Raw genomic sequence first — 52,949 nt, forward strand, 5'->3', positions numbered from 1 at the left:
CCTGGAGGCGCGGAATTTCATAACGTACAGGCACGCCGAAAGGAGGTGGTCCGAACGATGGTTGATCATAGTTGGGCTAGCGAGGTGGCTGTCCGCTGAGGGCACCCCTACGACCACCGGAAACCGCTGGGACCAGCGCGGGATCGGTTGTCTAGAATCCGGGCAAATCCTGCCGATTCTTCACTGATTCCCGACCTTCTGTTTCCATTCTGGTTCCACTAGGATGGCTCCGCGACGAACTTCCCAAGGGCCCCGGCTGTGACGCCGGGGCCCTTCGTCGTTCCTGGCGAAGTTTCCAGCGGCTAGCCGAAACCGCCATAACCAACCAGCCGCTTGCTCTCGCGCGCCTTGACTCTCGCTGGTTAGGCTCGTAGAGCTTCGTTACACGAAAGGCCCCGTGCTCCCCCTGGAAGGGAGCGCGGGGCCGACGTGTTACTGGAGTTGACTACTGGTCGAAGTCGCCGGCCTTCACCTTGCCGATGAAAGCGCTCCACTCATCGGGGCCGAAAGCCAGCGTCGGGCCGCCTCGGTCCTTGGTGTCTCGGACTGCCCAGCCACCGCCGGAGAGGGGTGCCCCTTCGACGCAGTTGTCGCCTTGAGCGGAGAGGGTGCTCTTCCGCCACGCGAGAGGCGTTGTGGTGCTTCGTTCCACGGTCCTCGCCTACCTCTTCTGTAGATCCCTGATCCTGGACTGCACCCGCTGGGCCGACTCCTCTGCAGAGAGTGCCTGCGCCTGCACGGTGCCGAAAATCACGGTATACCGATGGACGTCTGGTGGCTTCTCCCTGTAGATATCGTCCGTCGGGGTCTCCGTGTAGACCAGCGATGAGGCGCCATCACTCTCGAAATCTAGGATCACGAACCCGCCTGCCAACGCCTCGTGGGCGCCCGCAGTGAAGGGCAGCACCTGGATGGTGACGTTGGGCCGTTCGCCCATCTTGATCAGGTGTTCCAGTTGGGCTTGCATGACGTCAGGCCCACCGATGAGGCGGTGCAAGGCGGCCTCGTCGATCACCGTCATCAGTTGCGGAGGATCGTCTCGCTCCAGGATTTCCTGCCTGGCGAGCCGCGCCTCAACGTGACGCTCGATGGCAGCCTCGTTGAGATCAGATCCAGCGCCGAAGATGGCCCGCATGTAGTCCGGCCCCTGGAGCAGGCCAGGGATGTTGTGATCGAAGGTGCGCAGCACCCTGGCTCCAGCCTCGAATGCGGGTAGCCGGCCGCGGAACACGTCCTTGCAGTCGGCCCACCATCCGCGCTGGCGGGCCTGCTTCGCGAGGTCGATGAGTGCTTCGCGCTCGGCCTCGTCGCGGACGTCGTAGGCGTCGAGCAGATCGCGGATGTCTCTGGGGTTGGGGAGCTTCCAGTCGTTGCGCTCGATGCGTGTCAGTTTCGACGGCGTCCAGTCGAGTCGTTTGGTGACCTCGGCGGCGGTGAGTCCGCGCTGCTTGCGGAGCTCCAGTAGCGCCATCGAGAGTTGCCGCCGTTTGACGGTAGGGCTGTGGTCTGCCATAAGCCATCCCTGCTCTCAATGGCCGACAAAATACGCATACCATGACAATCTAAAACTTCTGATTTCAGTATTGCGTTTCTGAGGCGATCGTACAACCATGAGGTTAGACCCCGTCACCGGGAGTGAGGCAAGTATGACGCCAGCAACTGCACGTGCCGCCGCACTACGCGGCGGCAACCTACTCCTGCCCCTGAGGCCACCGGTCGCTGGGCAGCACGTAGGTGCCCCGGCCAGGGATCGGGCGCACGTACCCCTCATCCGCGAGACGGCCGGTCACCTTCAAGGCAGTACCTCGCGAAACCCCGAACTCCTGCACCAGGTGCACGACGCTGGGGATCGGATACCGCTCTTTGTAGATTCCGCCCCGGATGCGCCTTTTGAGCTCGCCGTACATCTGCTCATGGCGAGTCTCGTCGTTGGCGAACGGGAAGTGGATCATGAGGAAACGGTAGAGGGTCACTACCTTGCATGCCCTGTCAGGAAAGACCACGACAGGCCGTGGACGTTCATGGCAGGCCATGAACTGATGTGTGACATAGCACAATCAAACCTGGAGACCGGCGGCCCCCATGCGTGCCCTACCGCACGACACCCCGTGGGGGTCGCCACCCACATCTCAAGGACAGTCACCCCATGACCGTTGCCATCGAACCGGCGGAGGTCACCGCCCGAGACCTACTCGCCCAGAAGTTTCCCGGCTGGACAATCTGGCGGAGCAACACCGGCCGCTGGTACGCCACCCGTCACGCCTGGCCCACCGAAGCCGAAGGGCGCGCTGGATGCGCTCGCACGATCAACGCCGCCACACCCGCTGACTTGTCTCAACTCCTCGTCGATCAAGAGGAGTGCGCGGAACGAGCCGAAGCGCGATCGTCGTGACGCCTGAAGACCTTGACCGGCTGCACGCCGAGGCGCTGAAACGCGGAGCCGACCCGAAGAAGCTGGAGAAGCAGCGGCAAGAGGCGCTCGCTGAGTGCGGCAGCGTGGAAGCGATGGCGCGCTGGGCCGACTTCGACGACCGCCTCGACTACTACTGGCGGAGTCTGCGCCCGTTGCACATGCGCTCCTAATCTTCCGTCTCGGCGCGAATACCTCAGCGGAAAGGCCTCCGCCGGGAAGCCGAGACGGAATAGGCGGTCTCGGATCGGAGGGCCCGAGGCCGCCGTGGCCCCGCCCGATTCACCTTCGGGCGGAGGCCACCACATCTCCCAGCGGGATGGCGCGGTGCTCTACCGCTGGGCCGTCCGGTCCCTGCCTGTCCGGGTGGGCGGGGGCCGGACACCCTTCAACGACCACGACGACCGAGGAGAAGCGCGGTGAGCGAGAACAGCACAGGGCCGGCCGAGGATCCGTTCGCCGCCCGGGACAGACTGAAAGCGTTCGTCGCCGACCGCGGTCTCATCACCGACCGTCTGATCGAGCAGTTTCAGGCCGAGTACGCGCCCGCCGAGAAGACGTCGGCGGAGTCCGCGCGTGTGCAGCCTGGCGACGTCGTCATGTCCGAGCACACCGGCCGCGTGTGGTGGGTGCACGGACACCCGGACATCGAACTGTCAGTGACCGACATCCGGGGTCGTTGCCTGGCCATACCCGAGGCGATCAACGTACATGGGCCTTTGAGCATCCTGTGTCGCATGACCGACCACACGCCTGGCGCTCCCCCCGCTCATCGGTAGCTCTCAGACTCCCGGCCGGGAGGGGCTTACCCACTGCGACCCGGCCGGTCTCGCGAGGCCCCGTCGTCCACCCTCACCGGGCGGCGGGGCCTTCGACTTCCCAGGGTTGGGGCTCCAGCTTGTCGTGACCGTTACCGGCCAGAGGGCAACGCCAAGGCGTACGGTGCCGTCTCATCTAGGTAACCAGTCAACCAGCAGGCAACAAAAGGTAGGAACGCAAAACTGGCGGCTTCTGCCCTGTTTCCTGTCGTACACCGAGGCTATCTTGACAACGAGAGACCAAATCGAACGCCACATCGGGGGTCTTGGAGGAGGTCATCATGGCAGTGCTACACAGCGAGGACGTAGAAGACGGGTTCGTGCTCATCGATCTGACGCACGAGGAGTACTTACAGGCACGTCAGCGTGCGCTCGACGAGATCGGGCTCACGTATGAGCAGCTCGCCGAGCAAGCCCGCACGCGGAGGTTTTCCTCCCCTGACGCCCGTAGCCTCTGGCTCAGGATCAAGCCAGCTTGACCCGAAAAAAGCCTTTCACCTAGCCCGAGAGTTCGCCGCAGATATTCAGCACGTTCTCAACGGCACGGTCTGCAACAATGCCAGCTTCAATGCCCAACGCAACGTGACCGATCCTCGTCTCATCGCCGTAGGCAACAGGCTGACCGCAAGATCCATCCGGGGAGAGATGGTCCCCATAGGTGCCCGCGGCAAGCCCAGAGGTTGGATCAAAGCCGAGTACATGTGCCGCATCGACGAGGCCGGCAAGTACCTCACGGTGGACAACGCCTTCGTTGGCATCTATGCGGCAAACGAAGATCGTTCCCCTCTGTGCCACTTCGACTACGAGCGGGACAAAACCTCGGGGTACCCGGAATCTCACGTCCAGGTTCATGGCGAGTCTGAAGCGCTGGCGGTCTGGGGCGACGAGTTCACCGACCGAGGCCTGCACCGTCTCCACTTTCCTGCCGGCCATCGACGCTTCCGCTGGATCCTTGAGGACGTTGTGGAGTTCCTGGTCAGTGAAGGGCTGGCGACACCTCATAGCGCGGACTGGATGGACGTGCTCAAGCCAGGTCGTAAGAAGTTCATGCAGACGCAGTTGAGGGCGGCGATCCGCAACGACATGGAGACGGCCTTGTTGTATCTCAGTGAGCAGAACTACTCGATCTACCCGCCAGAGACGCCAGGCAAGTAGCAAAAGCAACAGGCGCCCCACTCCGTGATGGAGTGGGGCGCCTTCGTGTGTCTACACGGAGAGGGTTGCCTGCCAAATTCTGCAACCCGGTTGCAAGATCTGGCGGGGGCGTGTAGACAGAGGAAGTGAAGGACGAGCCGGAGGTGAGCGACGAGATGCTTGCCCGCCGACTCCGCGAAGCGGCAGCCAAAGTCAAAGCAGGCGAGCAGGCACGAGCCGAACGAGCCAAGCTCATCGACGAGGCCGGCCGACGCGACTGGACACGGGAAGCTATCGCGGAACTGGCAGGCATCACCCACCAAGCGGTAACAAAGCGGCTAGCTAAGAGCCGCCAGCAGGACCCAACTGAATAACCCCCAACGCGCCCCAGGCCGGTGCTACCAACACCGACCCGGGACGACTTGATCCACCAGACCCCACTGCTAAGGGCAAGTCTGAGAGGACCCAATGCGCCACGATAGTGCTGCGGTGCTGGTCAGCGGTAGCCCCGCTGATCTTTTGCCCGCATTTCCCCCAATCCCGTCATGGGCTGACTTGGTCAGCCTCCCGCCGATCCGTAGCCGCACCCGCCACCAGGTGCCCGCCGGATGGCCTGACGGGGAACAGCCCTCCGGTTGGCCCGGCTCCACCCCTGGCGTCTCCTGCCGCGACCTCTGCGACCGGCAGCAGGCACGGAAGGGCGTCCGGGGATGACCATGCCCGAATGGCCCGCATTGCCGCCGATCCCGTCATGGGTGCCTGACGTCGTGGCTGCCATCGCGATCGGCTTCGGCGTCATCGCTTCGATCGCCTTGCCTGTGCTGCTCTACTTCCTGGGCAGGACGCTCTTCCGTAAGGCGAAGGTCAGCACGGCTAAGACGACGGGCGCGGACCTGCTGACCTGGCTCGCCGCGAGCATCGCCACCATCGTCTCTGCCCAGGGCATGTGGCAGTTCCTCGACCGCATCATCGGCGATGTCCACTGGTCGCTGCGTGGCTTGATGTTCGCGTTCATCGAGGTCGCGGTCGTCATCTCTGCCGTACGCGCCCGTAAGAACATGCGGGAGAACTTCTCCGCAGGCATCGACGGCGTCGCCGTGTGGGCTCTCACGGGCCTGTCGGCGGTCCTGTCCGCCATGGAGGCCGCCTCCCTGCCTGAGGCCGTGTTCCGTCTCGCTGCGCCTCTCGTAGCCGCTTGGTTGTGGGAGCGCGGGATGGCGATCGAACGCCACCGTGCGACCGGCCGCAAGCGCATCCACTGGCGGTTCACCCTGGAGCGGGTCCTCGTCTACATCGGCTTGGCCGAGGCGCAGGACCGTACCGCGGAGGAGGTCGACGCTCAGCGGCGCCTCACAAAGGTCTCCCTCGCCGCGAAGAAAGCCCGGAGGCTCCGCGACGCCGGGGCCTCCGACCGCAAGCAGCGCGCCGCCCTCGCCAAGCTAGACACCGCATTCGAGCGGGCAGCGGAGCACGCTGGCCTTGCCCGCGACCCCGAGGTGCAAAAGCGCGTGCGCGCCGAGACCGCGTCCCTGTACAGCGCCGCCGGCCTCCTCGACATCACCCCGGCCTCTGAGTGGATGACCGCCGCTGTTGAGGCTCCAAGCGACTTCGCCCGGCTGGCAGACCGGACCGAGCAGCTCCGCGCCGACCTGGTCAACCAGGACGAGCTGCGGGCGATGGAAGCGAACATCCTCATGGTCGTCTCCAGCCTGACTGGGCAGCGCTTGACGCCCGTCCAGGACGCGTCCAAAGCGGCGTCCACTTCCGCGACCACATCGACCATCGCGATCCCCACACCGCAGCGCCGCATCCTGATCTCTCCTGGAGACCCGCGACCGGTCGGCACGCTGGCACCGTTCGTGACGTGGACGCGTCCAGAAGCGCGTCCACTCAGAGGGGATCTCCTCCTGCCTCCGCTGGACGCGATCTTGGACGCGAACCTGGACGCCGACAGCGACGCTGGAGACGACAGGACGCGTCCACCTGGCGACCAGTTCGGCGACCAGAAAGAGCCCACCGAGCAGGACAAAGGCCGTATCGCCAGGTACTGGGCAAAGCGCGTGGAGAAAGGCGAGGTCCTCTCCAAGTGGGCTCTCGCGGACAAGACCAAATTCAAGCCGACCTGGTGCGGCGACCGCATCACCGAAGGCAAGCAGATCCTCGCCGCTAAGGGCTGGACGTTCGACGACCGCGGGCGCCCCGTAGGCCCCGCCGAAGTGGACGCGGAACTGGTCGCGTCCACCCCTTCCGTGAACGGCTCTTCGCCGTCCACTTCCAACTGATCTTTCTCGCCTCTGGAGACCTTCATGTCTCGTTCCCTCTATGCCGTCATGGCCCTGCTCGACGTCCACCTCACCCTCAACACCTGATCGGAGACCCACGATGCTGCTCCTTCTCGCTCTCCTTGCCGGCGCCGTCGGCATCATGATCTGGACCCGGACCACCAAGTGGTATGAGCTGCTGATCATCGGTGGTCTCGGGATGATGGTCGGCGCCGTCATGGCTGGCGCCCGGACGTTCGATGCCCTGAGCCTCCAGTCGCTGTGGTCGGCGGTGTTCGGATGATGCTCCGCGACTTCCTCACCCGCTGGTGGGACTGGCGCCCCACCTGGAAAGCCGTGCTTTTCTACACCGCTGTGACGCTCGCCATCACAGCAGTCAGTGGTCGCCCCGCATGGTCGGTCGGCGCGATCGTGATTGTGGTCGCTGCGGCTATGTCCGCGGCGCTCGCCTACGTGGAGCTCTACAACTCCATGACCGCCCCCGAAGATGTCGACGAGGACACCGAAGAGAGCGCGGAGGCGCCAGCGGGAGGAGCGTTCGCCGTCGCCCCTACCCCGGACCCGGCGCGGCACATTGACCTCCGCAAGGAGCAGCCGTGACGCCGGTCGAGGTGCTCGCCGTCGTCGCTGTAGGCGGCGTAGCCACAGCTGTAGCGAAACGCTCCCGCCCCGGCAAGACGAAGCCGCAGAGGAATGGGGCGCCGCGGTCGTGGCTGGTGACCATGTACAACAACACCGGCGCCGCCCCCGTGAAAAGCGGCGACGTGAAAGGCGCCACCGCTGAACTCGCCGGACGAGCCGCCGCCGCGGTGATTCGTGGCAAACCCGAACGCGGGCGGGCCAGTACAGAACTCAGCATCGCAGCGAGCCGCGGCCTCGACCGGCTCGCTGATCGGGCTGCTTCTCGCTGGGAAAAGCGAGTGGCGGCCCGCCCGCCGGAGACGATCGTGGACCGGTGGAAGAACCGTCGAGCCTCCGCCGAACCGCGACCAGGCCGAACGATACGGTTCCGCCGGCCCGACCTGTCTGGGGTCGCTGACCGGCTCAAGCCCAAACCAGAACCTCCGCCGACGCCCCCGGCTGGCGGGGACACGACTCCCCCCGCCGCTTCCCGCCCTGCCCCCTCACCTGTTCCTCCTCAACCCGCACCGGGAGCCCCGATGACCACCTCGCCCCCTGAAGCCGCTGCTCCGGCGGATGCTGCGCCGATCGCTCCCCCGGGTGATTGGGCTGCGCTGATCGCCCGCGTCTCCGAGTTCACCCCGGAAAGCGACGTCGAACTCATCGACTGGATGAAGGGCGAAACCGCCGGAGTGCTGAGCTACGCCGAAAGCGTGGACACCGTGCGGGAGACGTGCGTGACGGTCCTCGGCCTGGACCCCTCAGCCGTGGCAGGCATCTCCGCCTTCAGCGAGCAAGCCGCCGACACCGCCGCCCGGATGAGCGAAGCAATGAACACCTTCATGACCGTCTACTCCGAGGTCCAGCAACTCGTCGCCTCCGGTGTGGTGCTTCCGTTCGATGGCCGGTGGATGACCGGCGGCGGAGCCGACTCCTAACCCCCTGCTCAACCCGAAAGGACTGCCTCATGGTCACCGACACCGATTACGACACCGCTGCTCCGGCCGTACCGCGCGGGCGGCTGCTGGGACGCGCGATCGGCTGGGTGCAGGCTGACCATCTCCGCCGCGGCCCCCACCTCCTCGCCCCCGCCGCCGTCGGCCTGGCTGCTGCCGCTCACGCTGCGGACCTGCCCGCCGCCTACGGCATCCCCCTCACAGTCCTCGCGAGCATCGGCATGTACACCCGGTCGATGAACCGCCCAGTTGATCCTGGTGAGCCTGTGCGCGCTGCTGCTGCGACCGTCGCCGCCGGGTCGTGGATGACCGCCGCCGCCGAATGGGGTGTGATTGCGGGTCCGTATGGGCTGATGGGGTGGCTCGGAGCCGCCGTCTACGGCCTCACCTACTGGGCTTACCGGCAGGACCCCAAGATTCTTGAGGCGCTCGCGCAGGAGCAGGCCCGCGCCGACTGGCATCACAAAGCTGGCCTGTACGGGCTAGGCGGATCGCACCTGCTGGAATGGCGCGAGACCCGGCTGGGTGAGCAGATGGTCATCAACACCCGCGGCACCGGCAGGCTGGCGTCCGAACTCGTCGGAGGCAGGCTCGAAGAGCTGATCGCCGAAGAGGAGATGCTGCCGAAAACGCGAGTGAAGACCCGGGTTGGTTCCATCGCGGGGCGCCTCAGCATCAGCATCCGCTACAAGAACCCGTGGGCCGAGGCTCTGCCTCACCCGCTGCTGGACCCGACGCCGGAGATTCCGCTGCCTGATGTTGCTGACGGCCGCGAGCCGCGGATCATCGGCATGGACCCGGAGACCGGTAAGGCGCTGCAGGTACCGATGTGGGACGAAGACGGCGCCATGCGGGTCCTCATCGTTGCGATGTCGGGCGGCGGTAAGACCGTCGTCATGTCGGACATGTTGGAGCGTGACACCGCCGCCGACAACGTGTTCCCGATCGGTATCAGTGTCGGCAAGGGCAAGGAGATGCGGCGGTGGCGCCCCTCGCTGGGCCTGTCGGCGGTCGGAGCCGGGGAGCGGATCAAGGCGTTGCGGATCCTGGAACTCGCGAATCTGATCATTGATTGGCGGGCAGCTCAACCCTCCGACGAAGTCACCGTGATCCCGCGCCGTACCCAGCCTCTCGTCACGGTGTATGTCGATGAGGTGGACACGTTGCTCGGCGAGTCCGACCAGATCGGCATGGCGACCCGCAAGGCGTTCGGTGATCTGATGATGAGGAGCCGCAGCGAAGGCGTGGGTGTGGTCGTCGCCGGAGGCCGCGGCACCGTAGAGTTCCTCGGCAACGGCAAGATCAAAAAGATGTTCAACCAGTTCGTGCTCCTCAAAACCGCTGGTGAAAGCGAGATCCGGCACGTACTCGGCGACATCGGACTCGCCATGCCCAACATGATGACCTACGGCGAAGGCCACGCCGGCGTCGCACTGGTCAGCGACCTGGCCGGGCATTGGCAGGCCGGACGCGCCTGGAAGCTCAAGGAACTGCCCGACATCGACCGGCTGGTCCGCGGACGTGAAGCCTGCCCGTTGGAGCCCGGCCTGGTGGCTTACCTCGGCGACAAGCTGACCGCCCTCACCGGCACCACCTCTCCCTCGTACACGTTGCAGCGCCCTGTCTCTCCTCCCCCCTCCGTGGAGACCTCCATGCCTGTGGACCAAGCCCCATCCGATCGTGCTGCTGAGCAGCGCGCCGCAGCCCGAGCAACCCTCAACGCCCTACCGGCCATCACCCTCGGCACCCTCACCGCCGGGGAGATGCGCGCCGCGGCGATCGAGCGCCGCCGCCAGGCAGCCGAGCAGACACAGATGAGCCCCGAAGTCCGGCGGACGCTGCTGCGGCTTCTCGCGCAACCGGACGGGACAACAGTCCGCCAGGCCGAGGCAGCGCTGGAGACCGAGCTCGGCCAGGAACGCGGGGTATCGAAGAGCGGCGCGTGGCGGTGCTTGGACGCGCTCCGCTTCGAAGGCGTTGCGGAGTTGCGCGGGAAGGGGCGCGGCGCCAAATGGCATCTCGCCCCGGCGCCTGTCGAGGACGCCCTGAGGGTGGTCGACGACTCCGAGGGTGAGCACGAACGCGCCATCGAACTCATCGAAGAGGCAGCCACCGACGCTCTGGAGGAGGACCCCGATGGACACGAAGAGTGACATTAATTGTCCCAGGCAGGCCCTTCCGGGAATTGTCCCCAGCCCCTCCCCCGCCCCTCGTATAGGGGACTTCCCTGGGACAAAAGACAATCCGCTGCCCGTCGTCGACTCCATCACCGATCGTGACCACAGCGGGGGCTCGCATGGGTGACTGGACTGCCCGCGCTGAGGTCCTCGCCGACACCTCAGAGCTCGGCTACGAAGCGGCGGCGATCGTCGGCCGCTGCCGAGCAACGGGCCTCGACTCAAGATCCTTCCGAGCGGTGATCTCCGCGACCCTCGTTCTCGGCGCGCACCCCATGGCTGCCGGCGGAGACCCATGGGGCAAGGATCGCGACCTCGTCTGCGCAATCCTCGACCTCCTCGACGAAGTCGCCGCCAAGTGGGACGCCCACACCAAGCTCTGTACCGCGGCAGCGAACCAGCGAGCCCTGGCCCGCACCCGGGCGGTCAACGCTGACGCTGACGACGTCAAAGCACACTGGCGCGCGATCGCCGTGGACTGCACGACAGCGCTCGACATCCTCGGCGAGCTACGGCCGCGCTTGCAGCACGCCGCCCGTCGCCTCAGCTCAGCCCCTTACCAGCTCGGCTCCACCTACGCCGCGGTGTACGCCCTGATCGCTCAGGGCCGTGTCATGCCGCACGACGGCCGGTGGATAACCGGAGAGGAGACCACACCATGACTGGCATCTGGCCGCCCCGCCAGTACGACGACCCGCTTCCCGCCGCCACGTGGCAGACCCTCGGCCGATGCAACGAGGTCGGCGGCGACGAAACCTGGTTCCCGCCGAAGGGCGTATCCTCACGGCCCGCGAAACTCGTGTGCCGCCGCTGCGAGGTCCGAGCCGAGTGTTTGGAGTACGCGCTGGAGCATGGGGAGCGGTTCGGCGTGTGGGGTGGACTATCCGAGCGGGAACGGCGGCGGCTTATAGCACTCCGGGATCGATATGAGGCTGCGGCGTGAGCGGAAGTTAGGGTTCCACGTTGCCGAGCGAAGTTGACGGGTCGAGTCAACCGAACCCCACTCTGGTCAGTTTGCGGCGTCGGCCGTTCATGTTGACGCCGGGCCATCTCCACCTTGGGCCGTGTCGGAAAACGATCGTCTGCCAACACATGTGATCCAAACGCGAACCCGCAAGACACGGGTGTCGACAACTCGTGTCGAGAATCAACGTCGATTAACGGTAAGAAATGGAGTTTCCGGCATGCTCTTCGGTTACGCGCGAGTCTCGACCGCCGACCAGAACCCCGATCATCAGATCGACGCGCTCACCCGAGCCGGAGTCGCCATCGAGAACATCCACCTCGACAAGATCAGCGGATCGAAGTCCTCCCGCCCGCAGCTCGACATGATGCTGCGAATGCTCCGCGCCGGCGACACGTTGAAGGTGACTCGCCTCGATCGGCTATCGCGGTCGGTCCTTCACTTGGTGACCCTCGGCGCCGAGCTCCGAGAGCGCGAAGTCGGCCTGCACGTCATCGAGCAAGGCATCGACACCGCGACCGCCGAAGGACGGGCCATGTTCGGCATGCTCTCAGTCCTGGCCGAGTTGCAGCGAGAGCTCATCATCGCCAACACCCGCGACGGCCTGGCCGCAGCACGAGCTCGCGGCCGAGTCGGCGGGCGTCGCCCCCGCCTCACCCCGGAGCAGGCTGCGCTCGCGCAGGAGCTGTACGACAAGCGGGAGAAAACCGTCCAGCAGATCGCTGACCTGTTCGGAGTGCCGAGGTCCACGACGTACGGCCACCTGAAGCGAACGGATGTCGAGCAGCGAACCCCTTCATAACGAGACAGCGCCGAATACGGACGCGCCCCTCGAAATTTATTATTTAATGTCCTGTAGGTGTGCACCAAAACTCTTCAGACAAAGGAATCCCCCCGTCTTGACCGTCGATCAACCTTTACCCGCCACCAAGGCTTGCAGAAAATGCAAAACTACTTGGCCGCTAGAAATGTTCGCGCCTCGCAAGACAAACTTGCGCGATGGGCGCGAAGTGCACTGCCGCGTCTGCCAACGCATCGTGACTCGGATACGACGACTTGGGCTCAGACCCGAAGTCGCCGCGACACCCCTCGCGGAAGACGGTCGATGCGAAGTGTGTGGAGCCCAGCCTCCCAATTGGGGGCTGCAACTCGACCACGACCACACAACGGGCGACTTCCGCGGATGGTTGTGCGGGGGATGCAACGCAGCCATTGGCCATGCAGGAGACAACCCGATCCGCCTTAGAGCCCTCGCCGACTACCTGGACAAAAAGGCGCGATGACTCGCGTGAGGATTATGTAGGGGCCGCAGCGATCTTGAGGCTGAGCGCATCTCGAACCTCATTCGGTCCTTACCGTCCTGCAAATTGCATGACTCTCGCTGTTAACTCACATCACAGGAGACGTGCCCGCCGGTCGCCCCTGCCCTTCGGGGTGGGGGCGTTGCCGTGTCTGCCTCACCGGCTACGGTTCCTGGCCACCCGCTGGGCCGAGAACCGCGCGTCACGAATCGCCCGAGCAGCTTCGGCCTGCGGCTCGACCATGCGGCTACGGGCCGCGGCCAGGATCCGCTCTTTCTGCCCGGCAGGGATCCCCTCCATCTCGACGTCGACAGCGTCAAGCACGGCGGTAACGAGACGTTCGACGATGTCTTCCGTGAGTCCCATCAGATCAGCATGGCAGGCGAAGGCGTTGCCCTGTCTGCCTGCGGACGATCAGCGGGCGGGGTGAGCATGGCGGCATGGATCCTGAGCTGAGCGCCGCCATCCGCGCCCTGGCCCGCTTCGACGCCGATGCTGCCCGTGCTCGGCTCCACCTCGCAGCGGGCGGGGCTGAGGAGGACGCGGCGGAGATCATGCGGGGTGCCCTTACCCCTCCCCAGGCGGGGAGCGGAATGATCTTTCGAAAACCCTCTCGGTCGACTAGCTAAAAAGTATGATCATGGCTAATATTATTAGTCATGATCATACAGGGATGGCTGAACCCCGAAACGGCGGCCCATCAGTTCATCGCCGCCTTCCCCGGCTTCAGAGAAGCCGTTGAAGCTGCAGCGACCCGCACCGCTGAGCAACTCGACGGCTCCGTCGCTACGAAGAAGCGCCAGAGACAGGCATTCGCGGACTTCTTCCGCTTCTACCTCGTCGACGAGCTCACCTTCCGCGGCATCCTTGCCTGCGACGGCGACGAGAAAGACACCGTGGAGATCAGGGCCGGCAACCGCAACGGACTCTCCCTGAAGTACCACTCTGTCCGCATTCGCTGCCTGCGCTCCAAGGACGGCAGGGCCCCTGGCGCCTCCTCACGCAAACGCGCCCGCGAGTACACCCAGCCCCTCTTCCCCGTCGAGTTAAAGAACTTGACCCTCCTGCTCTTATGGGAGATCACCGCTAAGGGTGTGGAGATGGAACTCGTCTACCCCAAGGCATCCGGCGAGAAGAGCAAGCACACCACCGTGCACTGGACTGCACTCATTCCTCACCCCGCCGAGTCCCTTGACATGGTCAGCGTCGATGCTGGCGTAGTGGACATCGCAGCAGCTCAAGACCTAGACGAATACGCCCTGCCCAAGCAGGACGTCAAAGAAGAAGGCGGCGAATCGTCGTGATCTACGGCGCACGAGTTCGGCAAGCACGCGAACTACGTGGCCTGACGCAAACCGGAACCGCACAGGGCGCTGGGCTCACTCAAGGCCGGATCGCTCAGATCGAACTCACCTCATCGGTGGACATCGGCGACGAGCACCTTGAACGCCTGGCACAGACACTCAAGGTGCCAGTCGCCTTCCTGCAGCGGCCTCCGGTCGACGATCTGGCCGAAGGATCTATGCAGTTCCGGGCCCGCAAATCGCTACCCGCGGGCGTGCTGCGGCGGGTACGGCGCGAGGCCGAGATCACCCGCGAGATCGCCCGTCACATGCTGAGCCAGCTTCAGGCGCCGTCGCTACGGGTGCCGGACCTACGTGGCATGGACGACATCGAGGAGGCTGCACAACTCACCCGCTCAGCCCTGGGGCTACCTCCCCATGGACCCGTGCCCCGCGTGCTGCACGCCCTGGAGCGCGCCGGGGTCATCGTGATCGCCTTGGAAACGTGGGTCGACGGCAAGCTGGATGCGTTCAGCACATGGGACGGCGCAGAACTGGACCTTCCGCTGGTTTCGATTGGCGAAGGGTCATCTTGGGATCGGATCCGTTTCACCTCCAGCCATGAGCTGGGGCATTTGGTCATGCATCGAGCTCCGGGCGGTGATCTGAACGCGCTAGAGAAGGAAGCCGACCAGTTCGCCGGCGAGTTCCTGTTCCCTCGCGAGGACGCCAAGGAGGAGTTCTCCAAGACGGTGACTTTGAGCCGTCTTGCCCCGCTGAAACTGAAATGGGGAATGTCGATTGCATCGTTGATCTTCCGCGCGTTTGAGGTGGGCGCGATTGACCAGAAGCAGAAGACCAGCCTGCAGGTGCAGCTGGGGGCCCGCGGTTGGCGGAAACAGGAGCCGGGAGCCGACGCCCGAGAGCCAGAGCGGCCCAGAGCCTTGCGGAAGATGATGGAACTGCTGTATGGGGATCCGGTTGATACCCGACGGCTAGGTGAGGATTTCCCCTTATACGTCACTGAACTGAACCGGATGGTCGATCGTTACGCGGACACACCATCGCGGCAGATACAAAAACTGACTTCAGCCCCTTTGGCAGATACTTCGCCGCCCGGCGTTCTGGTGCAATTCAGAGCACGCGCCTGATCTCGAACGCAGCCAAGCCCTCGCCCGGATCCGGGCGAGGGCTTTCTGCTGCCCATACCTTCCCGGTATGGGTTGTGATCCGTGGGGCTCCTGAGGCGTCTCACGGTCGTGTCCCGGCTCCGGCGAGGGGAGCCGGGACCCGCCGTCACGTCAGCGCGGTTGCGAGTTCTCGCACCCCTGAGACACGCGGGTGCATAGTAGTGAGATCGGTGGCGATCTGCCGAATCTTGGGCCGGTCCCGTACCTCGCTCGGCGCCTCCTTGTGAGCCGCGAGCAGCGCATACGCGGTTTCTTCTGGTTTCCCCCACTGCCACCAGGCTCGCGCCATGTCGGTGTGGTACCGGCCGCGCCGCTCCGGCGTCTTATACATGTCCGGCCGCAGTTCCTGCCCCGCGCGCACTGCTGCCCCTGCGTCTCCCAGGGCGTAGTTGAGGTTCACCCCGTACATCTTCACGAACAACTCGGCATCCGTCTTGCCGGTCAGCGCGGTCAGGCGTTCCGCGGCGCGCTCGGCGTCCGCGAGCCGCGTGAACGCCTGCTGTCGGTCGCCTGCCTGGCTTGCGGTGTAGGCGGAGGTGCACATCAGCCGCAGGTAGGTGCCCAGGTGAGGTGCTTTGCGTAGCCCCATGACCGCCAGGGTGTCGGCGGCCCGTTCTACTACCTTCGTGGCTGCGTCGTGGCGTCCGCTGGTCCTCAACATCATCCCCATCGCGCGAGCAGAAGCACCCTGAGCCACCGCATCCTCAGACCGCTGCGCGTACAACACCCCCCGGTCGGCGGTGCGGAGCGCCGTGTCCTTGCGACCCACCTTGTTCAACGCGTCGGTGGCCAGGTTGTAGCAGGACGCCAACGTCGCCCACCCTGCCGGGGTGTCCACCCGCTTAGCGGTGTCGAGAGCAGCCGACAGCAGCGCCGGGAACGCGCCAAGGAGAGGCGCTAGCGCACTGACATCGAACTGGCCTCGCGCGACCTGTAGCCGCTGCTGGATCTCGGCGAGGGCCGCAGGCCGGCCGGACTCGACGGGCACCGCGAGTGCGTCTTCGAGCCTCAGCAACAGGTGTAGCGGGACTGACAGTCCTGCCGCAGTGATCAATGTTCGGCGTCGCATGGGATCTTCCCTTTCGTCGTCACTCAATGGCGTCGGAGAGGCCGCGCAGCACCGTTGCGCATGAATCTGCAACCCGAGCTGATCCGGGCGGGCCCCGTAGGCGCGAGCGAGCATCACCGTGTACTCCGGTCCCGGCCGGTCCTGCCCGTGCTCGTACCGGCACAGCATCGCCTCCGACAGAGCGGTTGGCCGCAGCCCGTCGGCGAGGTAGAGGTCGCCGACCTTGGTGACGGTCTGGGCTCGGGACCAGCCCAATGCCAGCCGCCACGCCTCCAGCGGCAGCACCTCCGGGCAGGCGCTGCGAATGGCGGTGACGATCTGCTCCGCCGGCCATCCGTCGCGCTGCCCGCGCATACGCAGAGCGGTCGCTTCACGTTGGATCTGTGCACGCCTTGACCTGGTGATCTGCCCCATGAGGCCGCCTCCGCGGATCGCGAACCCGACAGATGAACCGTAACTGAATCGCCACTCACCGTGAAGAGATGTGAGGGTCATTGACCCCGCCCCTCAATGACCGCGCACCTCCGCAGCACCCACTGTGAATGGAGCAAACCACCCGGCACCACCGACTGGAGGACCCCCATGACTCTCATCCTCGACCGGGCCGCCACCACCCCCCGCACCCTGATCAGCCCCGCCTTGTTCGTGCGGCTGACCGCGCGGATCGCCGTCGACCACCCCGAGCACGCCCACCAGGCCGACATCATCATGGAGCAGGCGCTCGCGTTCCTCGCCACCTGCGCCGCCAACCCCGGCGCCGGCCTCGGCCCGTCCGACACCGTCGACATCGGATGGCACACCTTCATCCTCTACACCCCCGAGTACGCCGAGTTCTGCCAGCGGATCGCGGGCCGGTTCATCCACCACAACCCCGACGACAACCCCGCCGACTCCGGGACGGGCAACAGCCTCGCCGATACCATCAAGGCGATGGAGGCCGCCGGCTACCGGGTCGACCCGGTCGTGTGGCCGACCTCGGCCGACTGCAGCAGCGGCGGCGGAGGCAAATGCAATCAATGCTATGCGGGGTGCACCGATTCGCCCAAGAAGACGGCAGTGGGTTGACCTGCCCGAACCTGCCCGTGCGGCTGTCGAGGAACAGACTGGCCCGGTTGTCGGTATTCGGTCGGCCGAGGTTGGGCTGACCTCTGGACTCGCCGCGAGCATCACCACCGCTGAGGGGGCCGTCTTCTTCGTGAAGGCGGCCCCCGCCGCTGCTCCGGTCGCCGCTCATCTGCTGCGCGAGCGCACCGCCAACCGGGCACTCCCCGCAGGCATCCCTGCGCCGCGGTTGCTGTGGGCTGCGGACGTGGCCGGCTGGCACCTACTCGTCTTCGAGCACGCACCCGGCCACGAGGCGGACCTGGCGCCCGGCTCCCCGGACATCTCCGCTGTGGTGGACGCGGTCGCAGCCCTCTCCGTGCCGTGCCCGTGGGCTGAGGCGCCGTCCGCGACGGTCAAGGTCACCGCGCTGCTCCGGCACGCCGAGGAGCTGCTGGAGGACTCCCCGGCCGAGTACGGCCGCTACGGGCCGCTCGTCAAAGCCCTCGACCTCGACGAGCTCGACGGGCCGACCCTGCTGCACGCGGACCTGCACGCAGGCAACCTGCTCGTCGACGGAGGCCGGTGCCAGGTTGTCGACTGGTCAATGGCCTGCCGAGGCGCCGCATGGGTGGACGTGGCCCTGCTGGTGCCGAGGCTGGTCGATGCTGGCCACACCCCCGCCGACGCTGAGGACATCGCCGCCCGGGTGCCCGCGTGGAGCTCAGCGCCTCCGGACGTAGTCACCGCGCTGGCCGCCACCCGCACCCTGTTCGCCACCCGGATGGCCGACGTCGGACCAGCGCACCTACGCGGGAAGCGGTTGCGCACCGCAGCGGCCTGCCGGGCTTGGGTGGAGTACCGCACCAACTAAGCCTCACAGACAGTAGAAAAGCCCCGCCGCTCTCCGCGAGGAGAACGAGCGGGGCGTCCGCATGCTCAGGCTTTGGCCGCCTTCTGGAGAGCCATCCATGCCGCGTGCCGGTCTCGCCGCTGCTCGGGCTGCTCCCACCAAGGGTGCCGGTTCAGAGCCTCCAACGCGTCCAGTCGGGCGCTGCGGGCGGCGGTGAGTTCCTCGCGCTGCTCGTCCGTCATCGCACCCTCCAGGACCTCTTGAGAGGACGGCAGGGCAGCGGTTACCCGTTGCACCTCCTCGTCCGTCTTCCAGTAAGCGCGCTGGAGGTCCAGCAGGTCGGGCGGAAAGTCGTAGTCGGCCATGTTCTCCCCCGGGGTGCGTGGTGCCGGAGAGATCCTACGAGGGGCGAAAGGCGATCTCTGCGACGCCCCGCTCATACAACGCGAAAGAGCCCCGCACTCCCGGGTGGGAGTGCGGGGCTCTTTCGTGTACGGGGCTACGGGGCCGGGGTGGGGGTGCCCTGCCCTCCGGTTGAGGAGGACGACGGCGTCGGAGTGGGAGTCGGCGTCTGGGTGGGGGCCTTCGGCGGCGCCTGCGTCACTTTGCAGTCATAGGCAGCGATCGCGTACCCGGGCAGGAGCTTGCAGGTGGTCCAGACAGGGCCGACCTTGTAGGCGTAGACGGCGGGAAGTCCACCGTCCTTGCCGTCCGCTCCGGGCTTGCCGGGCTCTCCCTGGGCTCCCTTGACGCCGGGAACGCCGCGCAGACCGCGCGCACCGGGAACCCCCTGGGGTCCTTGGGGGCCGGTGTCGCCCTTGGCGCCCTGCGGGCCGCGCTCTCCCTGCGGGCCGGGGCCGTTCACCGCGGTCTGGCCCTGACCGCCCCAGGTGATGCGCCCTTCGGTCGGCCTGCACTTCGCGCTCGCGTTAACGATCCGGGTGTAGCGGGTCTGCTTGTGGACGCACGCGGTGATGACGTCGCCGGGGGCCGCAGTCTGCGCGGCTGAGGCGGTGGTGACGCTGGACAGGCCGACCGCGAGCACAGCGGTCGCGGCAATCGCAAGAGGCGTTCTGAGACGCATGTGAGCTCCAGGGAGGGATGAGATAGCCGTGGCGCGGCTGCACCAGATTGGCAGAATCGGGCTCTTTGGACCGGGCCAATGGGCATTTGTCGCCACGATTCGCGTATGCGGCTTACGCGTGCGGAGTCCGGTCTTTAAACGAAGAACGCCCGCTTCTCCCTGAGGAGAAGCGGGCGAACAGGGAGCCCCGATCGGCATGGCCGCACGTTCAGGACTCCACCACCAGTATGGAGGACCAGCGAGTTTGAGTAGTTCAAATCGCTGACGCGAGGGGTGATCAAACTTCGGCGTGGCAGGTGAAGTTGCACACCTCGGACCCGCCCGTGAGACAGTCGCCGTTGCATCCGTGGCGGCAGTCCGAGGAGTCGCCCAACAGCGTCGGCACCTTCCCAGCGGGCAGCAGTTCACGAGCCAGCGCCCGCTTCTCCCGCTGGCGCTCCGCCTTCACCGTCCTTGGCCCGTTGCAGCAGGAGCAGGCCACGCCGTACCAGACCTGACGGCCAAGCATGCGAGCCATCACGCCTCCGCGCCGTCGGCAACCTCAGACAGTGGAGGTAGGTGGATCTCCCAGGTGAGATCCAGCCCAGCGTCCAGCATGGTTCGGCGAAGATCGCTCAGACGCGGATCCGCCTCGCTTATACGCTCCACGACGAGCTGGAACTTCACGTCCGCCTCAGCGCCGGTCAGTCGGTCGTCTCGTCGGAGCGCCCGCCAGAGGTTCCACCCTGCGAGGTAGTCGTCAGGGGTTGGGTAGGCGTAGAAGTGCGGGCACTCCGCACGGACAGCCAACTCGTCCAGGGTGTACGGGCGGTCCGAGTCGGTGTGGTCCCGGTCGTAGCCCCACGGGACCTCGCAGCGGCGGCCATGGATGCGGCACATACCCTCATCCTCCCAACAACCAGTTGCTGCTATTTCGCGCCAGGCTGGCAGTTGAAAAGGGGCCGAGCGGCCCGAAGGCGACCCGACCCCTGCGACCTCTCCACGCTCCACCGTGACAGCGAGAGGCCCTCACAAATACCCATCCGTGTCCTCAAGACCAAGCCGAAGGACTGCACTCAGCCTAACAAGGGCGACGCAGCCATGGACGTGACGCGCAGGCTTTTACGACTTGATACAGATTCAGTCGGAGGTGGGGGCGCCGCTAGGCCATGGGCGGGCCGCCCAGCTCTGCACCTCGGCTCACGCCGCCGGACGGTAATCCCGGCGCCCCCTCGGGTGTGCTTAGACGGTCCTACCTCCGGTGATCAACCCGGACGTGCCGCCACCCCGACCCCTGCCAGTCCCGGAGGACGACAGGAAGCAACGACCAGCCTACTGCGGCTCGACCGGGGTCTCCGGCTCCTGCGGCGGGACCGCCGGGTACTCCGCGTCCAGACCCTCCAGAGCACCCACCTTCGCCTCCAGAGCGGAGAAGTCCACCTCAGGGTTGGCCGCCTTGATGTCGGCGATGTCCTGGCGGATTCCAGCCACAGCGTTGTCGATACGGACGACGATGGCGTCGAGATCTGCCTGCTTACCCATGATCTTGTCTACCTTCCTGTTGAGACGTGACTGCGCCTGCTCGATGAGGGACAGCCGTTCGTGGATGTCTTCGAGGGCCTGCCTGAGGTTGAGAAGGAGCCGCCAAAACCGCACCCGCCCCACCTCCCTTCGTGCGTCTACCGCTGCGACATCGGCAGATCCGGGCGCGCGGTGTGCCTGGCCCAGAAACCCGACACGTACGCGATCAGACCGGGCAGCAGCGGAATGACGAACGTCTCGACCGGGTCCGGCAGGAACGCGATCAGGTCCAGGTCAGCGTTGACCGCCTGAAGGACCGTCAGCCCCGCCAGCAGGCTCAGATACGAGCCAGCCGACGCCGCCGTGACCTTCCGCTCGACTGGCCGCTTCTCCGCGATGGACTCTCCGTGCATACGCCCCTCCTGGGGGACAGCCCGCTGAGGTAGCGGGAAGTTGGGCGCCCGGATCCGGGCATCAAAAAAGCCCCGGCCGGAAGGCTCAGGGCGTCAGGGGCGGCGTGGGTTCGTCGTCCTCAGGGGGTGGTTCGGGCTCCGGCCACAAGGCGGCGGCGCGGACCAGGTACGGCCACACGAGAGCGTGCAGGACGTCCACGCTCAGGCGACGCGGAGCAGCAAAGCCCACGTGGCGTCATCCACAACACCGGTCGGCTTCATCCCAGCAGCGTCCTGTAGTCCCTTCACACCGTTCTCGTGCTCCTCGGAGAACACCGTGTCGTTCAGCCCGTCCAGGCCGCCGTAGTCCCTCGCGAGCAGCAGATAATGCATGGTCTTCACGTGCCAGCGAATCGGATCCTTGCCGTCCTTGCCGTCACCGATTCGCAGGGTGGGCAGCTTCTTCACAGCGACCTCCGTAGGGTTGACGGGTTCAGGCTTCACAGGAGTGCTGTCGTCCTTCGGGCGAGGGGCTCCGCGCTTCACCCACGCGTACAGAGGCCCACCTGGGCACGACGTAGAAAATCCATCCCGGTGTCCCTTGATCTCGCTGCCAGCGCCGCCCTTCTGCCGCAGGTACTCGATGCCGTCCCGAATTGCGTGCAGCAGATCATCGTTCGGCGTCACGAACCCTGACGAGCCGACCAGGCCCAGCACCGCGTAGTGCGCGGTGTTCAGGCCAGCGCCGTTCGCTGCGGGGATGTGGCCTGGGCCGCGGCCCATGAAAACCTGCCGGTGCGGACATCCGACCAAGTTGTAGCCGAGATCCATGTACGGCTGCTCTCTGCCGCCCGACATGTGCATCGCCTGGAACGACTTGACGAGCTTCACGCAGATAGCGTGGTCGTCCACGATTCTCGGATTGACGTATCCGCCGGTGTAATGAACCTTCACCCCGCGGGTTGATGACACTGTTCCGTAGGAGCCGCGCGGCGGTGCGGCACCCCATCCGGAGCGAGAGACGAGCTTCACGGTGAGCCTCCTCGGTGGATGATGTGCTCTGCGGGCTCCAAGCCCGCGGTGAGGATCTGCTGACGCAGGTTCGTGATCATGCGTTCCATGAACTCGATCCGGGACGACATCTCAGCCATCTCCCGCTGCGCCCGATGCAGCTGGTCACGCATCTCTTGAGAGGCGTTGCGCTCAGACAGGAGCTTTTCCGAGATCTTGTCGAGCTGCTCCTGTGTCCGCTCATGCTGGGTGCGGACCCGTTCGAGTTCCTCACGCAACTCGTTGATCGCGTGATCGTAAATCTCTTTCGCCCTGGCGAACGCCTCGGACTCGACCTTGGCCCGGTCCGCTGCCGCGTTCTGCTCCGCGACCCGCTCCGCGGACTCCGCAGTCACCTTGTTGGCCTTCACCGAAGCCCGGCCCGCGAGGACACCTGTCGCTACTGCGCTGATCAGCGCCACCACCGCCACTGCGATAGCGACCGTGTCCCCCGGAGCCCACTCCGTAGGCTTGATCAGCAGCATGAACGCGTTCAGGGAGCACCACCAGTAGGAGTAGGAGAAGCAGCCGGGTCAGGCTGCTCGGGGACTTTCGCAAAAACGTGCACAATCCGCGCGAACACCAACCAAATCACGACTGACCACCACGCCTGTGACACCCCCCACGCGCACACAGCGAGGTTCGCGAGCGCCCACCCGACCTTCAGGAACGACGCCGCAGCGAACGCAATCCGGTCAGAAGCCATGAACGCTTGCACCAAGCAGAGCAGGCCAACAACTCCCCACACCGCACCCCACACCGGCAGAGGCATCCATGACGCGAGGGACTGGTTGGTCGGCGACGCCAACGTCTCAGCCGACGGGAACATCAGCCGGTAGCACTGGCCGATATCCACAAGCGCCAGCGCGAGCAGGAACTCACCGCGGACCCCGACCCGATGTCGGATCCTGCACAACCATGTGGGGCGATTGGGCACAGCGAAGCCTTCCTGCGGAGGGGCAAGATGGGTGATTCAGGACTCGACGACGTCCTCGGCGCGGAGCGCGCCGATAAGCGCGTTCAGCTGCGCTCGGACCATGGCAATGTCCCCGCGGAGGTGTTCGTACGGGTCCTCGGGGAAAGCCAGAGCTGTACGCACAGGCACCTCCGGGTTAGGTGAGGATGACGGTGCCCGCGCGCAAACTGTTGATCAGCGCGTTGAGCTGAGCCCGCACTTCGACGACGTCGTTGTACAGGGCGTTGTACTGCGCCATCGTTGGTGAGCCCGCGATCGTGCCGGACGTCATGTTCGCGGCGATCGCCACCGCCGCACCTTGGCGATTGACGAGCGGCACATCATCCAACGTCGACAACGCACGCAACCGGCCGCCGGAGGCGTAGATGTGGACGTCCCCGCTGGGCGGGATGCTCGGCTGGCTCATCTGGCGGAGAATCCAGCCGCGGCTCGCCTCGATGAGCGGCGCCCGTGTCCGCAGGAGCGCTTGGATCTCGTCCACCGCGGTCCGCAGGTCAGAGAAGTCACCCTCGTCGTCAGCGGGGAACCGGTTCAAGGGGCGACCTCCTGCCCTTCCAAAACGAGCTCCGCGGTTTCTTTGCCGTCGTTTCGGCTGGTCGGCGTAATGCCGATGCCGATGATCCGCCGTGTCCGCCAGTGCGGGGTGTGCCATTCGTTGTCGAAGTACAGGCGGGCGGTGTCGCCCAGCGAGTTCATGCTGAAGCTCGGTTCGGCGCCGAGTGTCAGGGTGACTGCGTCGACGCGGAGCGCGCCAGCGGCGACCGCCGCCCAGTACGCCGCGTAGTCCTCCAACGTCCCCATCTCCGTGACGGACGAGTAGGTGATGGTGCGGTCCAGCCGCGGCCACCCCGCCTCCAGGTGCGCGGTCGCCTCAGCCGCGGCCGAGATCAGGGGCGTCGAGGAGGTGGAGGCGTCCGTGGAGATGCGGTCGCCGCGGGCCCGCCACCGGGTGGCTCCTCGGAGGGCGTCGATCTGCTCAGACCAGCCGGTGATGATGCCGCCATGCGGGTCGTCGGAGAAGACGTGCGGCGCGGGGTCCTGGACGCCGAGGGGCATGCCCCACACCCAGTGGCGCTCCAGGCCGGCAGGACCGGACAGAATGTTGATCGCCCACTCGAAGCCGCCATCGACCTGCGCCAGCTCGGTCAGGCGCTGCCCGTACGTGGCCTCATCCGCGTTGTAGGTGCGGTCCCGCTCCACCCCAGACACGCCGCCCTGCAGCACCAGGCCCAAGTTCGCGTACGGCTGGCTTTGCATGTGGTTCAGGAGTTCGCGGGCGATGTCGATCTGGTCGTAGGCCGCGAACGTCGGCAGCGTCTCCTGCAGCTCAACCTGCAAGAAGTAAGCGTCCAGCGTCGACCCTCTCAACGCGATCGTCGGAGTGCCCTGCCCGCTACGGGTCGGTGTGGCCCCGGTGATCCAGTACTCGCCCCAGTACTCCCCACCTCGGAGAATCTGGCAGGTGATCACACCCGGGCCCCGATCGAGCACGGTTTCGTCCTCGGGGATGATCTCCTTGACGAGGGCGCCGACGTCCCGGTCTGGGATCGGGATTGTCGCGCTGAAAGTTCCGGGTTGCAGAATCCTCTTGTCAAAATTGACGTTGACCAGGGGCAGGTCACCCAGGTAATGGCCGTCGCGGAGCCGGTGGAACTTGTACCGGTACTGCGATTCACCAACGCCAGGCGTGAACGGCGGAGGCGGTTCCGTGTCAGGGATGGTGGAGCCGGAGCCGACGCTGATGGACACGCCGATGAACTCGTGGAAAGCGGCAGGCGTCTCGCTGAACTGCTGCTCACCACTGCTCACCGAGGAGTTGGTTTGCCGGGTCGCCGCCGCCGACGAAAGCACATTCGCTGACTGCACCTGCCCGCGCAGCGTGTACCCCGACGGCCCAGACCAGCCAGTGATCGTGGTCGGGAACGTATAGACGGCCGCCGCGCGGATCTCTACCGCGGAGGCGTCGGCCGGCGCGACCCCGGGTGTGGCTGCGGTGAGAGCAACGCCCTCGGTGATCGCCACATTCACGGCCGTTGAGGCGTCCCGCAGGCACACGACGTGGATGGCGCCGTGGTTGTCCTGCCCGAACGAGTAGGAGCCGGACTCGGTGGCGGTGGCGGTTTTGCGCCACACCCTCACCGTGATCAGACCTGTGCCCCGGCTCCCTGCAGACGCCCACCCAGACGGGGCGGTCATCGCCGAGAGGGTCGTGTTGAAGCTGAAATGGATCGCGAGGATCTGGTCGCCGGCCGTGGTGCCGGGCGGGCGGGTCACTTGCAGGGTGTTGTCGACACCGGCGGCGGAGGTTGAGGAACGGTAGGAGGCGGTCACCAGTCACCCGCCCCTCGGCTTAGATCCAGGCGTCCCGGTACAGGAGGGTCAGCGGGGAGTCGCCGCCACTGCTCGCGGTGTAGGTGATGGCGTTGGTGCCGGCCTTGATGACCCACCCGGGCACGGGTGCGGAGGCGCCGGTGAGGGTCGACATGATGGAGTCGCCGTTCACGGTGGCGTTGCCCTTGTCGGTGTCGATCTCTAGCTGTTCGCCAGCTTCCACGGTCGTCGCGAAGCCGAGGATGCGGCCGGTCGCGGCGTTGACGAGCGTCGGATTTACGACCGGGCCCGGGATGCGGATGATCGGGTGCGTCCCGGTGTTGCCGGCGTTGATGACCTGCACGGTGCCGCCGACCGGGATGGACACGCCCGTCCGGTCGATGCCGTACCGGCGGGCGTCTCCGCACGCGATGAGGATCGTGACGGTCGGCACGCCCGCGTTGTAGTCGCCGCCGATGTCCGGGTCCCGGTCGATGATCTGCCCGAACGCCAGTTGAGGGGCGCCTCGCAGTCGCACGACCAGCGGCAATGGTGTGTCGTCGTCGGCGATGCCGGTGACCGCGTCGATCTCGTCGAGGAGGTCGTCGATCATGTCGGGGTCGGATGCGGAGTTGGGTTGCAGGCGGATCGTGACGAGCCGCTGCTGCGCGAGTTTCCTCGCGTTCCATGCGCCGTGGGCAGATGGCTTGGACACGTTGAGGTTGTCGATCGTCGGAGTGCTGCGCCACCCCTCGATGGGGATGAGCACCGCGACGTCCGTACCCGGCCCCCACAAGGTGCCGTTCCACTCAACTTGGCCAGCCTGGGTGATCGAGTCGCCGGGCCGGATCGGTGTGGACACCGTGATCTCAGGCCACTCAGCTTCGACCTCGAAGGGGGCGAGAGACAGGCTTTGCCCGTAGAAGAGGGTGACCGGTGGCCACTCGGCTTCGACCTCGAATGGGCCGAGCAGAACTTGCGCCGACGGCGTGACCACCGTCAGTGCAGGCCATTCAGCTTCGACTTCAAACGGGTCTAAGACCAGGTCAGCGGCGCGGTAGTAGCGGCCCTTAACGACGATCGGGCGGTTGGGATAACTACGTCCGGCGCGGGCCACCCGCTACCCCCTTTTTACCAGGATGCGGCGCGGTTACGGGCAGCGAAGGTGGCGACGACGATGCGGGGCCGACCGGAGGGCGCCTCCGTGATGGCGATGGTGTAGCCGTGCGGTGCCGACGGCGTGCCCGAGGTTGCGAAGGTGTGTGTCCCGGTTGCCGATCCGGACGACAGGACGCGGGTGGCGCACATCGCGCCGCCCTCCCCGCCGTCGGCGACATCCGCCTGCTCGGTGAATCCGGCCGCCGGGGTGAAGGCTTGCCCGGAGTTGAGTGCGACCGCGAAACGTACCTCCAGGTCATCGACGCCGAACGGAGTCACCGAGGGAGTCGACACCGCTGAACCAACAGCGGTGCTCGACGAGGCCGATACTGGCTCCGCGAGCGATGCGCCTGCGACCGCGATGATGATGGCGCCGCCGGGCTGTGCGGTCTGCGTGAACGTGTAGGAGCCCGGTTCGCTGCCGCCAGCGCCGAGCCAGGTCACACGAGATGTCGCGCCGCCGCTTTGGGCCTGTAGTTGCGCCCATCCGCCGGAGGTCACCGCGCCGATCGTCCCCGCTGACCACTGCAACGCCAGCAGCAGATGCCCCGCGGACACACCGGTGGGCTTGTTGCAGGAGTAGGAGGTGGAGGAGGAAACGGCGCTTGTGACCGTCCCCACCAGAGTCGGAGTCGCCATCTCAGCAGCGCTCAACCCACATAGTGGCCCTGACGCTGGTGTCCGCGCCGGAAGCCGCCGTGAACCTCAGTGCGAACCCATGCGCGAGGTCGCAGTCCGGCGTCATACCGAGCGACCCGTCGTGCAGCACCAGGCCACCGTTCGGGGTGAGCGGCACCTCCGTGATCGGGGTCAGCACGGTCGGCTCGGTCGTCCAGTTCTTCGCCGCCGTGAACCCCGGCGTGATGGTCCGCCCGTACACCTGGGTAATGGCGGGTGCTGACAGGGTGGTGCTGGCGGTGCCGGGGCTGTTCGTGACCCACGTGCAGTAGCACAGCTCACACGTCACAGGCGCCTCGGTGGCGACGGTGTCAACGAACCCCCACCACACCCGCAGCAGGTCCAGCCCGAAGTTCGCGTGAGACTTCACGCCGAGCACGGTCTTAGCGGTTCCGCCGGTCAGGGCGACGGCTCCGCCGGTGACGACGCTGTATCCAGCCTTGGCCACGATCGGCCTCCTTACATGACAAAACCCCCGCACTCAGGCGAGGGTGGAAGGTCGAATCAGTGGTCAGGCAGCAGGGCGGAGCTTGAATCGGGTCGCGCCATCAGCCGCCCACGAAATTTCCACGTCACCGTCGTTGGTGGGGTAGTCCTGGCCGAAGTAGCGGTACAGAACAGCCCGATTCGACAGGCCCGGCACGTAGATGAGCAGCCCCGATGTGGTGATCGTGGTGGACGTCCACGACAGGTCAGACAGCTTCCACCCGACCTTGTTCGCCGACCCGACCAGCACCGCCCACGAGGTGACGGTGATGTCCGTCCCGCCCGCCGTGTAGCCCGGCCCGCTGGTCTCGTTCGACGCGAACGGACTGCTGTTGTACGCGGGGTTGGACTGGTCGAAGTCGATCGTCCCGGAGGCGACTGAAGAGGTGAACAGGGCGCCCTTGAAAGCACCCGGGGTGGTGTCGCTCAAGTCGAGAGCGATGTCGTTGGCGAACGCCTTGATGTAGGTATCGCTGAACCAGCCGTCCTGCAAAGCCACAGCACGGTCTCCTTATCTGAGGATGATGTGGACGTGCTGGCGCTCGACTCCGCCAGGGGTGGTTTCCCGGGTGACGACGTTGCCGAGCTGGTCTTGGCGGGCTTGGATGCGGGAGCCGTCCTCGCGCCGTTCCTCGTGGACCTGGTCGCGGGTGTGCCAGGTCGGCTCCTGAGTGATGACGTCCGGGCCTCGCCCGCCGAGCGGCTGCCCGCCGCGCAGATACGCGCCGTACGTGCCGTGGATCTTCGAGTCATAGGGCATGGCGAAACCGCCTCCTATCTAGATGGATGTGGGAGGCGGTTTCAGCCGCGCCCGCGGCGCCTCATGGAGATCTGAGCCGCCAGCACCGGAATGTCCGCCTCAGAACGGATCGTGGCCCCGTAGAACGCCACCGCCGGAACCGCCGACGCCCCTTGGCCGGCGGATCCTCCTGCCGGGGCGGGGCTGCTGCTCGCCGTAGACGACGACCCGCCGCCGCTGCTGCCGTACGACTGGACCGGCCTCGATACCTGAGACCAGTTCGTAGCGCCGCCAGACAGGGCCACACCGGCTGTGCCGGACGCAGCCCCCAGGATCGCGGTCTTCTTCGGCTCCGCCTGCTTCTTCGCTGCTGCGTCGCGGGGGGAGCGTTCGTCTCCCTTGGACCCGGTGTTGCCCTTGGAGTTACCCGACCCTCCGCGGGGAGACCGTTCGTCGCCCTTCGAGCCCGTTGACCCCTTGGAGTCACCAGACGCCGCAGCAGAGATGGCATCCCCAAGCAGGGTCACCGCCTCCGTCAGCGGCGGCACCTCCTCGGCGATGACCTCACCCCACCCGGTCGCGGCTTGGCCGAGACCATCGACGGCACCCGTCAGCGTGCCGGCCTCACCCAGAGCCGCATCCAGTGTGGTCGTGGCGGCGCCGAGAGAGTCGGTGAGCCCAACGGTGGTCGTGGTCAGCGCAGATCGCAGAGCCTCCACACCGGTCACGGTGACCATGGCCCCGCCAGGTGCGCCCGTGTACGACCCTCCGCCTGAGGCTCCGGAAGCAGCACCACTGATAGCGGTCTTTTCTGCTACCACCGCCATCCCCATGATTGATGCGGCCTCGGAAAGGATCTGCAAGCCCCGGTCTCGTTTGCTGCTGTCGAGCGGGATGAACGCTTCCCAGCCAGCCTCACCAAACACGACATCGGTGCCTGACCTGCCGGAAATCAACGCCGGAGACTTCGCGATCATCGCCGCAGGGTTCGCCCCCACCGAGCGGATGCCGCCTGAGGCCATGTAGTCCGGGCGGGAGCCGCTGCGGTGCTGGATGCCGCCCCACGCGTTACCGAGTGCCGAGGTCGGATTCAAGCCGCCCTTGAGGCGCAAGTCGGTTCGCCGGGCGATGTCGATCAAAGTTCGCCGGATGTTGTCCAAGTTCGCCTGGGCTTGCTTGGTATCCATATCGATCTTGATGGACTTACTCTTCAAGTCAGCGAGGACCTCCTTAAGATCCTTGCCGCCCTTCATCGCTTTTTGGGCGTCCGTCGCGGAGATGCCGTAAGCCTGCGCGAGCAGCAGGATCTGAGCCTTAGCCTCCCCGCTCTTGCCCGCCAACTCGCCCAGCTTCGGCAGTTGCTCCAGCACCGCCCTGGTTCCGTCGCTGGTCTTGCCGCTCAAGGTTGCCGCGCCGTCCGCTGCATCCTTGATCGACTGAATGTAGCCAGAGAACTTCTCGCGGGCGGCGATGACCGCATCCCGCTGCTCGTCAGTCATGGTCTTGTTGACCGACAACTTGCCGTTGCTCGCCTGCAGCGCCGAAGCCGTGTCCTTGTACGCCTGCTCCATGTTGCGTATGGCCTGGTAGGCGTCGGTTTTCCCGGCGAACGTGTCAAGCGCGGTGTTGAGTTCACCAACCTTCTTGCCGTGCTCTCCCGCCGCGTCGCCAGCAGCCTTGGACGCGATTGCGTCCAGCTCTTTCTGGTGCTTCAGCTCGCCCAGGCGACTCTCCAGCGACTCGACCTTGTCGGCCGCCTCACGCTGGGCGTCGCTGAAGTAGATCGTGTCGAAGATCGCGAAACCGATCTGAGCCCGCTGGTCAGCGATGGCTTTTGTCAGCGCAGCGATCTCCGCATCGATGTTGCCGCCCGCCACGGCGGAAATCTTCTGCTGGTACTCCGCCGCCGCTTTTGCGTTGTCCGCGAGTCGCGATTCCAGGATCAGCAGCCCGCCAACAAGGGCAGCCCCACCGACGACGCCAGCCAGTCCACCCAGCCCGCCAGCAAGGCCAGCGACAGCGCCACCGAAGTCGCTGGCCTTGCCCTTGACCCGATCGAATCCATCGCGCATCTTGTCGAGCTTTCCGGGCATTTCAGTGAAGAACGACGCGATCCCGAGCCCGGCCTGCGCGGTCTTGATCGCCACAATCGCCAAAGCGATGAGCTGGATGTGCTGCGGATCCATTCCGGCGACGATCTGCGCCAGCAGGTTAAGGCCGGCCATGGAGCCGATGCCGAGTGGCACGACCGCCTCGCCGACGTTGACCAGCGCTGACGCTAGGTTCTTGATCAGCTCCCACACGTCGGGCGCGTTTTCCTTCACGAACAAGATGAACTCGTGAAACTCGGGAGAGTTCTTGAGTTCCTGCCCCCACTCGGAAAACGCCTTCGTCGCGTCCTCAACCCCACCTACGACTGTCGGCGTGAACGGCAGGAACGCGTCGATTATCCCCGCTACACCTGTTGTGACGTTGCCGAAGGAACGTCCCAAACCGATGATCGCAGTCGGGATTTGCGTGTTGACGTTGAACAGGAATTCGTTCCAGAACGGTCCAGCGAGAGCGGCCTCTGCGTCCGTCAACAAGGTCGAGAAAGCAGCCGAGGAGCTTTTCACCAGCGGTGTCAGCTTCGGCAGCGTCTGCTCCATCAGGCCAAGACCTTGGGAGATGACAGGCAGAACGTCCGGCTGGACACTCTTCTGCCACGCGACGTACTCGTCCTTGAAGTGCTTGATGTCCTTGGCGAGTTCTTTTTCCTGCTTCGACAGGTCCGCGAAGGCATCCTTGAGCCCGCCGGCTGCTCCGCCGCCAGACTGCATGGCCGCGGCCTGCTGGAGATGCAACTGCTTGAGCTGGGCTTCGGCCTGCGCGACCTTGTCCTGGGCGGACTTCAGGTCGTCCAGTCCGCGCTGGTACTCCTTCGTGCCCTCAACGCCGGCTTTGTTCGCCGCGGCGGTGTCCTTCTTGGCCCGCGCGGTCTTGACTTCCTGCTCCTCGACGCGCTGCAACGCCTGCTCGTACGACAGGGCGGCTCGTTCGCGTTCCAGGTCGGACGACTCCGGATCCGCGTTGACTTCCGCCAGCCGGGCTGCGGCTTCCTTCACCGCAAGAGCTGCGTCTTTCTGGGAGAGGATCGACCGGTCCAGGCTGAAGTTCATGTCTTCGAGGGCTCGCCGGCCATCTTCGCGGGCCCTGGTCAGATCCATCTGTGCTTGGCGCTCGTCGTTCTGGGCGTCCTTCAGGCGCTTTTCTGCCTGCTCCAGTTGGAGCGCCTGCTGGGCTGCCTGAGCCGCGGACTGGCCAGCCCCGCCGGTTGCGCCGCCCGCCGCCTTAGCGGCGGTTTCCTGCGCTTTCAGCGCTTCGTTGACTCTCGTCAGGCTAGGTACCGCGACCGCGCCGAAAGCGGCAGCTCCAATACCTGCTGCAGCGAACGCAGACCCCAGGGCGGTCACACCGACCGCGATGGTCGTTACCGCAGGCAGAGCCGCCAGAGCGGCCCCCACCAGGGCGATACTCGCCAACGCGCCACCGACGTCGGCGTTGACATTGACGTGCGCCGTCCGGCCATCGACTCGGCTGATCTCTCCGTCGAGTGACCGCAACTCCGACAGGGCGGTGCCGATGTCCGCCTTGACGTCGATGTTGGTTTCATTGCGCTGGAGTTCCGACAGTTCTTGTTCGATCTGTGCGATTTCGGCCCGCGCGGCGTCGGCGTTGACGTCAATGCCGATCTTCTTATCCGCCAGCGCCTCCAACTGGGCGCGGAGCTGCGCGAACTTAATCTCGGCGGGGCTTGAGTCGGCGTCGATTTCGATCTTCGGTAGGGCGCGAGTCGCAGCCTCCAGCCGCTGACGCAGCCGGTCCGCGGACGCGCCGGTCTCGGTCATTCGTCGGCCGAGATCCGTTGTTTCCTTCTTCGCTTGCCCCATCCCGGCGACAAACCCAGACACTCTGGCCCGCAAATTCACGCTGACGCTGCGATCCGCGATGGGACTCACCTCCACCGCTCAGATCACAAATTGGGCCATTCAGAGCAGATGCGGCGTTGGAACGTGTCATCATCACGAGCGGATCGGGGGATCTCAGCCAGCTAAAGGAGACCTTCGACATGCCCAACATCGGCCCCACACAGATGCTGATCGGCCTGATCCTGTTCATCGCGGTCGTCGCCGCGGTCTATCTCGGCGTCAAACTGGCCACGCGCAAGAAGAGCTAGGCATCCTGCTCGATCTGCCACAGCAGCGCCTGCTCCCGCACCGAGCCCTTCTTGGAGTGCTCATCTTGCGCCTTGATGCGGGCATCACACGCATAACACCGGAACGGGTCCGGCACCCGGTACCGGTGAACTGGGGTACCGTCCTCCATGGCTGTGGTCTCGCTTAACTGCAGGCCACAGCCAGGACACTGCCCGGCTTTCCACCGCAGGTACGCCTTCGCCCAGCCGACGTCCTCCTCCAGCCAGCGGGGCTCCCACGTGGTGACGGTACGAACAAGCTGCCCGTCCTCATACACATACTCCGTCGTCGCCACGGCCTGACGGCCGAGCACTTCAGAGCGTGGGACACCCCACTCGTGAGCTACCTGGAGTTCTTCTTGGAGGTCTGGAGCACTGCGGAGGCGGCGTAGGAGAAAGGGACGTCCACGTCCCGCTTGTTCACGCTGTAGGCCGCAGCGAACAAGCTGTCCCACTGCGCCTGAGTGAGGACCTCCGCGAGTTGCCCGGCGTCCTCCACGGTCATCGTGGGCTCGACGACGCACGCGGCGACGAGAGCGACACCGAACGTCTCCCAGTCGACGTCAGCGCCTTCCTTCGCGTCGTCTCCTGGCGGGCATTCAGCCACCAGGTCAGACCACGCCTTGCGCGGCAGACCGCGGAACCGGAACACGGTGGTGTGCTCGCGCATCCGTTCCCGCAGTTCAACGATCTGCTGAGCGATCGTGGTGGCGATCGGGTTGGATCCGCCGGCCAGGGTGCCCTCGGCGGGCTTGTCTCGGGCGATCGCCAGGTCCCGCTCCAGGTCCTCGAACTCGGCCTGCAAGTCTCCTGCCAGGCAGATCGGGACGGTCTTCTCGGGCCGTTTGACCTGGCCGATGATGTCCGCGATCGCGGACGTCTTGGTAGCCATCAGGCCGCCACAACAGACTCGACGGAGTAGGTGCCGGACGCGTACAGCTTCAGCTGGACCTTCTCGTAGCTTTCCCGCTCAGGCGCCATAGGCTTGCGCTCACCGCAGGTCACCTCATACACCTCGACCTTGTCGCCAGCCGCGTACCCGGTACCTGCGGCGACACCACGGCGCACAATGAGGAACCCGGCAGTACCGCGGGTCATCACGCTCCACATGCGGTCCGAGGAGGGGGAGCTGTCACGGTAGTAGGTGAGCTCGATCGCAGCCTTGGACCGGCCCGGCGACTCGAAGTCCTGCGTGCTCGCGAGCACGTTACCCTCGACGGTGCCCTCGTCGAACGAGATGTCCAGGCCGTCGTCAGTGACGGTGTTCTCCAGCGCCACAAGGCCGGAATCGGTCAGCTCCGCCACAGTCGGCGCGGAGATCGACGCCACCGCCGGAACGAACGTCGCCTTAGTGTTGCCGTCGGTAAGCCGCTTGGCCATTGCCCTACTCCTCTACGTTCTGGGCAGGCTGCGTGGCCGCCGACTTGGTGATGCGCTTGGTGGTGCCGGACTCCGGCGAGACGACCTCGACGGACTGGGCGGTCTCGCCGGAGTCGTCGAGGATCGTGTGGCCCTCACGGCCCTCCCAGAAGGGACGGGCGCTCGGGTGAATCTCGGTGACATTGCCGTACGGGTCACGGACGCGAAGAGCCACGGGTCACACCCGCTCGTAGGTGAAAGTCACCGAGGTCGTCGACGACCAGGTGAGGGCGATCAGGCCGTCCGCCGGGTCCGCCCAGCGCCGGTTGACGCGGACGCACTTGGTGGTGCCGTTCGTGATCGTGCGGACCGGGTCGGGGTTGGCCTCGCCGTCCTCGTTGTTGCCGGGGACGGCGAACGTCACGGTCATCGGCGAACCACCACCGTTGGTGACGCGGATGAACGCGTTGTCAGCCGGGGTGAGCTTGTCCCCCGACGCAGCGGTGCGCGAGGTCGGTGTAACGCCGGCGATGGTGATCGCGTCGGCGGAGTAGGTGGCCACACGGGCTCCTTCCGGACAAAACAAAAAGCCCAGCCGGGGAGGCAGGGCTTTGGTGGGGCGACGCAGACCGAAAGGCGCGTCTAAGGACTGAATTCGGGATGAGAACCGTAGCGCTCGATGATCTCTCGCGCCCAGATCAACTTGTCGACGATGCGCTGGCCCGGAGGTTGTGATCCGCTCCAGAGTTCAAGATTCTCAAGGCGGTTATCGACCCTGTTGCCGTTCTTGTGGTGGACGTACTCATCGGGCCATAACGGACGACCGAGGTGATCGGACATGACCATCCGATGCTCGGACACCCACCCGTTCTTCCTGGCTTCCGGATGATCGGGTCGCTTGACGATGATGTAGCCGTTCCCGTCCACGATGCGCCCGTTGCCCGACCTATCCCGCAGTTTCTGAGTCTTTCCAGTTTTACGGAACTGGCGATAGTGAGCGTCGCACCGGCCCTGGCAACTGACTGGCCTGTCGCAGGTCTCTTCCGGGCAGATTGCGGAGCGCTGAGAATGAAAACCACATACACCGTCGGCAATGGCTAGGCGCGAGCACCGCGCGAAGGCGCAGACAGGTTGCGATGGGTTGGCACGACCGGCGACGTCCAAGGTACTCATGGTACACATTGTACCAACAGTACATAGCGAGCCATGCGGTCAATCTGTACCCTGGGGTAATGGAGCATTTGGGAGTACGTGAACTCCGCGACCAGGTAGGGCGCCATATAGACGAAGCGTTCTTCCGTGGGAAGCACACCGTCATTGAGAAGAACGGCGAACCCAGAGCGGTTCTGGTGCCCTACGAGTGGTGGCAACAGCACTACAGCGACGACCCGTCGGCATGAAAAAAGCCCGCACACTGGCGGGCTGGAGCAGACGGGGAAGGTCAGACGGGGTCGGACCTCGTCAGGTACTGGGCTGTGGCAATGAACAAGCCGGTTGACTCGTCATCCCTACGGACAGGCTGTGAGCCTTCCTCAACGGCGGGCCACACCCGGCGGCCAGCCACAGTCGGCGTTGCCCCGAGCAGGACGGCGGCGACCTTGTCTGCCATCCACGCGGCTTGATCCGGTGTTGCGCCGACCGAGGTGACTTGGTAGCGGAGTTCGTTCGGCCCCTCGTTGACGAGGGTCCGGTGGAAACTCGATTTCATGCCGCTGTCTGGGTAGAAGACCGCGAATGGCGGAGTAGCGCCCGCGTCAGCTTCGGCCCAGTAGATGTCGCACGCTGCCGGGATCCCGGCCTGTACGAACGTCAGCAGCGCACCCACGAGAGGCCGAGACGGCAATGGGGTCACAGCAGCCCCCGGATGATGTCGTCCAAGCCCTTCAGGAATAGAGGCTCACGCTTAATGGCTGCGCGAGCGCCGTCGAGGTGCGGCGGCTGGTTGCGGGATCCGTACTCGAATCCGGGGCCCATGTCGCCCTGCTTGCGCCGGGTTTCGGGGCCGACCGTCCACTCGATCATGTCCGCTCGTGGGATCTGCTCGGTGGTGATCGCTTTTGGGTAGTGCTTGCCGTGGCTGCGGGCGGTAAGTTTCGCGTTTTCTCGCCATTCGTCCCGCAGCTCTTGGGCGTGCTGTTTCACCAGCGTGTACGTTTTCTCCGCTACCTCGCGTTTGGCGTCCTCGAAGTAGTCAACGAGGGCCAGGAGTTCACTGCCATCGATGTCCACCGCTCACCCCTCGTTGTCCTCGGCGAGGATCCGCCGCGTTGTTGAAGTGCCGGCGAGGGAGACGCCGATGACGTTGAGGTGTCGGCCGATCAGCCATGCGTCGTCGGAGGCGGTGATAGTGACCCGGTCTTCGCGACGGAACTCCGGTTCGACATCCCAGGGGAATCCGACCGTGTATTGGTGCAAGGTGACTTCGTGTTCACCCCACTCGGCTTCACGCGAGGATCGGGGTTTGACTCGGCACGCTCCCGTGTAGACGGTTTCCCACGCCTGGACGAGTTCGCCGGTCGCCTCGTCCAGGACAGGGGCGCCGTCTTTACGCTCCACCGTGCAGGTGTCCCGCATGAGCTGCAGAGCCGCAGCACGGCCTCGGGCGAGGATCCCGGTGACGCTCACCGGGGTCTCACCACGTACGCGGACGGCGGAGCGCCAAGGATCTGCCGCAGCGCGCTTTCTTCGCCAGGCAGCAGGTTCGCTGCCGTGGTGAGAGCGTCACTGGCGTAGGTGACGGAGTAGTCATCGATCGACTCCGACCGGATCCCCGCCTCCATGCCTGCGGCATCAGCCGTGGCGCCGAGCCGTACTGCGACGGAGCACACCAGCTCGACCAGCTCATCAGGCAGCGTGACGAGACCGTGGGTAAGAGTGATGTTCACGTCCACTGGCCAGCGCCGGTGCGGGTACAGGGAACCGGACGTGGAGACGTTGATGCCATGGACGCGCTCTCGCCCGTCCCACCACCACCCCGTCACTGCCGCCCCGCCGTCCTCGGCGAGGCGTGTGACGGTGGTGACCGCAGTGATGGGCGCCCCTGGCAGGATCGCTGTACCGTCCTCCACCCGCACCCGGACGGTGGACGTCATGGATGAGATCTGCTGCCCAGCAGCCCGCCTGATCCGCGCCGAAGCGCGGGCAAGAAGAGCTTCCTCCTCGCCGGCGGGCAGCGTGTAGCCGAGCCGGACAGCGTCGGGCAGCGTCGCGAGAGAGGCCACAGTGACCTCCTCAGGCCTTGGCGCCGTACCGCTCGACGAGGTCGGTCTTCGTCATCGCCTCGGCGTCATCGATGGACGCGCCGTGCACGCGGTGGGCGTAACCCACCCAGGTGCCCTTGGATGCGTTGGGTGCCGGAGGTTGTTCAACCTCCGGCTCCTCAGTGAAAGGGCTACCGTCCTCGTTGACCCGAGCTAGGTAGCCCTTCGTGAGCTGCTCCTGCATGCTCGCTCCCAGCGGGAGATCCATCTCCCAGACGGATCCGCCAGCGCCGCGAAAGAAGCCGGTTCCGTCTGCCATCAGGTACCCCGCGGAACCCTGAACGCGGTGATGGTGCCCGCGAACGATGCCGCGAAGTCGATCTCGATGGTGCCGTCGGCCTGAATGAACCGGCCGGACTCGAACGGGCCGATGAACTGCACGCCGGACGTGGCTGCCACGGTGACGGCCAGGTCGCCCTGGCCCCCGGCCAGGGCAGGCGGGTTGTCGCCGGCTTTGATGGTGACGACCCGGTCGGTGCCGTTGGTGTTGGCGACCCGCAGGATCGTCAACTCCGGCCGGGCCGCGGCGATGTACATGCCGTTGCTCTGGTCGATCGTGGTACCTGCGGGCTGGGCGAGGCTGCCGTTGGCGACGAGGCTGGAATAGGGGACTACCGTCCTAGCCATAATTCAGGCTCTCTTTCTCGTGATCTCAGAAGGGATTAGGTGCCTGATCAGGTCTGCGAGGCGGCGGCAGTGGCGATACAGTCCGGGCGAACCAGCTTCGCGCCGTACAGCGCCAGCCCCTTCACCGCGTCGCTGAATCCGCCCTCGGGGCGGTATGCCTCGGTCTTATTGATCTGCTCCGCGAAGGAGATCGCCATCGGGGATCCGGCCTGCACGATGTAGTCGTCGCCGGTGACGTTGATCGCGTTGTTCGACACGAGGATGTCGAAGCCAGCGGCGCGACCGACCATGCCGTTGCGCAGACCGTCCTGGGTGCCGGACTCGTTCAGCTTGATGAACCGGCCGTCGAGCAGGAGGCGGCCGTGGAACCACGGCGGGATGACGGCGTAGCGACCCTCGTTGGGGACGTTCGCCTCATCGAGCTTCACCTTGAGCGGGACCAGAACCTTGTCGTAGGCGTCGGTCGGCGTGGTCGCGGTGACGGCGACGGTGCCGAGCGCGTTGGCCGACACGACGCCGGTGTACAGGCTGGCCACGTACTGGTCAACGACGTCAGCGAGCTTGTAGGCGGCGCGGGAGATCGCCTCGGGGATGACGTTGCCCTTGGCCTGGCGGGCATCGACGTCGTCGACCTTGAAGGCGAAGTACTTCGCCTGGTCGATGAGCAGCGTCCGCTGGGCGTCGGTCAGCTCTTCGGGGGTGATCGTGGTGCTGTTGGGCACGTAGGTGCCGATGGTCGGGTCGGAGATCGAGGTGATCCGGACGGTGTCGCCGGCCTCCTGGATCTCGCCCTCGTAGTCGCGGTTGACGATGCTGGGGCCCGCGTAGACGAGGGCCTTGCGGAGCGCAACCAGCAGGTTGGCGCTCCAGATTTCGGGGCGGAAACGGGTGATCGCCACGTTTCACTCCTTTTCTGGGTTAACTGGAGGCGCCGAGAAGGTCATCGAAACGGCCTTCCTTCTGCGCCTGGACGATGGCTTCGGGCGACATCCGTTTGAGGTCGGCCTCGGTAAGCTGGGCTGGCTTCTGGGGCCCCTTGCGGGCACCGCCGTCCCCTGAGCCCTGGAACCGCTTGCCGCCTTGCGCAGCCACAGCCAGGTAGGGCTTCTTCTCCAGAAGCTCGTCGAGAGCTTCCTTGATTGCCTCGGCGTCGATCTTGTCGCCGTCGAGGAAGTCAGCGATCTCACCGGAGCGCATCAGGTACGTGACGGCGTCGCCCGCGTCCTGGAATCGCTTCGCAGCGAGAACTTCGATCTTGTCGGAGACGCGGTCCTTCAGGACCTCCGCCTTCAGTTCCGCCTTGGCCTTCTCGCGCGCCTCCGCGCGAATGGCGTCCAGGTCCGGCGCCTTGACCTCGGTGTCACCGTCTGCGCCGGGAGTTTCACCTTCGGCCACTTTCCTCAGCCGGGCAAGTTCAGCAAGCGCCTCGTCCCGCTCTCTGGCCGCGGTGCGACGCAGCCGGTCCGACTCACGGCGTCGGTCCTTCTCCGCCTGCAGAGCCTTCGTGCCCGCCTCGCGGAGCGGCTCGTCATCATCGGGCTGGTCGATCTGCTGCGCATCATCGGAGGTAGCGGAGTCATCGGCCTTGTCGTCGATGTCATTCGCGGGCGCATCCTCGATGACCACGTCATCGGCGTCCTCAGCTCCGCCGAGAGCGGGCCAGATGGGCTGTCCGTTGCGGAGCAGTCCGAGCGCCTTCAGGCCAGTACGCGGATGGGTGGGCAACTCGTCAGCGAGCGTCATTGGTGATCTCCCGTTGCGGAAGGTGGAGCCCTCCCATTGCGGAAGGGCATGCGAAAGCACCGGCCTCACAGGTGCGGTCCAGTGCGAGATGGGTCAGTTCATGGGGTCGGCGCCGACGCCTGCATCGTCCGGCCTTGGGCAGCCGCGAAACGGCGCGTGGACGATGCGTCGAGAAACCCGTTGCGCTCCAGGAGCTGGATCGCGAGGTCCCGGTCACCGTTGGCGTCCGCGAGGATCTGCTCAGGCATCGGTCGAATCGCCGATCGGCGCCTGGAGTCGGAACCCATCCGCCGGCCAGCAACACCACGGCGCGTCGTGCCCTCTGTGGTCACCAGCCGGCCGCCAGCGGTCTGCATGCCGCGGCGGGCGTTGACGATCTGGCCCATGTCGCCACCGAGCCGTAGCGCCTCCGCACCCGCCTTACCGAAGCGGCGGTCCTGCTCCTCGGAGCTCATCTGCGCGAACAACTGCTCTGGGGTTGCTGGCGGAGCATCGCCGGCGCGGCGCGGAATCATCGAGCAGTCACACGACGGATGCCGCTGGAACCCCGTGGACCATGAGTATTCGCGGCCGGCCAGGATGATGCACCTGGAGCACGCGGGCAGGTTCACCACACGGACGTACGTCACCCACTGGCGGGTCGCCGTGATGCCGACGTTCACAGCGCCTCTGCCGGCGTCGGCGACCTGCGTAGCCGCGAGCAGCGCCATGAAGTTCGTGGCCTGCCGCATGGCGTCCTCGGGCCATTGCCCCGCCGACAGCAACCGCTTGAGCAGGATGATCGGCTGGTACAGCAGCGACTCCAGCGGACGCCCGTCAGAGGCGACCCCTGACAGTGTCGACGGCACCAAGGCGCTCATGTCCGCAAGCACACCCTGCGCTGCGGCCAGCTCCTCCAGGTAGGTGGGAGCCGCGGCAGCCGCCGCGAGTTGCGCCTGCGTGACCGCCTCTATCAGCGACGGGCCGATACCCGCAGTCCACGATCGGGTGAGGTTGTCCTCGTCCAGCCGCCTCCACAGGGCGAGAACCGCGGCGACGGTCCCGAGGATGATGCCTTTTTGGCCTCGCTGGTAGGCGAGCGCGATCTCCTCGGGGGTGGCCATGGCCTACCCCCCAACGGTGACCGGCTCCGGGCCGACGGCGAACGGGTCCTCACCCGGTTGCGCGGTCGGCGAGGTAGACACGCCTGGCTTGCCATTGAGCATCAACGCCATCGGGTCCATCTCCATCTCTGCCTCACGCATCCGTAGAACGCGGGCGACCTCGGGCGGCTCAAGCCCGTACTGCTCGGCGATCCACTCCAGCGGGAAGCCCATGGATTTGAGCTTCATGAGCGCGTCGACCTTCTGTGCGAGCGCCCGGAACTGCACGTCGCCCCACATGACCGTCCCGGACCGGGCAGCCCTGGCCTTCCCGTCGTCGCCCATGACGTTGGCCATCAGCGAGTACACCTCGCGGATGCCGGAGTTGACGTAGACGATCCGCTCGCCCGTCTTGGACACCAGGCCGGTCTCCGCCGCGGTCAGGGCTTCCGCGCTGAGGTTGGCGACCTTGCCGATCAGGTAATGCGGCGGCGTCCTCGTCTGAGCAGCGAGGTGCTCGATCGCCCGCTCGATCACGTTCGAGTAAGCACCGAGGTCCGCGGCCGGCCAGTTGCCAATCTTCGCGTCCCCGGTCAGCCACAGGATGCGTTCCTTGACGAGCGTGTCCAGCTCGATGGGCCGTTCGCCGACCTTGACGCCGTCCGAGTTGAGGATCGGGATCTTGGGGACGTCGGCGCCCATGACGACGCGCTGCGGTAGCGACGCGAAGTCCAGGCTGTTCATCAAGTAGGCCCAGGTCAGGTTGATCGCGTCCTGCATGGCGATCACACCGTCGATGTCGCTGATCGGATTGTCGTCCAGCAGTGTCTGGTTGCGTAGCTCCACCATCGGCACCACGCCCATGGGGTTCGGAATCGGCCAGGTGTCATCCCGGGACCCCAACCTCGGCTGCCACCCCTCCGGGCTGGCGTGACGCACCGGCCCATCCCCGGGCACATACAAGCCGGACACGCTGTACCCAGTGCGCGCATACCTGGGGCGGGAGAACTTCCACACCCAGTCCGGCGTGTACAGGGTCGCGTACTCCGTTGTGTCGTCCGACCACAGTTTCAGAGCCGCCGACCGCACCCCCGTGTCCGTGTCGTAGCCGACGATCGCCTGATCCGGGCGCTCCCACGTCACCCTCGGGGTCTGATCATCGGTCGGATCAGCCCACACCAGGCAGTACGAGCGAGCCGCCGCCAAGGTGACGACGAACGCCTCCGACGAGCCCCGTTCGCAGTCCGCGGCACGCCACGCCCGCGACAATTCCTCGTCCGGCTTCGTCTCCGTAGAGTCCAGCCGGATCCCGAGGACGTTCATTCTTTCGGCAGGAGCTGCAGCGACCGGAGCGCACCAGTTGTCGCTGAAGCCGGCGAACCGGTCGGCGAAGTAGTCCCGAAACTCCGGTGACGCGTAGCAGAGCTTGTGAACGCCCCGGTAGTAGTCCAAGCGGCGCCGGGTGTCTGTCTCCCGCAGCCGCAGCTCATCCGCCAACCGGTTAAGAACCTTGACTGCGTCGCGCGCCTCATCATCCATCTGCGGCTCAGCCACGGGCGTCACCTCCGTCTGGTTGATGACGCTGTGTACAAGTAGGACTCACTGGTGGGCACGACCGTGAACAGGCCCGCGGCGCGGGCGTCACCGGCCGCCTCATGTGCGAGGACGGAGCAGACAGTGACGTCGATCTTCTGGGTTTGGCTCGCTTTGGCCAGCACATACCGCTGACCAGGTCGCGGCGCTTTGCGGGTGTTGCGGATGTGGATCGCCGCGATCGGGCATCCATCGTGAGAGAACGACGACTCGGCTTTTGTGACATCGGTCAGCAGCCGCTCGTTCGCGGCGTGCATCTGCACTGTCCGGTAGGTGGCCCACCGCAGCACGATCTTCTCTCCGTACTGCTCCACCCACGCGTCGAGCTCGGATGCCCACCCGGGCGGGTCACCGTACATGCGAATGACCTTGTAGCGGGTCATCAGTTCATCGACCGCGGCGGCGACTTCAAGCCGCGGCACCTGGCCGCCGAACTCCGCCGGATCCCACACCGTAGGCCGCTGGTCTGGCCCGTACGTTGGCGTGAACTGGTATCCGTCGCCCGTCTCGGCTCGGATGCCTGTCCAGTCGTCGGAGTCGGAACCGTCGAAACCGAGCACCACCGCAGTACCGTCCGGCACGTCGCGCTGGCCACTGCGGGAATCCCAGACGTCGCCTTCGATGAAGCTGCCCTGGCCGTACACCACTCTGTTGCCGAAGAATCGCTCAGCCTGCGCCGGGTCTTTCTCCAGCAGCTCCGCCGCTTCAGCCTCGATCGCATCCAAGTCAACGTGCACTGAACCCCGGTACACATGCCGGTGGATACGGGCCCGCTCTGCCTTGTTCTTGTACGACAGATGTGCCGGCGCGATCCGATGAAACTTGAAGATGTCCGGCCGCTGCGACTCCGACGTCCGCTGAGCTACTGACTCCTCCGACGGATCCCACGCGTTGGACGTCTCCATCGTCCGACCGCCCATACCAGCAGCACCGCGGCGCTGAGTCTCAGCGACCCGAACCATCTTGTTGGTCTTGGTGTACAAGCCCGTCTCGTCTTGCATGGCGAACGTGATCGGGTTACCCAGGCGAGACGTTGCCGACGAAGTGACCACGTCTATGCGGCCATCATTGGGAAGGCGAATGAACTCCTCGCCGACCCGCATCAACTCGCCGAGCGGCCCGCTTTTCGCCATGGCCTGCAAAGGGCGGTAAACGTTGTCTACCTGGTCCTCGGACGTGGCCAGCAGTTGGATCAGCGGAGTCGGCCATGGGCGGCCCATCGGCTCGCCTGGCTCGTACTCATACAACCAGCCGCAATCACAGCCGTGATTACGGCAGTCGTAAACCTCGCTGCCGGTTGCCCAACCGGCGAACACGGCCGGACCGACCGCCTCGACGCAGATGATCGAAGCAGACCACGGGCCCTTACCGGTCTTCTGCGGGGCAATGACCTGCGAGCGCCGGTTATGAAAAGCAGGCGCCAACTGGCCGAACGTGGCACCCGGCTTGACCCTGTAGTGGTTGACCGTGCACCACAACTGCCAGTCATACAGCTCGAACCGGCGGCCCTTGTTGAAACCATCCGGGATGCTGCAGTGCTCTTCGATCCAGTCCGCGGCCACCCACAAGGTGGGGAAGTCGACAACGTACTCAGTCGCTGGCGCCATCGCCTGGAATGACCGTCAGACGGCTACGCGCCGACCTACGAGCGGGAGCCTTCTCCGCCTTCACAGCAGCAGCCTGCGGGCCGTCCGTTAGCTTCCACCGATTGCGGAGCATGCCCTGAGTCGACAAGCCGAGCGAGTCGAAGTATTGGCGGACAACCTTCTGCAACTCGATCGAGCTCCGCGGCTGCTCCGCACGCGCAAGCATACGAACGCACATCGCGACCTCATACAGTTGCCCCATCCGCTCCCACATGAGCGCCTGAGGCTTAGCCCATAGGTCGGCCCACAGTTCCCACTCGCGGCCCTCAGGTTCGAGTAGCGGCCACTCTGGCGGATCGCCAGGCCGACCCTCGCAGGGCAGTGTGGTCCAACCGGACTTGTCGGCCGGCCGATCACGCCGAAGCGCATTCGGGTCCGGCGGTGGACCAGAGACCACGCGGGCCCCACCTCTAGGCATTGCCTTCCTCCTCTTGCCGCGTTGCGCGGTCCAGAGTCCAACCGAGCCTTGCGCTCAGCCGGTAAGTAGCAGGGGCAAACCATCACGGTTGCTCTTGATGGTGTTGCAGTTCAGGTGCGCGAGTTGAACGTTCGCCGGGTCGTGGATGCCGCCCTTAGTGAGCGCCACCACATGGTCGAGACTCGGACTCAGCGGGTGCGGCCACTCAGTGGACGCATCGACGGAGCCCCCGCAGATGCCGCAGTTCCATTGGTCGCGTTCGGCGATCTCGGAGAAGCGGACGGGGTTGCCAGTCGATGCCGCCTTCTTGAGGGCCCGCCTGCGGTGGTAGCGCTCTTTGCGAGCGTCATTCCAAGGCTCGCGTTGCTGGCGTCCATCGGCCCGCGACTCGCGATTGTAGAGCAACTTGCCGTGCTTCTCGCAGCAGCAGCGCTGAGTCTTGTACTTGGGGGTGAACTCTTGCTCGCACTCTTCGAGGGCGCACACGCGCTCAGGGTAGGGTTCCGCCACGCGCTGTCCGTACGCCACTTCCCGGCAGAAGCTGGAGCAGTACTTCGCGTCACCCTTACGGCCCGACATATCTGCCTCGCATTGCATGCACGGGCGTTCCGCTCGCGACCTCAGCGACGCTTCCCGCCGAGCCGTCGCTGCCAGAGCGTTGTAATAGCGGGTCGAACAGGCTCGGGAGCACCACACTCGCGGACCTTTCCGAGGGGAGATCGAAGCCGCGCACCCGCGACATTTAGATGCGAGCCGAACCGCGCAGGCGTCACACGCGCGCCTGGCCCTCCCCCGGTGCGATGGGACTTCATGGCCGCAGCGAGCAGTACGCGTCTTCACTTGTGAATCTCCTGAGGAATGCGAAAGCCCCGACGCTCAGGAACGTCGGGGCTTTCTACCCGCGGGGATCAGCCACGGGATGATCATTAATTAAACGCGAGAGGACTTCTGAACCCGCCCGGCAGACGAAAGATCTCCCCCGCGGTCCTCTAGCGTTTCCGCAGGTCAGGGGACATGCCCCACGTCTTCGCAGGTCAGCGGCTTGTGTTGTGGCGGCTGAGGTCAGGTGGCGAGAAGCCCAGCGTCTGCGAGGACGAGGCAGAACACGCCGGCGCAGAACAGTGCGGCGACCCACGACTTGTGGATGACAGCGACGACGGAAGCGACACCGAAACAGATGAGGGCAAGGAGTACGAACAGGCTGTGGGCGTTCATGTGCATCTCCGTTTCCTGCACTGATTACGTACGGTAGGTATCAGGTCCGACGATCGGGAGACTTTCAGCGGGAAATGTCACCGAGTGTGATCAGCTTGCGTGCCATCCGCCTGGTTGGTCACGGGCAGTCCTGCGTGAGTGATGCGAGTGGGACAAGGCCCTCAGGTTCGCCGGATCGTGGCCACGTGGACCCTTTGGTCCGAGGCCGTCAATGTGGTCCACATCCGTCGCCTGCGGCCTGTCAGTCCACGGCAGGACCTCGCACTCGCCGCACTCGCAGCGCGGGTGCTGGGCAAGGTAGGCGTTCCGCGTGTTCTCCCAGCGGGAGTCGTAGCCGCGCTCGTGGCGGTTGCCGCGCCTAGCCTCGGCCTCACTTCTACAGGCCGCACAACGGCCATTCGCCGTCAGGGATGCACAGCCCGGCTTGGAGCACACCGTGAGGCTCTTGCGTGAGCCCATCAGGCGTCCGAGATGGTGAGCCATCCCCAGATGGCCGTACGGGTCTTCGACGCTACGGTGACGCGGATCTTGTAGAACCAGGTGCTCGGCGACCCCATCACCGCGTCAGGAAAGTCCAGGCGGACGGTTCCCTCTCCCGCGTCCACGACCGTGACGCCGTCGCCCTGCTCCAGTAGGTGAGCGGTGTCGTCGTCGTCCTCGACGTGCTGGGTGGGCTTCACGATCGCGAACACCGTGGCCGAGCTCAGGTCGAACAGGCTGCCGTCCGAGGTGATCGAGAAGGTGGCTGCCCCATCGTCGTCCTCAGTCAACGTGATGTTGATCGCATCAGGCACAGCCACCTCCTACAGGAGTCGCCCACCAAGACCAGCGGAGTAGATGTGCGAGCCGCCCAGCTCGTTGACCGAGACGAGCGAGCCCCCAAGGTGGGTGGTGATGTCGCCGTCGCCAGTCGCCCCGCCTGTGACGGTCAGCATGCGCCCTGTGTTAGCTTCTGTGGCCCTGCCGAGAGTGACGGTTTTCGCGAGGGCCAGCGGGCGGGCTGTAGTGGCTTCTGAAGCCACGGAGAGAACGACGGCCTGAGAGGTATCGACGGTGAGTGTCCGCGCGGTGTCGGCCTCTACAGCGCGCCCCAGGGTGATGCTCTTGGAAAGCGTCACCAGCCGGGCGGAGTCAGTGTCCGTGGCCGGGCCGAAGAGGACCGTCTTGGCCGCGGTGAACGGTTGGGCGGTGGTGGTGTCCGTGGCCCTGCCGAGGGCGACAGTCTTGGTGATGCCCAAGGCGCGAGCGGAGCTGGTCTCCGTGGCCTGGGTGGGCGTGAACGCCTTGGAGACGGTCAGCGCCCTGCCAGAGTCGGTTTCGGTGGCGCGGCCGAGGTTGATGACTTGGCCGACCGCGACAGTAGACGCCGTGTCGGTCTCACCAGCACGGCCCAGCGTGAGCGTTTTGGAGACGGTCAACGGGCGGGCGGTGGTCGTCTCTGATGCCCGTCCGAGGGTGGAGGGGGCGCCCACGGTGACCGCGGAAGCGGTGTCTGTCTCCTCAGCGCGGCCGAGGGTGATGGTCTTGGCGAGGGTGAGTGCTGACGCCTCGTCTGCCTCAGCCGCGCGGCCGACCGGCAGAGCCTTGCCGGCGGTGAGCGGTCGCGCCTCGTCTGTCTCGCTTGCCCGGCCGATCGCCAACGACTTGCCGACGGTGAGCGGCCTTGCCTCGGTCGTCTCGGCCGCACGACCAACCGTCAGCGCCTTGGCCGGCGTGACCGTCCCCGCGGTGTCGGCCTCCGAGGCGCGGCCGACGGCCAACGCCTTGGTTGTGGTCAGCGCCTGGGCGGTGCTGGTGTCCGTTGCGCGGCCCAGCGCAATGACCTGACCACTGACCAGGGCGGAAGCCGTGTCGGTTTCGCTAGCCCGACCCAGGGTGAGGGTTTTGGTGACGGTGAGCGGGTGGGCGGTGTCGGCTTCGCTGGCGCGGCCCAAGCCCAGGATCTGGGTTTTGGTGACGGTGAGCGCGCTTGCGGTGTCGGTCTCCGCTGCCTGGCCGATGGCTACGGTTTTGGTGACGGTCAGCGCTCGCGCCGTGTCCGCCTCGACAGCTTGGGCGAGGTTGACGGTGGTCCCGCCGCCGCCGGACGCGGCCAGCAGCGCGACAGACGCGGTGACCACGCCGGACGACGCAACTGAAGCGGTCGAGTTCGGTGGGGTGACGGGGCTGCCGGAGGTGTTCGTGGTGGCGAGGCCGTCGTCGGCGGCCTCGGTGATGGTGCCGCCGGACCCGGTCGCTGCTGACCCGGTGTCGCCGCGTTCGGTATACCCCGAGGGTGGGGTGATGTTCGTCGACCCGGTCGATTGACGTTCCCCGAGCGCGGACAGGATCACGCAGCCAGCCGACGTAGGGGTGACCGCGGGGTGGGCGTGGGAGGTGACCGCGGTTGAGGTTTCCTGCCGGAAGGCGATCGCGTTGACGTAACCCGAGGAGGCGCAACCCCGGTAAATGACCAGAACCGCGGACTGGCGGTTCGTGCCGTTCATGACCAAGCCGGTGTTGCCCGACTCGGAGCCGGTGCACACCTTCGACAGGACGCGGAACCTCAACGAGCCCTGGGCGCTGTTCTGGGAGCCTTCTACTGTCCATCCGGCGGGGTCAGTGACGGTGTTACCGCTGGAGGAGGACCAGAAGATGATCGCCACATCGCCCGAAGCCGGAGCGGAACCCCCGGCGGGCCAGGCGACGTTCAGGGTGGCGGTGTTGGCGCCAGCGGTCGCGCCGGAGACGTAGGAGATAGCCACGCGGTCGCCCTCCTGCGGGGAGGAGTGTTACGAGGCGCGGGCGAATCCGCCGGTCGGGATGGTCGCGTTGACCGGGTTGCCGTCCGTGGTGAGGGTGATGTCGTGGAACGTCAGCGGGATGATCGTGGTGTCGTCCCCGCCGGTCGTGTCCGGATCGTAGGCGATGATGAGCTTGGCGAGCGTGTTGTTGGAGGCGCCGCCGAGGCTGGTGTAGGAGAAGTCATCGGCGTCGATGTCGACGCGGTTGTTCGTGTCGTCCACCGTCACCGTGACGCCACTCAGCGTCTTACGGGTGTAGCTTGTGGCGTCGCACTCGTCATTCGTCGAGGCCAGCAGCGCCGACAGGGTGTCATGGTCGCGCAGAGTCGCGTCGGCTTCGAGGCCGGACGACTTGAGCAGGACGACGATCAGAGCGTCGTTCGTGGCAGGCAGAGAGCCGTAGTAGGCGATGCGGCCCAGAGCCAGATTGAAAACACCGTCGGCCATGGCCGCGGCCTCCTCTGTAAGAGTTGAGGGCCGCGTGGCCCCAGGAATGAGCAGGTAGGTCAGGGAGTGCAGGGGACGTTGGCGAACCCAGTCCCGCCGACGACGGTGTTGTTGCATCGCACGATCGCGGAGACGTAGGCGGCGTCATGGATGCGGAACCCCAGCCCGGTCGCACCGGGCGCGAGGGTCGCGGTGTTGCCAGTGAACTCAGCGCGGAAACCCCAGTCGCCCAGGCCGAGTTTCGTCAGCTTGTTGCGGTGCGTCTGGTAGCCGTCGTAGGTCGAGCCGGTGCAGGTGTTGCCGGAGATCAGCCAGTCGTTGCCCTTGATGTCGGCGCAGGAGTCGCCGCCGTCCTCGGTGAGCGAGGCGGCGTCGAGCTGGTTGTCGGCGACCAGGCCGTTCGTGGTGCCCTCTTTGACGTCGATCGGCTCGGCCGTAGTGCTGTGGATGACGTTGCCGATCACGGTGTTGCGATCGCTGCGGTCGGGTTGTCCGCCCGTCAACGCGCTCCAGTTGGCTTGCGCGGAGCCGATGTAGACGCCCTCGCCGAACTTGTCGCGGCGGTGCCCGGTGGAGAAGATCTCGTTTCCAATCACGGTCGAGTCGGTGGTGTTCGACCTCAGGTGGATGCCCTCGTCGCCGAGGTCATAGACGGTGAGGCCCTCGATGGTGACGTGGTGGGAGTCGTCGACCACCACGCCCTTTTGGGCCCAGGTCGCCGTGAAGCCGTACAGATGCCAGTACGAGGCGCCGTCCAAGTGGAGCGCGTAGGAGCCCTGGTGGCCGTCGTTCGTGAGCTGCGCTCCCAGGCCGCCGCACAACCAGATCGGCGCCTCGGCCGTACCCGGGGTGCTCGCGGCCCAGTTTCCGTCGTACGTGCCGTCCTCGACGCTGATCACGTCGCCCGGCTGCGCACCAGCCAGCGCGGCGGCGAGCTGCCCAGGCGTCGCCACCGTCACCGTCGCAGACGGGCACACAGTGTCCGCGCGGGCCACACCAGCCCACGGAGCCAACCCCAGCATGAGGGCGGCGGCAGCCAGCAGACGAACAGGCTTACGGTTCAACGAGAGATCTCCGAGGTTCAGGCATGCGAAAGGGCCGCCCGGATGGACGGCCCTTCAGGGGTGCGGCTTATTTGATGAGTAACTGCGGGCGAGCGGCGTTCAGTGCTCTAGCCTGCGGAAAGTTATTTGACGGTCATTTGATGGCGCGGGTCAGTCGGTGCTCCATGGCGGGACGAAGTCCGAAGTCGGGCGCTCAGCGGCGCCGTGCCTCCACACCCATGAGCGCTCGGGGATGACGTCGGCCGGAGCGGGAGTCCATGGGCGGCGGGCCATCTCTTCAGACCAATCGAGGATCTCGCCGACGTCATCTCGCCACGGGCTCACGGCCACCACCCCAACGTCTGCCATACGATGCCCGTCACTCCCCCGAACGGGAGGATCACCAACACCAGGAACAGCGCGTTGAATGCCCACGTGGGCAAGTCCAGGCGGGCCAGCGGCCAGCCGACGACAACCGCCCACAGCAGGCCCGCCGCGAGCATCGCCAGCCATACGCCGAAGAACTCCGCGATCGGGTTCTCGGCGGTCACTCGGTGCTCCATGCCGGGTCGAAGTCGTCGTGATCGGAGGCCGGGCGCGCGAGGACCTTCAGAAGTCGGTCAGCGACAGGGATACAGCGTCCCCACTCGCCTTCGATCACGCTTTCCATGTACTCGATCTCAGGCAGCACGTCATTGAGGATGCGCCGCTTGGACTCGATATCGCGGAGATCCTGGCGGGCGCGGGCGTCTTCCTCGTCCCACAGCGTGGAGCCCATACGGCGGGCGCGGGCAGCAGCGTTGCGGTCGAGAGTCTCCTGAGCCTCAGCGGCAGCCTCGTCCTGGCGGGCGCGGAGGAACACGGCGATCGGGTGCTCGGTGGTCATGGGCGTGCTCCCTGGGGGACGGGAAGGAGGTCAGGCGGGGTCGTAGATATCAGCGAGGTCGTCGGCCGAGATCGGGTAGAACCCGCGCGTGCCGCGCTTCACACCCTTGACCACCCACTGGCCGGAGTAGACGGGCACCCACGCGTTGCGTACCCGATCGAACACTTCAGCGGTCGCGTCAGGGTTGGTGCCCCGGTCTTTGGGCGCGATCGGAAAGAACGCGTTCTCTGTGAACTCGATCATTTGGCAGAGGTTGTCGCCCGTCCACTGGAGGGCTTCGATCTCTACGGGGCGCTTACGGAAGCGAGGCACGCGGCTCTCCGTGGGGGTTGAGGAGGTGGTGCCAGGCGGGCGCGCCTCCAGCGAAGGCCTTCTCCTGGATAAGTTGGCCGAAAAGACCGCCCGCCCGGGTAGTGCTCGGCCCGACCGCGCAAGTTGTGGACCTGTAGGGTCGGGCCGAAGTTCTGTGATCTTGCCGGACCCGGCAACGTGATCTTGTGGGCATCCGCAAGATCACGCCCGGGGTACACGCTGTCGTGGGCTACTCGATGGAGCGGCGCGGACGAGGCGGGTTGATCACCGCGAGGTCCAGCGTGCCGTGCTCACCGAGTGCCGCATAGACCCGCTTCCACGCGTGATCCACGCCCTTCTGCGTCAGGCGGGCGTACGTCGTCAGCAGCATGCCGCGCGTCTTGGTCTCGTAGTCCTTGGTGTTGTTCTCGCACCATCCGACCTTGAGAGCGTGCGCGGTGGCCTGCCCCTTCTCCGACGTGTTCGCCCGGATGATCATCCCGATGTAGCCGAGGAAGTCGAAGACCTGATCCTGCAACACCTTGATCCCGCGAGGCTGCGCCCACTGCTGCACGTTGCGGGCGAAGGTCCGGACCGTCACCACGCCGCCAGCCCCGGCGTAGGTCTCAGCGAGCGCGGCGGCGGGCTCCAACTCGGCGTTGCGCTTCCGCTGCTCCAACGCGTCCTGACTCGCGGCGGTGACCGCCTGCCCAAGCTGGGCGATCAGTGCGAGGACCGTGGGGTCCATGTTCGTCAGGTCGGGGATGAACGCGCCGGGAGCAGCCACCTTCCCCGGGGCGGTGTAGCTTCCCTTGTCGTCGATGCTGGGCATGACGTCGTCGGCGAGCCATTCGTGGACTCGGTTGGCCCCGGGAGCCTTGCTCTTCATGAGGAGTCGGTTCGCGCCTTCGCGGGTGAGGAAGGTGCGGTTCGGGTTGCCGCCAGCGCGGGAGGTTCCGTAACCGGGAAGGACGGAACCCGCTTCGCGCACGTTGAGCGTGATCCGCTGCGCCGGGGTCGTCCAGTCGGCGACTGCCTTGCGGGGGTTGGAGTGGAGCAGGACGCCACACAGCCCGACCGACTCCACGTAGGTGGTGCCGTTGACGGTGGCGGTCAGAACAGGGTGCCCATCGAAGTGGGCGACATCCCAGAGGGGCGGGCCGTCGAAGAACTGGAACTCCAGATCCGAGCCCCGGTTGTCACCTTCAGGACCAAAGGAAGTACCGTTGTCCATTGTCGATCTCCTCAGTAGATCGGCCGTCCCCGGGAGTGTGTCGAGCACTCGCCGGGGTTCTTCATTTGAAGAACTCGCTTCCCAATTGTCCCAGATGTGTTATTGGCGTGCGCGCAAAAAGGGCGCCCGGAAGGGGAATATGTGGACACTCTGCTCAAGTGAATGGTGAGTCGCTGTGCAACCTACACAGTCTTAGGCCACGCTCACTCGGCGGAGGAAGTGATCGGGGTTCTTCTGGAACCTAGCCAGGTCATCGATGTAGTTCCGCAGCGCCTTCGATGGGCGGAACCACTCCGTGCCGTGGATGCGCGTCTTGCGAAACCTGCCATGCAAGCGACCTTCAACAGCACGCCCACCGGGTTCGGTGGCTAGCAGCTCGACGGGGCCAACCGTCATTCCGGCTGGCATGCTCGACCCCTTGCTGATCGACTTCAGGCGGTTGGCAAGGTTGGTCGTCGTGCCTATCTTGATGAGCCCTTCGCGTTCCACGAAGTAGACCAGGGACGCGCCTCGTTCCGGGGTCACCCGGATCTCGTTCCCTCGGGCGATCATCTGTTCGACCAGGTCGCGGTCGCTGTATGCGATTCCTGCAGTTCTCAACGCCTGCTCCAAAAGG

At 65.8% G+C, this 52,949-nt stretch carries 71 protein-coding genes (1 of these 71 running past the window's edge); 21 read left to right on the forward strand and 50 right to left on the reverse strand.

Annotation, left to right across the window (positions count from 1 at the left end):
• Positions 1-445 precede the first annotated feature (445 nt).
• The 3 genes from ACFFRH_RS37335 to ACFFRH_RS37345 form a co-directional block, all read right to left on the reverse strand.
• Positions 446-652, reverse strand: a complete 207-nt coding sequence (locus ACFFRH_RS37335; protein ID WP_344747765.1) for a DUF397 domain-containing protein — start codon at positions 650-652, stop codon at positions 446-448.
• Between the two features lie 9 nt (positions 653-661).
• Positions 662-1,513 (reverse strand): helix-turn-helix domain-containing protein, encoded by an 852-nt coding sequence (locus tag ACFFRH_RS37340; RefSeq protein WP_344747766.1) that lies wholly within the window; start codon positions 1,511-1,513, stop codon positions 662-664.
• 178 nt (positions 1,514-1,691) lie between these two features.
• Positions 1,692-1,973 (reverse strand): winged helix-turn-helix domain-containing protein, encoded by a 282-nt coding sequence (locus tag ACFFRH_RS37345; RefSeq protein WP_386162273.1) that lies wholly within the window; start codon positions 1,971-1,973, stop codon positions 1,692-1,694.
• Positions 1,974-2,146: 173 nt separating this feature from the next.
• On the opposite strand from ACFFRH_RS37345, the gene ACFFRH_RS37350 reads away from it, so the two are divergent.
• The 15 genes from ACFFRH_RS37350 (at position 2,147) to ACFFRH_RS37420 (ending at position 12,645) form a co-directional block, all read left to right on the forward strand.
• Positions 2,147-2,392 carry a hypothetical protein gene (locus ACFFRH_RS37350; RefSeq protein ID WP_386162275.1) on the forward strand — a complete coding sequence of 82 codons (246 nt, stop codon included), beginning with the start codon at positions 2,147-2,149 and terminating at the stop codon, positions 2,390-2,392.
• Positions 2,389-2,583 (forward strand): hypothetical protein, encoded by a 195-nt coding sequence (locus ACFFRH_RS37355; RefSeq protein ID WP_386162277.1) that lies wholly within the window; start codon positions 2,389-2,391, stop codon positions 2,581-2,583. The genes ACFFRH_RS37350 and ACFFRH_RS37355 overlap by 4 nt, the downstream gene beginning before the upstream one ends.
• A gap of 246 nt (positions 2,584-2,829) precedes the next feature.
• Positions 2,830-3,189 carry a hypothetical protein gene (locus ACFFRH_RS37360; RefSeq protein ID WP_386162278.1) on the forward strand — a complete coding sequence of 120 codons (360 nt, stop codon included), beginning with the start codon at positions 2,830-2,832 and terminating at the stop codon, positions 3,187-3,189.
• Positions 3,190-3,509: 320 nt separating this feature from the next.
• Positions 3,510-3,707, forward strand: coding sequence for a hypothetical protein (locus tag ACFFRH_RS37365; protein ID WP_386162280.1), 198 nt, complete (start codon positions 3,510-3,512; stop codon positions 3,705-3,707).
• 220 nt (positions 3,708-3,927) lie between these two features.
• Positions 3,928-4,383: a hypothetical protein gene (locus ACFFRH_RS37370; RefSeq protein WP_386162282.1), complete on the forward strand. Its 456-nt coding sequence runs from the start codon at positions 3,928-3,930 to the stop codon at positions 4,381-4,383.
• A 143-nt stretch (positions 4,384-4,526) separates the two neighbouring features.
• Positions 4,527-4,736: a hypothetical protein gene (locus ACFFRH_RS37375; RefSeq protein ID WP_344747124.1), complete on the forward strand. Its 210-nt coding sequence runs from the start codon at positions 4,527-4,529 to the stop codon at positions 4,734-4,736.
• A 336-nt stretch (positions 4,737-5,072) separates the two neighbouring features.
• A complete protein-coding gene (locus tag ACFFRH_RS37380) occupies positions 5,073-6,644 on the forward strand; it encodes a hypothetical protein (protein WP_344747122.1) in 1,572 nt (523 codons plus the stop codon).
• Between the two features lie 100 nt (positions 6,645-6,744).
• Complete coding sequence (locus ACFFRH_RS37385; protein ID WP_344747121.1) at positions 6,745-6,927, forward strand: hypothetical protein; 183 nt, start codon at positions 6,745-6,747, stop codon at positions 6,925-6,927.
• Positions 6,924-7,244: a hypothetical protein gene (locus ACFFRH_RS37390; protein ID WP_344747119.1), complete on the forward strand. Its 321-nt coding sequence runs from the start codon at positions 6,924-6,926 to the stop codon at positions 7,242-7,244. Before ACFFRH_RS37385 ends, ACFFRH_RS37390 begins: the two co-directional genes overlap by 4 nt.
• 560 nt (positions 7,245-7,804) lie before the next feature.
• Positions 7,805-8,203 (forward strand): hypothetical protein, encoded by a 399-nt coding sequence (locus ACFFRH_RS37395; protein ID WP_344747118.1) that lies wholly within the window; start codon positions 7,805-7,807, stop codon positions 8,201-8,203.
• A 29-nt stretch (positions 8,204-8,232) separates the two neighbouring features.
• A complete protein-coding gene (locus tag ACFFRH_RS37400) occupies positions 8,233-10,374 on the forward strand; it encodes a hypothetical protein (protein ID WP_344747127.1) in 2,142 nt (713 codons plus the stop codon).
• 143 nt (positions 10,375-10,517) lie between these two features.
• Positions 10,518-11,060, forward strand: coding sequence for a hypothetical protein (locus tag ACFFRH_RS37405; RefSeq protein ID WP_344747128.1), 543 nt, complete (start codon positions 10,518-10,520; stop codon positions 11,058-11,060).
• Positions 11,057-11,341 carry a WhiB family transcriptional regulator gene (locus ACFFRH_RS37410; RefSeq protein WP_344747129.1) on the forward strand — a complete coding sequence of 95 codons (285 nt, stop codon included), beginning with the start codon at positions 11,057-11,059 and terminating at the stop codon, positions 11,339-11,341. The genes ACFFRH_RS37405 and ACFFRH_RS37410 overlap by 4 nt, the downstream gene beginning before the upstream one ends.
• Before the next feature lie 241 nt (positions 11,342-11,582).
• Positions 11,583-12,164: a recombinase family protein gene (locus tag ACFFRH_RS37415; RefSeq protein ID WP_344747130.1), complete on the forward strand. Its 582-nt coding sequence runs from the start codon at positions 11,583-11,585 to the stop codon at positions 12,162-12,164.
• A 166-nt stretch (positions 12,165-12,330) separates the two neighbouring features.
• Positions 12,331-12,645: an endonuclease domain-containing protein gene (locus ACFFRH_RS37420; RefSeq protein ID WP_386162366.1), complete on the forward strand. Its 315-nt coding sequence runs from the start codon at positions 12,331-12,333 to the stop codon at positions 12,643-12,645.
• 174 nt (positions 12,646-12,819) lie between these two features.
• Here the strand turns inward: ACFFRH_RS37420 and ACFFRH_RS37425 are convergent, their stop codons facing one another.
• On the reverse strand, positions 12,820-13,029 hold the full coding sequence (locus ACFFRH_RS37425; RefSeq protein WP_344747131.1) for a hypothetical protein: 210 nt from the start codon (positions 13,027-13,029) through the stop codon (positions 12,820-12,822).
• Between the two features lie 293 nt (positions 13,030-13,322).
• On the opposite strand from ACFFRH_RS37425, the gene ACFFRH_RS37430 reads away from it, so the two are divergent.
• A complete protein-coding gene (locus ACFFRH_RS37430) occupies positions 13,323-13,967 on the forward strand; it encodes a hypothetical protein (protein WP_344747111.1) in 645 nt (214 codons plus the stop codon).
• The gene (locus ACFFRH_RS37435; protein ID WP_386162287.1) at positions 13,964-15,097 is read left to right on the forward strand and encodes a helix-turn-helix domain-containing protein; all 1,134 of its coding nucleotides are present in this window, start codon (positions 13,964-13,966) and stop codon (positions 15,095-15,097) included. The genes ACFFRH_RS37430 and ACFFRH_RS37435 overlap by 4 nt, the downstream gene beginning before the upstream one ends.
• A 145-nt stretch (positions 15,098-15,242) precedes the next feature.
• Here the strand turns inward: ACFFRH_RS37435 and ACFFRH_RS37440 are convergent, their stop codons facing one another.
• Positions 15,243-16,619 (reverse strand): helix-turn-helix domain-containing protein, encoded by a 1,377-nt coding sequence (locus tag ACFFRH_RS37440; protein WP_386162289.1) that lies wholly within the window; start codon positions 16,617-16,619, stop codon positions 15,243-15,245.
• A 168-nt stretch (positions 16,620-16,787) separates the two neighbouring features.
• Between ACFFRH_RS37440 and ACFFRH_RS37445 the strand changes: the two genes are divergently transcribed.
• Both ACFFRH_RS37445 and ACFFRH_RS37450 read left to right on the forward strand, forming a co-directional pair.
• Entirely contained in the window at positions 16,788-17,270 is a 483-nt protein-coding gene (locus tag ACFFRH_RS37445; RefSeq protein WP_344747109.1) for a glycine-rich domain-containing protein, read from the forward strand.
• Positions 17,227-18,120 carry a phosphotransferase family protein gene (locus ACFFRH_RS37450; protein WP_344747108.1) on the forward strand — a complete coding sequence of 298 codons (894 nt, stop codon included), beginning with the start codon at positions 17,227-17,229 and terminating at the stop codon, positions 18,118-18,120. Before ACFFRH_RS37445 ends, ACFFRH_RS37450 begins: the two co-directional genes overlap by 44 nt.
• Before the next feature lie 65 nt (positions 18,121-18,185).
• Here ACFFRH_RS37450 and ACFFRH_RS37455 read toward each other — a convergent pair whose 3' ends face one another.
• The 23 genes from ACFFRH_RS37455 to ACFFRH_RS37565 all read right to left on the reverse strand — a co-directional run bounded on the left by ACFFRH_RS37455 (position 18,186) and on the right by ACFFRH_RS37565 (position 35,238).
• Positions 18,186-18,464, reverse strand: a complete 279-nt coding sequence (locus ACFFRH_RS37455; protein WP_344747107.1) for a DUF8825 domain-containing protein — start codon at positions 18,462-18,464, stop codon at positions 18,186-18,188.
• 134 nt (positions 18,465-18,598) lie between these two features.
• Complete coding sequence (locus ACFFRH_RS37460; protein ID WP_386162292.1) at positions 18,599-19,183, reverse strand: hypothetical protein; 585 nt, start codon at positions 19,181-19,183, stop codon at positions 18,599-18,601.
• Between the two features lie 277 nt (positions 19,184-19,460).
• On the reverse strand, positions 19,461-19,700 hold the full coding sequence (locus ACFFRH_RS37465; protein WP_344747106.1) for a hypothetical protein: 240 nt from the start codon (positions 19,698-19,700) through the stop codon (positions 19,461-19,463).
• A complete protein-coding gene (locus ACFFRH_RS37470) occupies positions 19,700-20,062 on the reverse strand; it encodes a hypothetical protein (RefSeq protein ID WP_344747105.1) in 363 nt (120 codons plus the stop codon). Before ACFFRH_RS37470 ends, ACFFRH_RS37465 begins: the two co-directional genes overlap by 1 nt.
• A gap of 432 nt (positions 20,063-20,494) precedes the next feature.
• Positions 20,495-20,818: a hypothetical protein gene (locus tag ACFFRH_RS37475; protein WP_344747104.1), complete on the reverse strand. Its 324-nt coding sequence runs from the start codon at positions 20,816-20,818 to the stop codon at positions 20,495-20,497.
• A gap of 23 nt (positions 20,819-20,841) precedes the next feature.
• Positions 20,842-21,096 carry a hypothetical protein gene (locus ACFFRH_RS37480; RefSeq protein WP_344747103.1) on the reverse strand — a complete coding sequence of 85 codons (255 nt, stop codon included), beginning with the start codon at positions 21,094-21,096 and terminating at the stop codon, positions 20,842-20,844.
• 201 nt (positions 21,097-21,297) lie between these two features.
• On the reverse strand, positions 21,298-22,107 hold the full coding sequence (locus ACFFRH_RS37485; RefSeq protein ID WP_344747102.1) for a peptidoglycan recognition protein family protein: 810 nt from the start codon (positions 22,105-22,107) through the stop codon (positions 21,298-21,300).
• On the reverse strand, positions 22,104-22,610 hold the full coding sequence (locus ACFFRH_RS37490) for a DUF3496 domain-containing protein (protein ID WP_344747101.1): 507 nt from the start codon (positions 22,608-22,610) through the stop codon (positions 22,104-22,106). Before ACFFRH_RS37490 ends, ACFFRH_RS37485 begins: the two co-directional genes overlap by 4 nt.
• Positions 22,611-23,098: 488 nt before the next feature.
• Positions 23,099-23,224, reverse strand: coding sequence for a hypothetical protein (locus ACFFRH_RS37495; protein WP_386162296.1), 126 nt, complete (start codon positions 23,222-23,224; stop codon positions 23,099-23,101).
• 13 nt (positions 23,225-23,237) lie between these two features.
• The gene (locus ACFFRH_RS37500) at positions 23,238-23,636 is read right to left on the reverse strand and encodes a hypothetical protein (RefSeq protein ID WP_344747100.1); all 399 of its coding nucleotides are present in this window, start codon (positions 23,634-23,636) and stop codon (positions 23,238-23,240) included.
• Positions 23,633-25,432 (reverse strand): hypothetical protein, encoded by a 1,800-nt coding sequence (locus ACFFRH_RS37505; protein ID WP_344747099.1) that lies wholly within the window; start codon positions 25,430-25,432, stop codon positions 23,633-23,635. Before ACFFRH_RS37505 ends, ACFFRH_RS37500 begins: the two co-directional genes overlap by 4 nt.
• A 19-nt stretch (positions 25,433-25,451) precedes the next feature.
• Positions 25,452-26,528: a phage distal tail protein gene (locus ACFFRH_RS37510; RefSeq protein ID WP_344747098.1), complete on the reverse strand. Its 1,077-nt coding sequence runs from the start codon at positions 26,526-26,528 to the stop codon at positions 25,452-25,454.
• Positions 26,529-26,542: 14 nt separating this feature from the next.
• Positions 26,543-27,223, reverse strand: coding sequence for a hypothetical protein (locus ACFFRH_RS37515; protein WP_386162299.1), 681 nt, complete (start codon positions 27,221-27,223; stop codon positions 26,543-26,545).
• Positions 27,210-27,695 carry a hypothetical protein gene (locus tag ACFFRH_RS37520; RefSeq protein WP_344747096.1) on the reverse strand — a complete coding sequence of 162 codons (486 nt, stop codon included), beginning with the start codon at positions 27,693-27,695 and terminating at the stop codon, positions 27,210-27,212. The genes ACFFRH_RS37515 and ACFFRH_RS37520 overlap by 14 nt, the downstream gene beginning before the upstream one ends.
• 63 nt (positions 27,696-27,758) lie before the next feature.
• A complete protein-coding gene (locus ACFFRH_RS37525) occupies positions 27,759-28,232 on the reverse strand; it encodes a hypothetical protein (protein ID WP_344747095.1) in 474 nt (157 codons plus the stop codon).
• A 12-nt stretch (positions 28,233-28,244) separates the two neighbouring features.
• Entirely contained in the window at positions 28,245-28,493 is a 249-nt protein-coding gene (locus ACFFRH_RS37530; RefSeq protein WP_344747093.1) for a hypothetical protein, read from the reverse strand.
• A gap of 41 nt (positions 28,494-28,534) precedes the next feature.
• Positions 28,535-32,470 carry a hypothetical protein gene (locus ACFFRH_RS37535; protein WP_344747092.1) on the reverse strand — a complete coding sequence of 1,312 codons (3,936 nt, stop codon included), beginning with the start codon at positions 32,468-32,470 and terminating at the stop codon, positions 28,535-28,537.
• A 214-nt stretch (positions 32,471-32,684) separates the two neighbouring features.
• A complete protein-coding gene (locus tag ACFFRH_RS37540; protein WP_386162302.1) occupies positions 32,685-33,020 on the reverse strand; it encodes a hypothetical protein in 336 nt (111 codons plus the stop codon).
• A 29-nt stretch (positions 33,021-33,049) separates the two neighbouring features.
• Positions 33,050-33,598: a hypothetical protein gene (locus tag ACFFRH_RS37545; RefSeq protein WP_344747088.1), complete on the reverse strand. Its 549-nt coding sequence runs from the start codon at positions 33,596-33,598 to the stop codon at positions 33,050-33,052.
• Positions 33,598-34,086, reverse strand: coding sequence for a phage tail tube protein (locus ACFFRH_RS37550; protein ID WP_344747087.1), 489 nt, complete (start codon positions 34,084-34,086; stop codon positions 33,598-33,600). The genes ACFFRH_RS37545 and ACFFRH_RS37550 overlap by 1 nt, the downstream gene beginning before the upstream one ends.
• A gap of 4 nt (positions 34,087-34,090) precedes the next feature.
• A complete protein-coding gene (locus tag ACFFRH_RS37555; protein ID WP_344747086.1) occupies positions 34,091-34,300 on the reverse strand; it encodes a hypothetical protein in 210 nt (69 codons plus the stop codon).
• Between the two features lie 3 nt (positions 34,301-34,303).
• Positions 34,304-34,627: a hypothetical protein gene (locus ACFFRH_RS37560; RefSeq protein ID WP_344747085.1), complete on the reverse strand. Its 324-nt coding sequence runs from the start codon at positions 34,625-34,627 to the stop codon at positions 34,304-34,306.
• Positions 34,628-34,707: 80 nt separating this feature from the next.
• Positions 34,708-35,238, reverse strand: coding sequence for an HNH endonuclease (locus ACFFRH_RS37565; protein ID WP_344747084.1), 531 nt, complete (start codon positions 35,236-35,238; stop codon positions 34,708-34,710).
• 59 nt (positions 35,239-35,297) lie between these two features.
• On the opposite strand from ACFFRH_RS37565, the gene ACFFRH_RS37570 reads away from it, so the two are divergent.
• On the forward strand, positions 35,298-35,465 hold the full coding sequence (locus tag ACFFRH_RS37570; RefSeq protein WP_386162305.1) for a type II toxin-antitoxin system Phd/YefM family antitoxin: 168 nt from the start codon (positions 35,298-35,300) through the stop codon (positions 35,463-35,465).
• Between the two features lie 41 nt (positions 35,466-35,506).
• On the opposite strand, the gene ACFFRH_RS37575 is transcribed toward ACFFRH_RS37570, so the two are convergent.
• From ACFFRH_RS37575 to ACFFRH_RS37630, 13 genes are all read right to left on the reverse strand, one after another.
• Positions 35,507-35,890: a hypothetical protein gene (locus tag ACFFRH_RS37575; RefSeq protein WP_344747083.1), complete on the reverse strand. Its 384-nt coding sequence runs from the start codon at positions 35,888-35,890 to the stop codon at positions 35,507-35,509.
• 23 nt (positions 35,891-35,913) lie between these two features.
• Positions 35,914-36,294 (reverse strand): hypothetical protein, encoded by a 381-nt coding sequence (locus tag ACFFRH_RS37580; protein ID WP_344747082.1) that lies wholly within the window; start codon positions 36,292-36,294, stop codon positions 35,914-35,916.
• Between the two features lie 3 nt (positions 36,295-36,297).
• Positions 36,298-36,690 carry a DUF6093 family protein gene (locus tag ACFFRH_RS37585; RefSeq protein ID WP_344747147.1) on the reverse strand — a complete coding sequence of 131 codons (393 nt, stop codon included), beginning with the start codon at positions 36,688-36,690 and terminating at the stop codon, positions 36,298-36,300.
• Complete coding sequence (locus ACFFRH_RS37590; protein ID WP_344747080.1) at positions 36,687-37,286, reverse strand: head-tail connector protein; 600 nt, start codon at positions 37,284-37,286, stop codon at positions 36,687-36,689. Before ACFFRH_RS37590 ends, ACFFRH_RS37585 begins: the two co-directional genes overlap by 4 nt.
• 10 nt (positions 37,287-37,296) lie before the next feature.
• Positions 37,297-37,509: a hypothetical protein gene (locus ACFFRH_RS37595; protein ID WP_343982024.1), complete on the reverse strand. Its 213-nt coding sequence runs from the start codon at positions 37,507-37,509 to the stop codon at positions 37,297-37,299.
• 74 nt (positions 37,510-37,583) lie between these two features.
• Positions 37,584-37,952 carry a hypothetical protein gene (locus ACFFRH_RS37600; protein WP_344747079.1) on the reverse strand — a complete coding sequence of 123 codons (369 nt, stop codon included), beginning with the start codon at positions 37,950-37,952 and terminating at the stop codon, positions 37,584-37,586.
• Positions 37,953-37,999: 47 nt separating this feature from the next.
• Positions 38,000-38,851 (reverse strand): phage major capsid protein, encoded by an 852-nt coding sequence (locus ACFFRH_RS37605; protein WP_343982019.1) that lies wholly within the window; start codon positions 38,849-38,851, stop codon positions 38,000-38,002.
• 19 nt (positions 38,852-38,870) lie between these two features.
• Positions 38,871-39,695: a hypothetical protein gene (locus ACFFRH_RS37610; RefSeq protein WP_386162309.1), complete on the reverse strand. Its 825-nt coding sequence runs from the start codon at positions 39,693-39,695 to the stop codon at positions 38,871-38,873.
• 98 nt (positions 39,696-39,793) lie between these two features.
• Positions 39,794-40,798 (reverse strand): VG15 protein, encoded by a 1,005-nt coding sequence (locus ACFFRH_RS37615; RefSeq protein WP_386162311.1) that lies wholly within the window; start codon positions 40,796-40,798, stop codon positions 39,794-39,796.
• Between the two features lie 3 nt (positions 40,799-40,801).
• Positions 40,802-42,331, reverse strand: a complete 1,530-nt coding sequence (locus ACFFRH_RS37620) for a phage portal protein (RefSeq protein WP_386162313.1) — start codon at positions 42,329-42,331, stop codon at positions 40,802-40,804.
• 5 nt (positions 42,332-42,336) lie between these two features.
• Complete coding sequence (locus ACFFRH_RS37625) at positions 42,337-43,932, reverse strand: terminase large subunit domain-containing protein (protein WP_386162315.1); 1,596 nt, start codon at positions 43,930-43,932, stop codon at positions 42,337-42,339.
• 28 nt (positions 43,933-43,960) lie between these two features.
• Positions 43,961-44,434: a phage terminase small subunit gene (locus tag ACFFRH_RS44780; RefSeq protein WP_446697431.1), complete on the reverse strand. Its 474-nt coding sequence runs from the start codon at positions 44,432-44,434 to the stop codon at positions 43,961-43,963.
• Positions 44,435-44,488: 54 nt separating this feature from the next.
• A complete protein-coding gene (locus ACFFRH_RS37630) occupies positions 44,489-44,920 on the reverse strand; it encodes an HNH endonuclease (RefSeq protein ID WP_386162317.1) in 432 nt (143 codons plus the stop codon).
• A gap of 528 nt (positions 44,921-45,448) precedes the next feature.
• Between ACFFRH_RS37630 and ACFFRH_RS37635 the strand changes: the two genes are divergently transcribed.
• Positions 45,449-45,673 carry a hypothetical protein gene (locus ACFFRH_RS37635; RefSeq protein ID WP_386162319.1) on the forward strand — a complete coding sequence of 75 codons (225 nt, stop codon included), beginning with the start codon at positions 45,449-45,451 and terminating at the stop codon, positions 45,671-45,673.
• A gap of 434 nt (positions 45,674-46,107) precedes the next feature.
• Here the strand turns inward: ACFFRH_RS37635 and ACFFRH_RS37640 are convergent, their stop codons facing one another.
• From ACFFRH_RS37640 to ACFFRH_RS37680, 9 genes are all read right to left on the reverse strand, one after another.
• Complete coding sequence (locus tag ACFFRH_RS37640) at positions 46,108-46,443, reverse strand: hypothetical protein (RefSeq protein ID WP_386162321.1); 336 nt, start codon at positions 46,441-46,443, stop codon at positions 46,108-46,110.
• Positions 46,444-46,452: 9 nt separating this feature from the next.
• Positions 46,453-48,393, reverse strand: a complete 1,941-nt coding sequence (locus ACFFRH_RS37645; RefSeq protein ID WP_386162323.1) for a hypothetical protein — start codon at positions 48,391-48,393, stop codon at positions 46,453-46,455.
• Between the two features lie 27 nt (positions 48,394-48,420).
• A complete protein-coding gene (locus tag ACFFRH_RS37650; protein WP_386162325.1) occupies positions 48,421-48,879 on the reverse strand; it encodes a hypothetical protein in 459 nt (152 codons plus the stop codon).
• Positions 48,880-48,938: 59 nt separating this feature from the next.
• Positions 48,939-49,832 (reverse strand): right-handed parallel beta-helix repeat-containing protein, encoded by an 894-nt coding sequence (locus tag ACFFRH_RS37655; protein ID WP_344747681.1) that lies wholly within the window; start codon positions 49,830-49,832, stop codon positions 48,939-48,941.
• A gap of 431 nt (positions 49,833-50,263) precedes the next feature.
• The gene (locus ACFFRH_RS37660; protein ID WP_344747682.1) at positions 50,264-50,473 is read right to left on the reverse strand and encodes a hypothetical protein; all 210 of its coding nucleotides are present in this window, start codon (positions 50,471-50,473) and stop codon (positions 50,264-50,266) included.
• Entirely contained in the window at positions 50,470-50,808 is a 339-nt protein-coding gene (locus ACFFRH_RS37665) for a DUF6221 family protein (RefSeq protein WP_344747683.1), read from the reverse strand. The genes ACFFRH_RS37660 and ACFFRH_RS37665 overlap by 4 nt, the downstream gene beginning before the upstream one ends.
• A gap of 30 nt (positions 50,809-50,838) precedes the next feature.
• Positions 50,839-51,051 (reverse strand): hypothetical protein, encoded by a 213-nt coding sequence (locus ACFFRH_RS37670; protein WP_386162329.1) that lies wholly within the window; start codon positions 51,049-51,051, stop codon positions 50,839-50,841.
• 298 nt (positions 51,052-51,349) lie between these two features.
• Positions 51,350-52,333, reverse strand: a complete 984-nt coding sequence (locus ACFFRH_RS37675) for a phage antirepressor KilAC domain-containing protein (protein WP_344747685.1) — start codon at positions 52,331-52,333, stop codon at positions 51,350-51,352.
• 192 nt (positions 52,334-52,525) lie between these two features.
• Positions 52,526-52,949, reverse strand: partial view of a GIY-YIG nuclease family protein gene (locus ACFFRH_RS37680; protein WP_344747686.1) — the 3' portion only. Its footprint extends 299 nt past the window's final position; 424 of the gene's 723 nt are visible here — the last part of the coding sequence; its start codon lies beyond the right edge, outside the window; it ends in the stop codon at positions 52,526-52,528.

The sequence above is a fragment of the Streptosporangium vulgare genome (genome assembly GCF_042428775.1).
In the GTDB taxonomy this organism is placed as follows: Bacteria; Actinomycetota; Actinomycetes; order Streptosporangiales; family Streptosporangiaceae; genus Streptosporangium; species Streptosporangium vulgare.

What these genes read in the sequence shown, in the direction of transcription:
- ACFFRH_RS37610 (WP_386162309.1), bottom strand. Translation starts at nt 39,695, where the DNA reads ATGACGCTCGCTGACGAGTTGCCCACCCATCCGCGTACTGGCCTGAAG.
- ACFFRH_RS37365 (WP_386162280.1), top strand. Translation starts at nt 3,510, where the DNA reads ATGGCAGTGCTACACAGCGAGGACGTAGAAGACGGGTTCGTGCTCATC.
- ACFFRH_RS37675 (WP_344747685.1), bottom strand. Translation starts at nt 52,333, where the DNA reads ATGGACAACGGTACTTCCTTTGGTCCTGAAGGTGACAACCGGGGCTCG.
- ACFFRH_RS37530 (WP_344747093.1), bottom strand. Translation starts at nt 28,493, where the DNA reads ATGCCCTATGACTCGAAGATCCACGGCACGTACGGCGCGTATCTGCGC.
- ACFFRH_RS37450 (WP_344747108.1), top strand. Translation starts at nt 17,227, where the DNA reads ATGCGGGGTGCACCGATTCGCCCAAGAAGACGGCAGTGGGTTGACCTG.
- ACFFRH_RS37565 (WP_344747084.1), bottom strand. Translation starts at nt 35,238, where the DNA reads ATGAGTACCTTGGACGTCGCCGGTCGTGCCAACCCATCGCAACCTGTC.
- ACFFRH_RS37465 (WP_344747106.1), bottom strand. Translation starts at nt 19,700, where the DNA reads ATGGCTCGCATGCTTGGCCGTCAGGTCTGGTACGGCGTGGCCTGCTCC.
- ACFFRH_RS37370 (WP_386162282.1), top strand. Translation starts at nt 3,928, where the DNA reads ATGTGCCGCATCGACGAGGCCGGCAAGTACCTCACGGTGGACAACGCC.
- ACFFRH_RS37390 (WP_344747119.1), top strand. Translation starts at nt 6,924, where the DNA reads ATGATGCTCCGCGACTTCCTCACCCGCTGGTGGGACTGGCGCCCCACC.
- ACFFRH_RS37410 (WP_344747129.1), top strand. Translation starts at nt 11,057, where the DNA reads ATGACTGGCATCTGGCCGCCCCGCCAGTACGACGACCCGCTTCCCGCC.
- ACFFRH_RS37615 (WP_386162311.1), bottom strand. Translation starts at nt 40,798, where the DNA reads ATGGCCACCCCCGAGGAGATCGCGCTCGCCTACCAGCGAGGCCAAAAA.
- ACFFRH_RS37445 (WP_344747109.1), top strand. Translation starts at nt 16,788, where the DNA reads ATGACTCTCATCCTCGACCGGGCCGCCACCACCCCCCGCACCCTGATC.
- ACFFRH_RS37395 (WP_344747118.1), top strand. Translation starts at nt 7,805, where the DNA reads ATGACCACCTCGCCCCCTGAAGCCGCTGCTCCGGCGGATGCTGCGCCG.
- ACFFRH_RS37460 (WP_386162292.1), bottom strand. Translation starts at nt 19,183, where the DNA reads ATGCGTCTCAGAACGCCTCTTGCGATTGCCGCGACCGCTGTGCTCGCG.
- ACFFRH_RS37385 (WP_344747121.1), top strand. Translation starts at nt 6,745, where the DNA reads ATGCTGCTCCTTCTCGCTCTCCTTGCCGGCGCCGTCGGCATCATGATC.
- ACFFRH_RS37425 (WP_344747131.1), bottom strand. Translation starts at nt 13,029, where the DNA reads ATGGGACTCACGGAAGACATCGTCGAACGTCTCGTTACCGCCGTGCTT.
- ACFFRH_RS37550 (WP_344747087.1), bottom strand. Translation starts at nt 34,086, where the DNA reads ATGGCCAAGCGGCTTACCGACGGCAACACTAAGGCGACGTTCGTTCCG.
- ACFFRH_RS37600 (WP_344747079.1), bottom strand. Translation starts at nt 37,952, where the DNA reads ATGGCTAGGACGGTAGTCCCCTATTCCAGCCTCGTCGCCAACGGCAGC.
- ACFFRH_RS37420 (WP_386162366.1), top strand. Translation starts at nt 12,331, where the DNA reads ATGTTCGCGCCTCGCAAGACAAACTTGCGCGATGGGCGCGAAGTGCAC.
- ACFFRH_RS37470 (WP_344747105.1), bottom strand. Translation starts at nt 20,062, where the DNA reads ATGTGCCGCATCCATGGCCGCCGCTGCGAGGTCCCGTGGGGCTACGAC.
- ACFFRH_RS37490 (WP_344747101.1), bottom strand. Translation starts at nt 22,610, where the DNA reads ATGCTGCTGATCAAGCCTACGGAGTGGGCTCCGGGGGACACGGTCGCT.
- ACFFRH_RS37405 (WP_344747128.1), top strand. Translation starts at nt 10,518, where the DNA reads ATGGGTGACTGGACTGCCCGCGCTGAGGTCCTCGCCGACACCTCAGAG.
- ACFFRH_RS37635 (WP_386162319.1), top strand. Translation starts at nt 45,449, where the DNA reads ATGCCCCACGTCTTCGCAGGTCAGCGGCTTGTGTTGTGGCGGCTGAGG.
- ACFFRH_RS37440 (WP_386162289.1), bottom strand. Translation starts at nt 16,619, where the DNA reads ATGGGGCAGATCACCAGGTCAAGGCGTGCACAGATCCAACGTGAAGCG.
- ACFFRH_RS37650 (WP_386162325.1), bottom strand. Translation starts at nt 48,879, where the DNA reads ATGGCCGACGGTGTTTTCAATCTGGCTCTGGGCCGCATCGCCTACTAC.
- ACFFRH_RS37670 (WP_386162329.1), bottom strand. Translation starts at nt 51,051, where the DNA reads ATGATCGAGTTCACAGAGAACGCGTTCTTTCCGATCGCGCCCAAAGAC.
- ACFFRH_RS37595 (WP_343982024.1), bottom strand. Translation starts at nt 37,509, where the DNA reads ATGCAGGAGCAGCTCACGAAGGGCTACCTAGCTCGGGTCAACGAGGAC.
- ACFFRH_RS37455 (WP_344747107.1), bottom strand. Translation starts at nt 18,464, where the DNA reads ATGGCCGACTACGACTTTCCGCCCGACCTGCTGGACCTCCAGCGCGCT.
- ACFFRH_RS37380 (WP_344747122.1), top strand. Translation starts at nt 5,073, where the DNA reads ATGACCATGCCCGAATGGCCCGCATTGCCGCCGATCCCGTCATGGGTG.
- ACFFRH_RS37545 (WP_344747088.1), bottom strand. Translation starts at nt 33,598, where the DNA reads ATGGCTACCAAGACGTCCGCGATCGCGGACATCATCGGCCAGGTCAAA.
- ACFFRH_RS37430 (WP_344747111.1), top strand. Translation starts at nt 13,323, where the DNA reads ATGATCATACAGGGATGGCTGAACCCCGAAACGGCGGCCCATCAGTTC.
- ACFFRH_RS44780 (WP_446697431.1), bottom strand. Translation starts at nt 44,434, where the DNA reads ATGCCTAGAGGTGGGGCCCGCGTGGTCTCTGGTCCACCGCCGGACCCG.
- ACFFRH_RS37340 (WP_344747766.1), bottom strand. Translation starts at nt 1,513, where the DNA reads ATGGCAGACCACAGCCCTACCGTCAAACGGCGGCAACTCTCGATGGCG.
- ACFFRH_RS37570 (WP_386162305.1), top strand. Translation starts at nt 35,298, where the DNA reads ATGGAGCATTTGGGAGTACGTGAACTCCGCGACCAGGTAGGGCGCCAT.
- ACFFRH_RS37415 (WP_344747130.1), top strand. Translation starts at nt 11,583, where the DNA reads ATGCTCTTCGGTTACGCGCGAGTCTCGACCGCCGACCAGAACCCCGAT.
- ACFFRH_RS37665 (WP_344747683.1), bottom strand. Translation starts at nt 50,808, where the DNA reads ATGACCACCGAGCACCCGATCGCCGTGTTCCTCCGCGCCCGCCAGGAC.
- ACFFRH_RS37400 (WP_344747127.1), top strand. Translation starts at nt 8,233, where the DNA reads ATGGTCACCGACACCGATTACGACACCGCTGCTCCGGCCGTACCGCGC.
- ACFFRH_RS37350 (WP_386162275.1), top strand. Translation starts at nt 2,147, where the DNA reads ATGACCGTTGCCATCGAACCGGCGGAGGTCACCGCCCGAGACCTACTC.
- ACFFRH_RS37480 (WP_344747103.1), bottom strand. Translation starts at nt 21,096, where the DNA reads ATGCACGGAGAGTCCATCGCGGAGAAGCGGCCAGTCGAGCGGAAGGTC.